The following is a 57,671-nucleotide window of genomic DNA, read 5'->3' as shown; positions in this document are numbered from 1 at the left end:
CTTTTCAACCGTCGGGATTGCCCCGGTCGAAGCCATCCGGCGTTTCACGTTCGATCTGCCGAGCCTGAACGGCGGCTTCGCCATGCTTACCGTCATGATCGGCATGTTTGCGGTCGCCGAAGTGCTGAAATTCGCCGAGAGCGCCCGCTCAAGTCACCGTGCCAAGCCGCAGAACATCAGCATGAAGGGCGTCAAGGGCTTTGGTTTTTCAATCAAGGAGTTCATCAGCCAACTGCCGAACGCGACCCGCTCGTCGTTCATTGGCCTGGGCATCGGGATCCTGCCGGGCATCGGTGCTGGCACCTCGAACATTGTTTCCTACATCGCGGCAAAAAAGCGTTCAAAGCACCCGGAAGAATTCGGTAAAGGCTCCATCGAAGGCGTGGTTGCCAGTGAAACCGCAAACAACGCCGGTATTGGTGGTGCGATGATTCCGCTGCTGACCCTGGGTATTCCGGGCGACACCACCACCGCGGTGATGCTCGGCGGCTTCATGATTCACGGCATCCAGCCTGGGCCCCTGTTGTTCATCAGTCAGGGATCGCTGGTCTACACCATCTTTGCCGCGCTGATCCTGGCCTCGTTGCTGATGTTGGTGCTGGAGTTCTACGGACTGCGCATCTTCATCAAGTTGCTGGCGGTGCCCAAGCACATCCTGTTGCCGATCATCCTGGTGCTCTGCGTAGTCGGTGCGTTCGGCCTGAACAGCCGGATCTTCGACGTCTGGGCGGTGCTGCTGTTCGGCCTGCTGGGCTATGGTTTCGTCAAGGGCGGCTTGCCGATTGCGCCTTTCATCATTGGCTTCATCCTCGGGCCCATGGCTGAAACCAACCTGCGTCGCGGTCTGATGCTCTCGGATGGCAACTTCAGCGGCTTCCTGACCACGCCGATCTCGGCGGTCTTCCTGGCCCTGGCAGCGGCGTCTGTCTCCTGGCACTTGGTGACGGTGATCCGTCACAAGAAAAGTGCCGCCATCGAGCTGATGCGCAGCTAGTTCACCTCACTCGGTCGCTTCCACTGCTGCAACGCACGATGTGCGCTGCAGCAGCCGTATTCAAAACGCCCGGAGACAGTCATGCAAAACCCCAATCCTCTCCCTCCGGCCGATCTCGCCCCTACGGTCTGGGACACGTTGATCCAAAGCATCGAGCAAGTGGTCGGTGCGGCGGGGCTGGTGCGTGATCCTGAACTTATGCACAGCTACCTGACTGACTGGCGTAACGCTTATCAAGGCCGCGCCGCACTGGTGGTGCGCCCGGCCACAACCGAAGAAGTGGCCGCGGTGGTGCGGCTCTGCCATGACGCTCGAGTTGCCTTGGTGCCGCAGGGCGGCAATACCGGATTGTGTGGCGGCTCGATCCCGGATTCGTCCGGCCGCCAGGTGGTGTTGTCCCTGACCCGGATGAAGCGCATCCGCGAGATTGACCTGGCCAATGAAACCATTACGGTCGAGGCTGGGGTGATTCTGCAGCAGTTGCAAGAAGCCGCCAGCCAGGCCGGTCGCTTGTTCCCACTGTCACTGGGGGCCGAAGGCAGTTGCACGGTGGGCGGCAATCTGGCCACCAATGCCGGCGGTACGGCCGTGCTGCGTTACGGCAACATGCGTGAGCTGACTCTGGGGCTTGAGGTGGTATTGCCGGATGGACGGGTCTGGCACGGCTTGCGAGGCTTGCGCAAAGACAACACCGGCTACGACCTCAAGCATTTATTCATTGGCTCGGAAGGCACGCTTGGGATTATCACGGCGGCGGTGCTCAAGTTGTTTCCGGCCACCCATAGCACGGCAACCGCTTGGGTCGCACTGCCCTCGCCGCAGGCGGCCGTGGACCTGATCGGCCATGTTCGCAGCCTGTGTGCGGACCGTCTGACAGGCTTTGAGATGATGTCGCGTCAGAGCCTTGAGTTCGTCCTGGACCATGTGGCCGGTTGCAGTGACCCCTTGCAAGGGCCGCACCCGTGGTACGCCTTGATTGAATTGCGCGACACGGTGCCCGACGCGCCTTTGGACTCGTTGCTTGAAAGCGGCTTGGGCCATGCTTTTGAGGCCGGGTGGGTGATCGATGCCGTGATCGCCAGCAATCAGACGCAAGCCGCGGCATTGTGGGCTCTGCGCGAAGGTATTTCCGAGGCGCAGAATCATGAAGGTCCGAGCCTCAAGCATGACATCAGCGTGCCCGTCAGCCAGATCCCGGCGTTCATCGAGCGTGCCGATAGCGCCTTGCAACAGAAGTTTCCCGGCGTACGCATTGTTTCTTACGGTCACATGGGTGATGGCAACCTGCACTACAACATCAGCAAGCCGCTGGGCCATGCCGATGCTCCGTTCAAGGCCCAGGAACAAGCGATCATGCAGGTCATCTACCAGATGACGAGCGCTTTCAATGGCAGCATCAGTGCCGAACATGGCCTGGGGCAAGCCAAGCCGGAAGCGGCGGCCCATTTCAAGGATCCGCTGGAGATCGAGTTGATGCGTGCCATCAAGCGCACGCTGGATCCGGCCGGGTTGATGAACCCCGGCAAGGTGTTTGCCTCCGGGCTGGAGTGATCGATCCGGCCTCTGCTAGCCTGCCTCAATCATGGCAGGCCGTCGGCCTTTACCGCCGCTCTGCCGCTTTCAGACACTGGACATGGAACGGCTGAATGACACAGGCAAACACCAAAGATCGCGTGCGCATCAAGAAAGTCGAAGTGCTCTCGGACGACTGGTACGTGCTGCGCAAAACCACCTACGACTACCTCGGCCGCGATGGCCAATGGCGCGAACTGGCCCGCGAGACTTACGATCGTGGCAACGGCGCGACCATCCTGCTGTACAGCAAGGCCAAGCAAACCGTGGTGCTGACCCGGCAGTTCCGCTTCCCGGCCTTCGTCAATGGTCACGAAGGTCTGTTGATCGAAACCTGTGCCGGTCTGCTGGATAACGACGATCCGCACACCTGCATCCGCAAGGAAACCCAAGAGGAAACCGGCTATATCGTCCAGGATGTACGCAAGGTGTTCGAGGCATTCATGAGCCCGGGGTCGGTGACAGAGCGCGTGCATTTTTTCGTCGGCGAATACTTCGACGAGGATAAACAGCATGAGGGCGGCGGGCTGGAAGCTGAGGGCGAGGAAATCGAGGTGTTGGAGATGTCTCTCGACAAGGCGCTGGGCATGATCGAAACCGGCGATATCTGCGACGGCAAGACCATCATGCTGTTGCAGTACGCCAAGCTCCATCGGTTGCTGGGTTAGTCTGCTTCATTGATCAATTCAGCCCAGGACGATGTAAGGCGCGGCGTTGGTCATGGGCTGCGCGATTTCATTCAACTGGACTGGGCATCACTGTCTTCCTGGACGACGTTCAGGTAATCCGACGGCTCCGTCTGCTCCGGCAGTTCGGTCACGACGCTGAAGTCACTGATTTCGATGGCGCCCACCCCGTGCCCCAGCAGATGGAAAGAGAAGGCCTTGCGGGGTTGCGGGTTATCGAAACGAATGTTCATCACCAGCGGCCGTTCGGGCGTCACCGCCACTTCTGTTAGCAGGTCCATCGCGACGTCCTGCTCGAACTCTTTGGCCTTGAGGGAAATGTAGGCTGCATTGTCCGGCCCTAGGGCGCGGATGGTCAGGCTGACACGGGTCTGTGAGCCCTTGGGCATCTCCAGGTACTGGGCGCCGATCAGGTTGTCGGTCCAATCGTTGGTGATCTGGGCCGGAAGCGGGATTTTATCGGTGCTGCCAAACTGATAATGCTGATTGAGCGGTGTACGGAGCAGGGTGCGGTCCAGGGCCGTGGCCCGCGCGCTGATCAACCTGGCACGTTGACCGCTGTATTGTCCGCCGTAAGTGGCGCGGTCCGTGATGAAACCTTCACTGGTGTAGTAGCGACAACGTTGCAGAAAATCGCACTCGGTGAAAGTACCCTTGCCGTCGTGATAGCGCAGCTTGCCGTTGGTGAATGACATGATTTCCCGGCCCGTTGCGTAGTCCCTGAACAACGAGCGACCGGACAGTGACTTGGGGACTTTGAAACCGAAGTAATCGAGGACCGAGGCGCTCAGGTCCACATGACCGTAGACCCCCGACTTGACCCGGGGCAATGGCTCCGGCGCCAATGTCAGGTTGAAACCCCAGGATGACGCCAGGCGCACATCGTCGACGCCGTGGGATTCGTCCGAGGTGATGATCACCAGGGTGTCTTTCAGCACGCCTTGGCGTTCCAGCCCCGACATGAAGCTTTCCAGCGCGTCATCCAGGTAACCTACAGCCGCCTGCTTGGTGGTGTCGTAGCGTTGCAGGTAGTCATCCGGCGCTGAGTAGGGCTGGTGCGTGCCCACCGTCAGCAGCGTAAGCATCCAGGGCTTCTTTGCCTGTTGCAGTTGCCCGACGTAATCCAGCGCGCCTTCGAAGAATGTCTTGTCGTCCTTGCCCCAAGGGAACTCCAGATAGGAAGGCTTGGTGAACCAGTCCATGCCCAGGGTCGTGTCGAAGCCGATGTGCGGCATGACCCGGTCCTTGGCCATGAACCGCAGGCCAGCACCTTGCAGGAAATGCGTAGAGAACCCGTTCCGGCGCAACTGGGCCGGCAGGCAGGCCTGGTTGCGCCGGGTCAGGTTCAGCATCTCGACGCCTTTGGGCGTGCCGTCGTCGAATTTGTCGTAGTCGCCACACAACATCGAATACAGGCCACGAATGGTCTGATGATTGTGCAGGACGTAATCGGGTGTATTCATGCCGCGTTGGGCCCAGGCACTGAGGTGCGGCATCAGGTCTTCCTGATAGCTGCTTTTCAGGGCCTGACGGTTGACGCCCACATAGGCGCCGGGAACGCCTTCCAGGGTGATGATCAGGACGTTGCGTGCCCGGCCCGGGGCAGGCAGGATTTTTTGACCGTCAAGATCAAGCCGGGTAAGACCCTCCATGGACGGGCTTTGAACCACTGCATCATCTTCAAGCCATTGCTGGGTCCGATCCTGCCCGGCGGCAACCGCCGCCGTGACGAGTTGGTGGGGAAGATTGAACAGGTTCCATTGGTCTGCCTCACTGGGCCGCCAGGATTGCACCACGCTGTGGCTCAGCAGAAGCACTACCGGTAGCGCCCAGGCGTGGCGTGGCAAGCGCGGCGCCGGATCCGGCCGGCTGACCCATTGCACCATCAGCCAAACGGCCAGCGCTATCAGCTGGACCGCTGCCAGCCAAGGGTGGGCGAACCCGCCGCTGGTGGAGTTTTCGACGAATTGCGGGTCGATCAGGTACTGGATGTCCGAGGGGGTGGGCATGCGCCCGACTGCGCTGACCAGCTCGATGTTGGCCAGCGTCAACACGCTCCAGGCCAGCAACACAGGTAGCGCCAGCCACCAGGGGCGACGGTAAAGCAGGGCAATCAGCAGTCCGCCAGTGCCCAGGTCCGACAGATAGCCCAGCGGGTCGGACCATCCCAGCGCGAGACGCAGGCCCATGGGGATGATCAATACACATCCGGTCAGGGCGATGAGAGGGGTGAAGCCGCGGTACAAAACAGTCACAAAAGGGCCTTCCGATGGACGCCAGTCAGGCACGCAACCTGTGGGAGCGAGCAAGCCCGCTCCCACAAGATCTACGTCATGGTTCGAGTCATTAAGTTGTCATGAAAGTATGCTCGATGGTACCAAGCATAGCCGCAATTGATCGGGTCGATGTTCCAGTGCCCGGTTGCGTTGCGCTGTGGTTCGCTGGCGCGGCCCCTACAATGGCGGGGCTGCGCTGATTTGAGGTGCGCAGCCAACTTGTATCAGGGTTTCTCATCGGGGGCTAAATGGACAGGTTTCAGGAAATGCAGGTTTTTGTCGCCGTAGCCCAGGACTCCGGTTTTTCGGCGGCGGCGCGGCGCCTGGGCTTGTCGGCGGCCAGCGTCACGCGCGCGGTGGCGGCGTTGGAGCAACGCATCGGTACGCCCTTGCTGGTGCGCACTACCCGCAACGTATACCTGAGCGAAGCGGGTCAGCGCTTTCTCGAGGACTGCCGCCGAATTCTGGCTGATTTGCAGGAAGCCGAGGATTCAGCGGTCGGCAGTCACGCCCAGCCCCGGGGGCAATTGACGATTACTGCCCCGGTGCTGTTCGGCCAGTTATTTGTCACGCCGGTGCTGGTCGATTACCTGCAGCAATTTCCCGAGGTGGGCATCAATGCCTTATTGCTGGACCGTATCGTCAGCATGGTCGAGGAGGGCATAGACGTCGCCGTACGCATTGGCGAGTTGCCCGACAGCAACCAGCACGCGGTGCGTGTTGGTGAAGTGCGACGGGTGGTTTGCGGTTCCCCTGAACTCTTCGCTCGCCATGGCCGACCCGCACACCCGCAGGATCTGGAGCACCTGCCGGTGGTCGCCTCATCGGCCACCGGTCAGATCAGAAACTGGGCGTTCATCGACGCAGGGCAACCGCTCTCTGTGCGGCCCGCGCCGAGACTGGTGGTCACGGCCAACCAGGCCGCAATCACGGCGGCCTGTCAGGGGTTGGGGTTGACTCGGGTCCTGTCTTATCAGGTGGCGGGCAACGTTGCCAACGGGGAACTGGAGATCGTTCTGGCTGACTTCGAACTGCCGCCCCTGCCGATCCATGTGGTGTATCAGGGCGGGCGCAAGGCGCCGGCGCGAGTACGCAGTTTTGTTGACTTTACCGTTCGTGCGTTGCGCGAACATCCGGCCTTGAAAGGCTGAGACATTGTTTCTCTGCTTGAAACAATGGATTGCATATTCGGGTGATTCTCTAGTCTTCAGTTGAGGCGGAAGATGACCTCATCGACGCCGTTCTGCTGATGGCGTCACTTGCAGCGGAGTCGACCATGAATCCCATCAAGCTTTATCACTTCCCGCTTTCCGGCCACGCGCATCGCGTTCAATTGATGCTTTCCTTGCTCGGGTTGCCCGTCGAGGTGGTTTTTGTTGACCTGGCCAAAGGCGAACACAAACAGGCAGATTTCCTGGCTATTAACGCCTTTGGACAAGTGCCGGTCATTGACGATGACGGTAGGGTGCTGGCTGATTCCAACGCCATCCTGGTGTACCTGGCGCAAACATATGGCAAGGGCCAATGGCTGCCAACGGACCCGGTCGGCGCCGCCCGGGTGCAGCGCTGGTTGTCGGTGGCGGCTGGGCCGCTCCATGCGGGGCCGGCCTCGGCGCGATTGATTACGGTGTTCGGCGCACCTTACAACGCAGAGGAGGTGATCGCCCGTTCCCACAGCCTGCTCAAAGTCATTGACCAACACTTGAGCAGCAGCACGTATCTGGCAGGTGACACTGCGACGATTGCCGATGTTGCCGGCTACAGCTACATCGCCCATGCCCCGGAGGGCAATGTGTCGCTGGAGGACTACCCCAACGTACGTGCATGGCTGGGGCGGATCGAAGCCTTGCCCGGGTTCGTCGGCATGCCGCGTACGGCTGTCGGGTTGCAACAGCACGCTTGAAAATGCGCTGAGCAGCCTTGAGGCGAGGGGGTTATTCGCTCGCCTCAAGGACTGGCGTTACGCGTAGGAAAGCGCCTTTTGCTCCAGCAACGCCTCATACAGTTGCAGCCATTTTCGGCCCATCTCCTCGGAGGTGAACAACTGTCGGTAACGCTCTTCGGCCCGGATGCCCATTTCCCTGGCCTGTGTCGGGTTGTCCCACAGGGTACGCATCGCTTCCCGGAAAGCTTCGGGGTTGCTGGGCGGCACCACCAGGCCTGTTTCATTGTGGATATTGATGTAGCTGGTGCCGGTGCCGATCTCGCTGGAGATCATCGGTTTACCGTACATCGCACCTTCGAGCAGGGATATGCCAAAAGCTTCGGAGCGCAGGTGCGAAGGGAACACGATGGCGTAGCTCAGTTCCAGCAATGCCACTTTGTCTTCATCTCCCAGACGTCCGAGGAAGTGCAGGTTGCGCAGGCCCAGCGCCTGTGCCTGGGCATGCAGTACTTTCTCCAGCGGGCCGGCACCGACGATGACCACCGGATAATCCACACCTTTGAGGGCGTCGAGCAGAATGTGCAGGCCCTTGTAGTAACGCATCACCCCCACGAACAGAAAGAAGCGCTCGCCCAGTTTCGTCTTCCACTGCGCGATGCGTTCAGCGTCAGGCTGTGGATAACTGGCTTTGTTCAAGCCATAGGTGATGACCTGGGTTTTATCGCGGTAGTCCTTGAGCACATCGCTGGTATGCACATAGTTAGGCGACGCCGCGACGATGCGATCCGCGCCGTTCAAGAAGCGTCGCATCAGAGGGCGATACAGCTTCAGCAGGTGCCGCTGACGCACGATGTCAGAGTGGTAGGTGACGACGTAGGGCTTTTTCACCGCGCTGCAAAAGTGCACCAGGTCCATGAATGGCCAGGGGAAGTGGTAATTGATCACGTCCGCTTCGGCCGCCAATTCGCGGAATTTCTTGAAAACGCTGTAGGAAAATCCGGTGGAGGCCAGCATAAAATCCATCCGGGCCTGATGAACCTTATGCTGTCGGATGCTGATCGGGCCCGAGGCCGGATCGCTGCTCAGCGTCAGCACGGTGTTGTCGATGCCCAATCGGTCACTGCTGTCGCACAGCTGGAAAATAACCTGTTCGATGCCGCCCATGGAGTCAGGCAGATAGGTTTTGTAAAAGTGCAGGACTCGCATTCAACCTCCCAGAACCTGGCGATAGGCGTCGGTGGTCACCTTTGCACACCGTTGCCAGGAAAAAAGCGCCGCCTGTTGCAACCCGGCGTCACGACACGCCTGCCAATGCAGGCGATCTTCGATCAACCGGTCCATGGCGTCGCGCATGCCTTGGGGATCGTCGGGCTCGCAATAATTGCCGGCCGCCCCGGCCACTTCCGGCATCGCCGAGCAGCGGGTGGTAATCACCGGGGTGCCGCTGGCCATGGCTTCGAGTACCGGCAGGCCAAAACCTTCATAGAGCGACGGAAAGATCAGTGCCCGTGCTCCCGCCAACAACTGGGCAACCTGCTCGTCGGGCAGGTAACCCGCCAGGCAAATATGACCGCCAGCCAGGGCACTTTTCAACTCGTCATTGAGTTGTGCGCGCTGCCATCCGCTCATTCCCACGATGAACAACGGAAAAGCCTGACGTACGGATTCGGGTAATCCGGCGTGGGCACGCAGGGCCAATGACAGGTTCTTGCGGGGCTCCAGGGTGCCGACGCACAAAAAATAACCACCTGGTTCCAGCCCATGGGCTTTGAGAACCCCGTCGATGACCTCGGGTTCACGCGGATGGAAGCGCGCCGCGACGCCCAGCGGGGCGACCCTCAGGCGTTCGGCGGGCAGGCCGAAATGCTGCTGCGCTTCATCGGCGATGAACTGCGAGTCGGTCAAAATCAGTTGTGCCTGTTCCACCGCCCGGTTCAGCCGTCGCTCGATCTCTTTCAGTCGTGCCGGCGGTTGTGTCTCGGGGTAGCGCAGATGGGTCAGGTCATGCAGGGTCATCACCGTCGGCCCTTCGAAGGCCAGGGGCCACAGGCTCGGTTCGTGATACAGGTCGATGGCGCGGGAACGGCCCTGGTCGAAGCGTTTCTGTTCCAGCCAGCGCCTCGCCCGATAGGCCCCCGGCACCTGTCGCAGCAAAGGTGAAAGCCTTGAATAACCTGGCGTGGCCGCCTGCGGTAACTGCGAGCTCCAGCCCCAGCCGTGGAACAGTGACAACTGCACATCCGGCTCCTGGGCCAGGGCGGTGGCCAGTTCCGCCACGTAATGACCGATGCCGGTGCGTGGCGCCTGGAGAATCCGGGCGTTGAGAGCTATCCGCATGCTGTTTCCCTGTCGAGGATCACTTCATCAAGGTGTCGCTCGATTCGCTCCACCAATTGCGCACTGGCTTGGCGCCAGCTCAGCCATTGCCATTGGTCGAGGGGACGACTGGCCGGGAAAATCCCGCTGTTTTCCATGCCGGTCACCAGGTCTGCCAGGCTCTGGGGATCTTCTAGATTGAAATAGGCCATGAATTCACCACCGATTTCCCGAAACACCTCGATGTCGCTGCCCATCGCCGGCAAGCCGCGTTGCATGGCCTCCACCAAAGGCAGGCCGAAGCCTTCCACGTAGGACGGGAATACCAGTGCCGTAGCGTGTTGGTAGGCATGTTCCAGGCTATGGTCCGAGAGGTTGTTGAACATGAACAGGCGGCTGTAGAGTTGCGGGTGGCGCCGGATACGTTCGATCAGGGCCTCGCATTTCCAGCCGATTTTCCCAACGATGCACAATCGTGCCCGGGAGCCGGCGGCCCAGGCGCGATCGAACGCATCGAGCAGGTAAGCGTGGTTCTTGCGCGGCTCGATGGTACTGACCATCAGGAACACCGGCTCGGGCTGCGTGAATACTCGCAACAGTTTGCTGTCGATGGCGCTGGTGGCATCCACCAAATCCAGCTCGCTGCCCAGGTGGAAATAGTCGAACCAGCGCTCACTTACCTGCTGTTTGCCAACGCGCCGCTCCATTTCCAGGCGAACCTGGTCACGGATGGTGCTGGAGATCGCGATGTAACCGTCAGCGGTGCGGGCAATCCAGTCGAACCAATGATTGAACACCTTCACCAGCCCGGCGTCGCAGAACTGCGGGTGGGTCAGGGGAATCAGGTCGTAGATCACCGAGATGATCCCGACGCCATCGTGCTTGAGCTGTTCGGCCAGAGGAAAGAAGTCGGCGTGCCAGGAAGAGTCCAGCAGCACCAGCTGATCGCCGGCCCGATGTTGAAGGGGCACGCAACGCGTTGGGACATGCTGGCATTTGAGCAAGCGATCGAGCACCCGGATCGGAATGCTCAGAAAGCCCAGGGCAAACAGCCGGCAGCCAACGTACAACACGCGGCGTGCCCAGCGCGACTGGCTGAAGGGGCGTCGCCGTTCAAGCGTCCGATGTTTGAGCCAGAACAGACTGGCGAACTGCTCCAGCCGTACCCGCAGGCTGACCAGATCCAACCCCCTGGAGGGCAGTGGGGCGAGGCTCTTCACTTCATACAACTTGCCTTGCAGCATGACGACGGGGATGCATTCGTGCGCTGCGTCTGTGGCCGGCAGTTCGCGGATAACGTTGCGCACCACGCGCTGAATCCCGGAATTGGCTCTGGGATGTTCATACACGTAGGTGCACTCCATCAGCAGGCGAGTCATGGCAGTTCCTTTTGCGTCAGTTCTTCGGCCTTGGGTATTGCCGAGCGCTGGATGCTGGTACGGGCCTGAAGCCACGAACAGCCGACAAAATCTTCCTGACGATTGTTGATGACGTGGAACACCAGCCCGTAGTCGCGCCATTCGAAATTGCGGTCCAGGTGCGAATCCAGCCGGGACAGGCTTAGCGCGACGGAGTAATTGCCCTTGCCCAGGCGCATGTCAAAGCTGAAACGGAAGGTGACGTGCTCGCCGGCCTTGAGGTCGGTCACGGCTTTATCCTGGCGATGGGTGTTGATGCCGTACATGGGCTGGCCGAGGCGGTCCTTGATCAGGAAACCCAGCACCAGCCGCTCAATGTCCTGGCGGACTTCGACCCGCACCTGCAACACCATCGGTTGGCCGATTTCGGCCACTTCCACCGACTGGCCCTGACTGTTCAACAACTGTACATCCACAATGCCGGCCTCGCCGGTGCCGGAGATAGTGCGTACCTGGCCGTTGGCGAGCATCTCCTGGCGGACGATCTGACCCTCGCGCTGGGCCAGCATCGCGTTGTAATAATCCATCACCTCTTCCGGCTTGCCATGCATGGCCATGCGCCCGTGCTCCAGCAGGATGGCGCTGTCGCAGATCGACTGAATCGCCGAGCGGTCGTGGGACACGATCAGCAGCGTCGTACCGGCCTTGCGAAAACTGCGGATGCGCTCAAAGCTTTTGTGCTGGAAGTAGGCGTCACCCACCGACAGGGCTTCATCGACGATCAGGATATCCGGGCGGCGGGCCGTGGCGACGCTGAAGGCCAGGCGCATTTGCATGCCACTGGAATAGGTGCGTACCGGCTGGTCGATGGCCTCGCCGATTTCGGCAAAACCCTCGATCTCAGGCATCAATGATTCGATTTCCTCCACTTGCATGCCCAGCAACTGGCCGGCCATGAAGGCGTTTTGGCGGCCTGTGAAATCCGGGTGGAACCCCATGCCCAGCTCCAGCAACGCAGCGACGCGGCCGCGCAGTTGAATGTGCCCACAGGTGGGTTGGGTGGTGCCGGTGATCATCTTGAGCAACGTGCTTTTGCCTGCGCCGTTGACCCCGACGATGCCGACAGCTTCCCCGGGCTGGATCTCGAAATCGACGCCCTGCAGGATCCAGTGCAATTGATGACGTGGGCGGGAAAAGGGAATCAGCCACTCGAACAACCGGCTCCAGCGGTTCGGATACTGCTTGTAGGCCTTGCCCAGGCCACTGACGCGTAAATGCCCCATCAGAGTTCGTCCACCATTTCACCGCCGCGCCGTCGAAACATTCGCAAACCGGTGACGCACATCAGTAGTCCGATGACCAGCAGCGGTGTCAGCGAACTCCAGACTGGCCACTGGTTGTAGAGAAACAGGTTCTGGTAACTCTGCATCAGCGCTGTCATGGGGTTGAGGGCCAGCAGTTGCTGGATCGACGGCGGCAGGATGGTCATCGGGTAAACAATGGGCGTTAGCCAGAACCAGAATTGCAGGCAAATACCGAACAGTTGCCCGACATCGCGAAAGAACACGTTGAGAATCCCCAGCAACATGCCCAGCCCGGCGGCGAACATCACTTGCAGGGCCAGCAATGGCACCAGCGCCAGCAACGTCATCCCTGGCCAGCGGCCGGTGATCAACAGGAAACCGAGAAACAGACCGAGGATGATCGCGAAGTTGATCCCGGCGTTGAACAGCACAATCACCGGCAGGCAGATCCTGGGAAAGCTGATCTTCTTCAGCAGATTGGCATTTTCCAGAAACATGCCCTGACTGCGGGTCGTGATCTCGGCGAAGAACCCCCACGTCAGCAGCCCGGCGCAAAGGTAGACGCTGTAGGCCATGCCATCGTCCACCCCCGGCAGGCGGGCGCGCATGATGTGGGAAAAAACCACGGTGTAGACGAGGATCATCGACAGCGGATTGAGCACGGTCCACAACGCGCCGAACAACGAGTTGCGATAGCGCGCCTGAAACTCGCGCTTGACGCTGCCGAGGACGAAACCGCGGTAGCTCCACAGCGCGCGGTGCAAGGTCAGCAACATCAGACGGCCCTGCCGTAGTGATCCTCGAAGCGCACGATGTCATCTTCTCCCAAGTATTCACCGCTCTGGACTTCGATGATCACCAGGTCGATGACGCCGGGATTTTCCAGGCGATGCTTGTGGCCGGCGGGGATGAACGTTGACTCGTTCTTGGCAACCAGGTGCGAGCCCGCGCCGTTGTTGGTCACCTTGGCCATGCCTTCGACCACCACCCAGTGTTCGTTGCGATGATGGTGCATTTGCAGCGACAGCGACGCGCCGGGTTTGACCACGATGCGCTTGATTTTAAAGCGCGGGCCTTCTTCCAGAACGGTGTAGCTGCCCCAAGGGCGGCTGACCGTGCGGTGCAGGCGATAGGTTTCGTGTTCCTTGTCCTTGAGCTGCCGGGCCACGCGGCGAACATCCTGGGCACGGTCGGCATGAGCCACCAGCACCGCATCGGCGGTATCGATGATGATCAGGTTTTCCACGCCCAGCGCGGCCACCAAGCGTCCTTCACTCTGGACGTAGTTGTTCTGGCTGTCGATGAACAACGCTTCGCCGCTGACGCGGTTGTTCTGTGCATCGGCGGGTACCAGGTCGGCGACAGCGCTCCAGGAGCCGATATCGCTCCAGTCGAATGTGGCGGGGATCACCACGACGTTGTTGGAGCGCTCCATCAAGGCATAGTCGATAGAGATATCCGGCATTTCGGCAAAATGCACCGCGGACAGTTCCTGTTGCACGCAACCTGAGGTTTCTACTGCGGTGCTCGCTGTCACGCAGGCGCGAGCCTGTTCCAGCAACTGCGGTGCGTGAATTTGCAATTCAGCCAGCAGGGTTTTGACCGAGAAGCAGAACATGCCCGAATTCCACAGGAACCGGCCGCTTTCCAGATAGTGTGTTGCGGTTTGCAAGTCGGGTTTTTCGACGAAGCGTACGACCTTGGCAGCGCCTTTGGTATCCAGGGGCTTACCTCGTTCGATATAACCGAAGCCGGTTTCCGGTGTCGTGGGCAGCACGCCGAATGTCACCAGGTGACCGTTTTTGGCCAGTTGCGTTGCATGCTCCACTGAAGCCTTGAAGGCGGCCTCATCCCGGATCAGGTGGTCGGCGGGCATCACCACCATGATCGTGTCGTCACCGTGCAGGGCCTGCACCGCGAGAGTGGCTGCGGCAATGGCCGGCGCGGTGTTGCGACCTGCAGGCTCAAGTACGAAGTGACCGCGGTGGCGTTCTACGTGGGCGCTTTGATAGTGGTCACGGCTTTGGAAGTAGTATTCGCGATTGGTCACGGTGACGATGTCGCCCCGACCGTCGAACAGCCCTGCGGCGCGTCGGTAGGTCTTGCCCAGCAGCGACTGGCCGTCGGGCAGGATCATGAAGGGTTTGGGATGGCCCTCGCGGGATACCGGCCACAATCTCGTCCCGGCACCGCCGGAGAGAATCACGGGAATGAGCATGACCTACTCCTTGGCGATGCGTTTCATGTCCGCATCCACCATCATGCGGATCAGGGTGTCGAGGTCGGTCCTGGGCTTCCAGCCCAGTACGCGTTGCGCCTTCGCCGGGTTGCCAAGCAGCACGTCCACCTCCGCCGGGCGGAAAAACGCCGGATCGATCTTCACGAAATCACGGTAGTCCAGGCCCACATGTTCGAAGGCGATCCTGCACATCTCACGCACGGTGGTGGTCACGCCTGTGGCAACCACGTAGTCGTCGGGCTTGTCCTGTTGCAACATCAGCCACATGGCTTCGACGTAATCGCCGGCAAATCCCCAGTCACGCTTGGCGTCGATATTGCCCAGGCGCAGTTCCTGCTGCTTGCCTTGCTTGATGCGCGCAGCGGCATCGGTGACCTTGCGCGTCACGAACTCGATGCCGCGCAGGGGGGATTCGTGATTGAACAGGATGCCGCTGCTGGCGTGCAGGCCGAAGCTTTCGCGGTAGTTGACGGTGATCCAGTGGCCGTACAGTTTCGCCACGCCATAGGGGCTGCGTGGGTAGAACGGCGTGTGCTCATCCTGCTGCTCGGCCTGGATAAGGCCGAACATTTCGCTGGTGGACGCCTGGTAGAAGCGGGTTTCAGGGCTGAACTGGCGAATGCCTTCGAGCAGGTGAGTCACCCCGAGGCCATCGACGATTCCAGTGGTCACCGGCTGGTCCCAGGAAGCGGCGACGAAACTTTGCGCGGCCAGGTTGTACACCTCGTCCGGGGCTGACTTGATCACTGCCCGCTGTACCGAGCAGGCGTCGGCCATATCACCGTCCAGGTAGACGATGTCGTGCTCGATCCCTGTCTCTCGCAGTCGCCAGCGCGAATCGCTGCTTCGCCGGGCCACCAGGCCGTGGACTTTATAACCCTTGTCGAGCAGTAACTTGGCCAGATACGCGCCGTCCTGGCCGGTGATCCCTGTGATCAATGCACTTTTCATTCTTGTTGTACCCGTATCTCCCAGTCGGACAGGATCGCCCGCAAGGATTGTTGTGTTGTTGTTTCAGGCGTCCATCCGGTGGCCTGGCGTAGCTTGGCAGGGCTACCGCAGACGCGACGCTGTTCTGCGCGGCGAAGACGCGCAGGGTCCTGGATCAGTTGCACATCGACCTGGGCGATATCGCCCAATTGTTCGATCAGACTGTGAATACTCTGCTCGTGACCCGAACAGATGTTGTAGGTCTGCCCCGGTGCGCCGTGATCCAGCAGTGCCAGGTAGGCCGAAATCACATCGCCCACGTCAAGAAAGTCGCGGGTGACATCGATATCGCCCACTTGCAACTGAGCCGATTGCAGACCCCGTTTGATACGGCTGATCTGCCGGGCAGCGCTGGCGATGACGAAGCTGTCCTTCTGACCGGTGCCGATGTGGTTGAAAGGCCGGGCTACCAGCACCGGCCAGCCTTCGCTCATGCCCCATTGCAGGCTCAGCAGTTCGGCTGACAGCTTGCTCACGGCATAGGGGTTGCGCGGGGCGGGGGGGTGCAGTTCGGTAATGGGGAGCTGGTTTTCATTGACCTGGCCATAAACATCACCGGAGCTGACATACAGAAATGTGCCGGTGAACCCCCGGGCTTTGAGGGCCTGGAGAAGATTCAAAGTGCCAAGCAGGTTGATTTGCAGGGTGCGCGCCGGGTCGCGAAAGGCTTCGGGAACGAATGTCTGGCCTGCCAGGTGGATCACGGCATCGGGAATCTCGGGCCAGAGACCTTCCAGGGATCTACCGTCCGTCAGGTCATAACGGCTTGGGACGGACATCACCTGCCAGCTGGAATCGGGGGCATCCAGGCGAGATTTGATGTGGCGTCCTACAAACCCGCCGAGGCCTGTAACGAACAGACGTTTTTTCAAGCACCAGCCCTCTTGATGCAAACTTCGTCTGGTGCGGAACTGAGTAGGATATTTCCGTAAGTTCGGAGAAACCCATTCGAAAGTCGGCCCAGATGAAATTTTTGTTGTAGTTGTTTGGTTGCCAATCTGTGCCAATTTCGAAGCAATTTCAACCACGCAAACCGTGACCGGTCAGTTCTCATATTTATAGCCGGTTTATTCTCATTCGCCTGTTCACGAACCCTTGGCTGATGTGGTTAGAATGCCCCTGTCACGACCCCTGCGATGTCGATTCCAAGTCGAATCACGGGGCAAGGGCCACTAAAAACAAGAACGAGACGGGTAAGCAGACAATCGACGAGCAACGGCCTCCTGGCCGGAGCGGTTCGTGAGTCGACCGTCATGAGGTGGAGTCGCCGGGATGGCAGCTCCATGATGGGATGCCATGAATTTCATTCTTTACTCGGACGTAAACGACCACTCCATCAGCCAGAGCCTCGGCCGCCCTGAGTACAGTTATTACTTCGTGCTCAAGGCTTATCGCCCCGTGCTGGAAAGTCTGGGGCGGGTGCATGTGGTGTCGTCGGTCGCCGAGGTCGATCCGCTTTATCAGACGTTGCAGCAGGCGGGGCAGGACTGCCTGTTCCTCTCGTTTTCCCCGCCCCACAAGACGCCCGTCGATCTGCTATGCCCCATGGTCTGCGTGGTAGCCTGGGAGTTCGACTCGATCCCGGCCGAGCACTGGGATGACGACCTGCGGCATGACTGGAGCCGTACGCTGGCGCGCCATGGTCGGGTGATTACCCTGTCCAGTCACACGGCCGAGGCGATCCGTCGCACGTTGGGCGAGGATTTCCCGGTGCTGGTCTTGCCCACTCCACTGTGGGAACGCTTCGCCGCGGTTCGTGAGCAATACCCCATTACACCGGTCAACCCGGGGACGGTCTTACAGATCAAGGGCTGCATTATCGACAGCCGCCCCCTTGGGCTGTCGGCAGATGGCTTGATCGCTCCGCTTACCGAAGCGGCATCGGGGAGGGCGCCCATCGAACCTGGAGCCCTGACGTGGCGGCGCCGCGCTTTCATCTCCCGGCACTACCTGCGCGAAGTGTTGCGCGCCGTGACCGCAAAGGCTGCCCAAGGGCCGTTGTGGCTGATCAAGCACAACCTGTTGTGCTGGTATCGCGAAGCGGTTCGCGACCTGGTGCCCGTGCAGGTACGCATTTTGGTGAGCCGGGTGGTGAGAGGGCCGGCGCGGCCTGTGCCGGGTATCGCCGAGCCAACTCCAGAACCGGCGCCAGCGGAACATCCCCAGGCGGTTCTGCCGGACACCCGTCGGGTGGTGGAAACCGAAGTCAGCGGGGTGGTGTATGTCAGCGTGTTCAACCCCGATGACGGTCGCAAGAACTGGCATCACTTGATCACGGCATTCTGTTGGGCGCTGCGGGACGTCGAGGACGCCACGCTGGTGCTGAAAATGACCCAGAACGACCTGTCGACCTATTACGTCGAATTGCTCACGCTGCTGTCTCAGCTATCGCCGTTCCGCTGTCGGGTAGTGGTGATGCATGGCTATCTGGAGGACGAACAATTCGCCCGCTTGTACGGTGCGGCGAGTTTTTACGTCAATGCGTCGCGCTGCGAAGGCTTGTGCCTGCCGCTGATGGAGTTCATGTCTTGCGCGCGCCCGGCCATCGCGCCAGACCACACGGCAATGGGCGACTACATCGATACCGAGGTGGCCTTTATCGTCAAGTCCAGCCATGAGCCCACCATCTGGCCGGAAGATTCGCGCATTTTGTACCGCACCCTGCGCCATCGGCCCGATTGGGGGTCGTTGAAACTTGCTTACCAGCAGAGCTACGCCATGGCTCGGCATCAGCCCCAGGCCTATCAGGCCATGGCCGTCGCGGCGAGCGAGCGCATGCGCCGCTATTGCGGTTTTGCCCCGGTGCAGCAGCGCCTGGTGGATTTCCTGGCCCCGCAAGGCTGCACCGAAAACGCACCGCTGCTGCCTCAGGTGGGTGCCGCATCATGCTGATCATTGTTTATTCGGAAACCAACCAGAGCAACATTCTTGAGAACCTCGGCAAGCCCGAATACAGCTATTACTTTGTGCTCAAGGAGTTTCGTCCCGTACTGGAGCGGCTGGGGCACGTCATTGAAGTGACCCGGCCGGAAGAAGAAGTCGATCAGCTATACGCCGACTGCCTGGAGCGTGGTGAGGATTGTGTCTTCCTGTCCTTTTCACCGCCCCATCGCACCGCCGCCGACTATACCTGCCCGACCGTTCCGGTCTTCGCCTGGGAGTTCAGCACCATCCCGACCGAAAGCTGGCAGGGTGAACCACGGCACGACTGGCGGGTGGTCCTTGGGGCAACCGGTATGGCGATTACCCATTCCAGCTTCACTGTCAACGCTGTGCGGGAAGTCATGGGTGTCGATTTTCCCATCGTCGCCATTGCCGCACCGGTCTGGGACCGGTTTGCCGCTCGCGGCGCGATGCTGGCCCAGCGACCCACGGTCGATCACATGCGACTGCAATTGCGCGGTCTGTTGATCGACAGCCGCACCGCCGACCTGCGGCCCTACGGCCCACCAGCGCACCAGGCCGGTACACCGCTGGTTTTTGACGCTCCGGCCGAGGATTGCGAGCTGCTTCTGGACGGGGTGGTGTATACATCGGTCTTCAACCCTTACGACGGACGCAAGAACTGGAAGGACATGATCAGCGCATTTTGCGCGACGTTCCGCGACGTTCCTGACGCAACGCTGGTGCTCAAGCTGACCCACCACGACGTCACCGCCGCGCTCAACGACATGTTGCACCATGTCTACAAGAACCAGTCATACCGCTGCCGCATCGTGCTGATCCACGGTTACCTGGCGGACGCGGACTACGAGCGGTTGGTGGAGGCCACTCGCTACGTGGTCAACTGCTCCTACGGCGAGGGGCAGTGCTTGCCGCTGATGGAGTTCATGTCCTGTGGCCGGCCGGCAATTGCACCCTTGAACACGGCGATGGCCGATTACATCGACCACGACAATGCCTTTGTCGTCGATTGCACCGAGGAACTGACTGCCTGGCCCCACGACCCCCGTGCAGCGTTTCGTACCCTGCGCTATGTCACCGATTGGGACTCGCTGTGCTCGGCCTATCGCGCCAGCTATGACGTGGCCAAAAACGACCCCGAGCGCTATCGCCGGATGTCGGCCCATGCCGTGCGGAGTCTGGAAACGTTCTGCAGCCAGGCCAACGCGGAGCAGCATCTACGGGCGTTCTTTGAACAGGTTTTCGAGCGTCGCCGGAACGCGCAGCAACCATGATCGGGCGGTTGCTGGCGTGGCTCAGGCCACCCGTCGAACCCGCCGCGCCGCCATCGACTGGCGCCGTGTCGCCCCGTGACGCAGGCCTCTACGATGCAATGCTCGACGGCTGGTTTCTCAATGACAGCGGCGAACTGCTCAAAGGCTTCGCTATCACGGCCCAGGACACCTTGCTGGACGTCGGTTGCGGGGAGGGCGTGGCGACCTTGTTTGCAATGCGCCAAGGCGCTTCGGTGATTTTTACCGACAGCGAATACGACAAGGTGCGCAGCCTGGCTCGGCAGGTCGAGGCTCAAACCAGAGCACCGTTTCTGGGCCTGGTCAGCAATAGCCTGCCGCTGCCTCTGACCGATGGCTGCGCCAACAAAATCGTGTGCATGGAAGTGCTCGAGCATGTCGATCAACCCGAGCCGTTCATGGCCGAACTGGTGCGCATGGGCCGGCCAGGGGCGCAGTACCTGCTCAGCGTGCCGGCCCCGGTGGGCGAGCATCTACAGCAAGGCATCGCGCCGCCGGGTTATTTCCAGTCTCCCAACCATGTGCAGATTTTCAGTGCCGAACGCTTCGCTGCATTAGTGGAGGACGCGGGACTGGTCATCGAGCATCGTCAGGCCAGCGGCTTTTTCTGGGTCATGGGCATGATTTTTTTCTGGGCCAGCGAACGGGCGGCCGGCCGGAACCTTGAGGGTGCGGTGCGTGACCAGATCCAGGCGCCTTACCCGCCGCTGATGGAGCGCTGGGCGAGCGTCTGGCAGGACTTGCTGACGCGACCCGATGGCCTGGCGATCAAGCAGGTCCTCGATCAATTCATGCCCAAGAGCCAGGTCATCATTGCCCGCAAACCTGATCCTGCCACCCGGAGCTCAGCATGAGCAGCCAGCGAATCATGGACATCGAGTTGTTGCGCGCCGTTGCGGTGATGGGGGTGCTGTTCCATCACGTTCAAGGCATGCCGTTTCCTGGCGGATGGCCGCGTCTGGCGGCTCTTTCCGGCAGCTTCCAGCTGTGGTGGGGCGTGGATCTGTTCTTCGCGATATCGGGCTTTGTCATTGGTCGCAGTCTGATCCCGCAACTGCGTGGTTGTGACAATTCTCGGCAGTTCTGGGCCACCGCCCGCGAATTCTGGATTCGCCGGGCGTTTCGCTTGCTGCCGTCGGCGTGGCTCTGGCTCTTGCTGATGCTGCTGGCGGCGTTTTTTTTCAATCGCTCCGGTGCGTTTGGCAGTGTGCAAGCCAACGTACAGGCGACCCTGGCCGGTTTTCTGCAATTCGCCAATTTGCGTTTTGCCGATGCATTCATGCGATACGAATATGGTGCGAGCTTTGTGTACTGGACGCTCTCGCTGGAAGAGCAGTTCTATTTCATTCTGCCGCTGCTGGTGTTCGTCTCGCGCCGGTATCTGGTCTGGGTGCTGCTGGCGGTGGTGCTGGTACAGTTTTTCACCTGGCGTGCGGTATGGCTTTCGGTGATCCGCACAGACGCCCTGGCCCTCGGCGTGCTGCTGTCGATCTGGAGTTTGCGGCACGGGTACGGGCGGTTCGAACCCAGATGGCTGCGCTGGCCCGGAGCGGGGATGTTGCTGATCATCGTTTTGGGGGGCGTGATGGCGTGGATTGCCACTGAACGCTTCAATCTGTCGTTCTACCGTCTCGGAGTCATCGCGCTGCTCAGCGCCGTGCTGGTGTGGGTCGCCTCCTATGACCGGGACTACCTGCTGCCCCGCAGCCCGTTGAAAACCGCGCTGACCTGGGTTGGCAGCCGGTCCTATGGGATCTATCTGATTCACATCCCGGTGTTTTTCCTGCTGCGCGAACTGTGGTTTCGTTTCGCCCCGTTGGGATCACCGGACGTGGCGAGCGATCCCTGGCTGGCCCTTGCCTGTGCCTTGACGCTGATCGGGCTGTTGAGCGAACTCAACTACCGGATGGTCGAAATGCCCATGCGCGATCGCGGTACTCAACTGGTTGAACGCCTGCGTGCCGCCCGTCCTGTCCTTCCCGTCTCTGGAGCCCCTTCATGCTGAGCCTTTTGAAGAAACTCACCACGGGCACGCCCGCGCCCGCAACGCCAGCGGCCGACAAGGTCGACCCCTATATGCTCGGGCTGCACGATGCGATGCTCAGCGGCTGGTTCAATCAGCAAACCGGAGAGCTGTTCAGCGGTTTCCCGGTTGCACCTGAAGACACGTTGCTGGACGTTGGCTGCGGCGACGGTGGCAACGTGCATTTTTGTGGCATGCGCGGGGCGAAGATCATCATCGCCGACATCGACGCGACCAAGGTCGAGGCCACCCGCCAGCGCTTGAGCGACACTCCGGCGCGCGACGTCGAATGCCATGTGACCGACTGCAACCCCCTGCCCATTGCCGATGCGACGGTCACCCGCGTGGTGTCCACGGAAGTCATTGAGCATGTCGACGACCCGGCACAGTTTCTCGCCGAGTTGGTACGGGTCGGCCGGCCCGGCGCGCTGTACCTGTTGAGCGTGCCGCACCCCAGCTCCGAAGACCTGCAAAAAGACATCGCCGCGCCGGAGTATTTCCGGAAGCCCAATCACATTCGCATCATCAGTGAAGAGCAGTTCAAGGCGATGGTCAGTGAGGCCGGGCTGGAGGTGTTGAGTCACAGCCAGTACGGTTTCTACTGGTCGATGTGGATGCTGTTGTTCTGGGAAGCGAAAGTCGATTTCAGCAACGCCGACCACCCGTTGCTCAACCATTGGGCAGACACCTGGCAAGCGGTGCTCAATTCGCCCCGCGGCGCGCAGATCAAGCAGGCGCTGGATGCGGTAGTGGCTAAGAGTCAGGTGATTATTGCGCGCAAGCCTGAATGACAGGGTACTGGGGATGAATTCATTTGTGGCTGGCGCGGGAGGGGTTAATCTGCCTGCCTTTTTTGGGGGCTGAAATTCCATGGCTTTTCTTTTCCGGCTATCGCTGACCTTTGCCGCATTGCTTTTAAGCGGCTGCGAACAGTCCCCGGCCCCGGCTCTCGATCAACAACTCTATGTCTGGCAGCGCCAGTGGACGCCGGCCCACGCGCCGGCGCTGCGGCAAAGTCATAGGGATTTTTCCAGCCTGCGCATTCTTGCCTTGCAGGCCTTTCCCCGGGCCGGCTGGAGCCGCGCACGGATCGATCCGCAACTGCTCAAGGCTGACGGTCGACCGCTGATCGCAGTGATACGCCTGGACGGTCAGCTCAAATTTCTGGATCAGGACGATGTGATCGCGCAGATCCAGCAACTGCTGAGCGACTGGCAAGCCCAGGGCTTGGTCCCAGTGGGGGTAGAGATCGACCACGACGCCGGCAATGCACGGCTGCCTGCCTACGGCGCATTTTTGAGCCGATTACGGCAAACCCTACCCGCCACGCTGGGGCTGAGCATCACGGCGCTGCCGGCCTGGCTCGACAGCCCTGCGCTGCCAGGGCTGCTGCAGACGGTGGACAGCAGTGTGTTGCAGGTCCACGCGGTGAGTGATCCCCGGCAGGGGCTGTTCGACCCGAAACAGGCTTTGCGCTGGGCCGAACGCTGGAGTGGTGTGACCACGCGACCGTTCTATCTGGCCCTGCCAGCCTACGGCGTGGCGCTGTTGACCCAGGACAGTGGCGGGCCGGTGGTGGAAAGCGAAGTGCCGATCGATCAAGGCGGCGAGCGTCGTGAGCTGCTGGCTGATCCGCAGCAAGTGGCTGGGCTGGTAGCGGAACTGGGGGCCGAGCCGCCGACACACCTGGCCGGGCTGATCTGGTTTCGCCTGCCGCTGGCGGATGACCGACGTGCCTGGAGCTTGACCACTCTCGGCGCCGTTGCGCGGGGAGACAGCCTGGACGGTCGCCTGGCCTTGCGTGTGCACGAACAGGGCGGGCTTTACGATATTGCGTTGGTTAACCAGGGCAATCTCGACAGCCCCTGGCCGCAACGCCTGACCTTGGTCGTTGGCGCCTGCGACGGTGCCGATGCGCTGGCGGGGTACACGTTGCAACAAACTCCCGGACTGCTTACCTTCACCCGCATTCAGGAAGGCCGCCTGGCCGCCGGCGCCCAGCGTGCCGTTGGCTGGGCGCGCTGTACGAAAATTGACCAAGGAGGTTCTAATGTTCACCCGTAAGTGGCCCAGTCGCCTGCTCTGCCTGAGCCTCAGCCTGCCGGTGGGCCAGGTGCTGGCCTGCGGACCGGATTTCCCGATGCGCCTGTTGGATAACCGTAGCCAATCGCTGGCGGATTTGCCCGAAGGCAGCTTTCGCTTCGAGATCAGTCGCCTCGGCCACGCAATTGCCGGGCTCAAGCCGGCCACCGAGGCGACGGGCAAGCCGGATCACCGCTACGGTGATTTGCCTGCCTACGTCGAACAACGCAACAAGGCCGAACAGCTTGGCCTGACCCCGCCGCAGCAAGCGGTGGTGGAGCGTTTGCGGGCGCTGACCGACGTCCAGCAGGTCACCACTGAAGCGGCCAATTTGCCTGCCGAACTGCGGCTGTACGCGATCGGCGCGGCGGCCTTCAACGCCGGCGAGCATGCGCAGGCGGTCGATTGGTTCCGTCAGTTACTCGCGTTGCCGGCGCACGAGCGCCGGCTGCGTAGCACCTGGGCCGCGTATTCCGAGGGGCGAGCATTGTTCGCCATGAGTACCGAGGCGGGCAGCGGTGAACCGGCAGTATTGCTGGACCAGGCTCAAGAGGCATTCCGTCAGGCTCGTCAGTTGAGCATCAGTGGCTTCAGCGATCCGTTGGAGCTGGGTGTCGCCAGCCTCGGCGAAGAAGCCCGGGTTGCCTATACCCGTGGCGATTGGAACAGTGCCATTGAACTCTATGCCAGCCAGAATCTGCTGGGCTCCGAGGTCGGCTACAGCTCGTTGAAGCAATTGGTCGGTGACCTGAGCGAGCAGCCGGACGAGCACTTGACGCGCCTGCTCAAAGGTAAGGCAGTGCAACAACTGATCACCGCTTCGTTGCTCAGCCGTATCGGCTGGTCATTCGGTGAACAACCGCCCGGCGAGAAACGGCTGGTCAAATTGCTGCAAGCCAGCACCCGTGACAGCCTCGATAATGCCGACCGCCTGGCGGCGGTGAATTATCAACAAGGCGATTATGCCGCCGCGAAGGCGTTCCTGGAAAAGGCTGGCGACAGCGGGCTGGCCTGGTGGCTGCGGGCCAAACTGGCGGTGCGCGACGGTGACAAAGGCGCCGCGGCAGCGGCTTATGCCAAAGCCGCACAGGCGTTTCCAAAAGACGAGTCGTGGGGCGAGCGACGCACGCCGGATTGGGACTACGAGTCGGTGCAACCCAAGTGTCGGGTCGAAGGCGAAAGTGCGATCCTGGCCTTGCAACGAGGCGATTATCTCCAAGCCTTCGATCAGCTCTACCGCAGCCAGAGCCTTTATTGGTATGACGCCGCCACGGTCGCTGAGCGGGTGCTGACAGTCGACGAACTCAAGCAGTACGTCGACGCTCAAGTCCCGGCGGTGCCGCCGTTGAGCCAGCAAGATCGCGACAATTACCTGCAACTGCCGGTGGCCGCGAACCTGCGCAACCTGTTGGGGCGCCGCTTGCTACGAGAGGGACGCTACGACGAGGCGCCGGACTACTTCGACAACGTCGAGCTACAGAACCAGGCCCGAGCCTATGGGCAGTTGCGCCAGGAGGCCGAATCCAGGTGGTGGCCCACCCGACGGGCCGAGGCGTATTTCAATGCGTCCTGGATCGCACGTACCAAGGGTATGGAACTGCTCGGATACGAGATGGCGCCGGACTACGCCACCTTCGGCGGCAACTATCGCCTTGAACCCGCCAAACTGAAGGTTGGGCCGCTGATCACCGAAGACGAGTGGCAACGCCAGCAGGCCAGCGCCGCGCAACCGGATGGGCGTTATCACTATCGTTTTGTCGCCACGGCGTTGGCGAGCCAGGCGGCCGATAACCTGCCCCATACCAGCCATGCGTTTGCAGCGGTGCTGTGTGCCGCAGTGGGGTACAACTCCAGCCTGGCAGAGCAACGCGCGCTGTATCAACGTTATGTGCAGCACGGTCCTTACGTGGACTGGGCCTGGGATTTTGGCCGTCACTGTCCTTATCCTGATTTTGGCAATGCGGACAAACGCTACGTTACCCAGGCGCTGGAGCCGATTCGTTCGGTATTGCGCCCCTACAAGGTTTGGCTGCAAATAGCCGGTGTCCTGGTGGTGGTGGCGGTGGGGCTGGGGCTGATCAGCCGTCGCCAGCGCAAGGGTCGGATTTCGGCTGGCTAGGCGTTGTTTGTAAAAACCGGGCACGGCTGGAAGCAAACCTTGCTTCCAGCCTGTTGTGGATAAGTTCACCTATTACATCTACCAGCGTCCGTGGAGCGCATAGGTGGAACGTGACCATGAGTTTGGTTCCACGTGGAACAAATTCGTCCTTCCGCCAACCATTCTCATAGTCAGCTACGCAGGGGACGTACCACTTCAAGCAGCTACTGTCTAAACAGCAGATTTGGAAGGCGATAGAAAAAGGCTATAAATTCGATAGTCTGCTATTTTTCTAGGATGGTCTAACCTCATTTCAGACGTCTGAAACAAGGGGATACCTCATGCTCGCGCAACTTCCACCGGCCTTACAGAATCTGCACTTACCGCTTCGATTGCGGCTCTGGGACGGCCATGAATTTACGTTGGGTGCCGATCCCAGCGTCACGATCGTGGTCAAGGACCCACAAATGGTCGCGCAATTCACCCACCCCAGTCTGAGCGCGCTGGGTGCGGCGTTTGTAGAAGGCAAGCTGGAACTCGAAGGTTCGATCAACGAAGTCATTAGAGTCTGCGATGAACTGAGTCAGGCACTGGTGGAAGACGATGGCGCGCATCAACCGGTGCGTTCAGTTCACGATAAGGAAACCGATGCCAAGGCGATTTCCTATCATTACGACCTCTCCAACGCGTTCTATCAGCTGTGGCTCGACAGTGACATGGCTTATTCCTGTGCCTATTTCGAGACGGGCAGCGAAACCCTCGAGCAAGCCCAGCAAGCCAAGTTTCGCCACTTGTGTCGAAAGCTGCGTCTGCAACCGGATGATTATCTGCTGGATGTGGGTTGTGGATGGGGTGGTTTGGCCCGCTACGCGGCCCAGGAATTTGGCGTCAGGGTTTTCGGCATTACCCTCAGCCAGGCGCAACTGACCCTCGCTCGGGAACGGGTCAAGGCGCAGGGGTTGGAGGACCAAGTGGAGTTGCAGTTGCTCGACTATCGGGACCTGCCCCAGGACGGCCGCTTCGATAAGGTGGTCAGCGTCGGCATGTTCGAGCACGTCGGCCACGCCAACCTTCAGCAGTACTGCAAGACGCTATTCGGTGCGGTTCGCGAGGGTGGCTTGGTGATGAACCATGGCATCACCGCCAAGCACACCGACGGCCGCCCGGTCGGACGGGGCGCGGGCGAATTCATTGAGAAATATGTGTTCCCCAATGGCGAGCTGCCGCACCTGTCGATGATTTCCGCCCACATCAGCGAAGCGGGATTGGAGATTGTCGATGTGGAAAGCCTGCGCATGCATTACGCCCGCACGCTCGATCACTGGAGTGAGCGACTGGAAGATAACCTTGAGGCCGCCGCCAAAGAAGTACCGGATCAGGCGCTGCGGATCTGGCGCCTGTATCTGGCCGGATGCGCCTACGCATTCGCCAAGGGCTGGATCAATCTGCACCAGATCCTGGCAGTGAAGGCTCATGCCGATGGCAGCCATGAACTGCCCTGGACTCGCGATGACATCTACACCCCTTGACCAGATGTTAGCCGCTTAGAGTATCGGGGAAATAAGCCGGGCGATCCGCATGCCGATCTTCTGCAGGCGGTGGGTCTCCCGGCTTTCCTGTTTGTCGATTTCCAGCGCTTGGGCAAAGTCGTTCTCGAGCATCTGTTCGACCTCTGTGGCGAACGAGATATCCACGGTCAGTAACATCACCTCGAAGTTGAGTCGGAACGAACGATTGTCCAGGTTGGCGCTGCCGATGGCGCTGATTTCACGGTCAATCAGCACGACTTTCTGATGCAGGAAGCCCGGCTCATAACGAAACACCCGTACCCCGGCCCGTACTGCTTCGAACGCGTACAGGCTCGACGCCGCGTAGACGACCTTATGGTCCGGCCGTGAGGGCAGCAGGATACGCACGTCCACCCCACGCAATACCGCCAGGCGCAACGCAGCGAATACCGCTTCGTCAGGAATGAAGTACGGCGTCGTGATCCAGACTCGTTCGCTGGCCGCATGGATCGCCTCGACAAAAAACAGTGAGCAGGTTTCGTACGCGTCGGCCGGCCCGCTGGCCAGCAACTGGCAAAGCACACCGTCGTCAGGGTACGTGTCCGGCAGGATAAGCGGTGGCAATGAACGGTCCGCCCAGAACCAGTCTTCGGCAAACGACTCTTGCATACTCGCCACGACGGGCCCGCGTACTTCTACATGGGTATCGCGCCACGGCGCCAAGGGCGGCTTTTCACCCATGTATTCATCGCCCACGTTATGCCCGCCGACAAAGCCCAAAACGCCGTCCACCGCGACGATTTTGCGGTGGTTGCGAAAATTGACCTGAAACCGGTTGAGCCAGCCACTACGGGTGGCGAACGCTTTGACATGGACGCCGCCATCACGCAGCGCCTGGACGTAGCGGTGGGGCAGGGAATGGCTGCCAATGCGGTCGTACAGGAGATACACCGCGACGCCTTCAGCCGCTTTCTTCAAGAGCAGCGTTTTCAGACGTTGACCGAGGCGGTCGTCGTGGATGATGAAAAACTGAATCAGCACGGCTTGCCGGGCATTATCAATGGCCTCGAAAATCGCCTCGAATGTGGCGAAGCCATTGATGAGCAACCGCACCTGGTTGTTCGCCAGGCACGGCGTGCGCCCCAGCTTGGGCATCGCCCGTAACGAGGCGTAGGCCTGAGAGGCACGGGCGGTGAGGGCTTCTTCGACCCATGGCCGCCAGTTCAGCTCGGAGACGGCTTTGCGCATTTCTTCGTTGGCTTGCCGGCGCGCCTTGATATAGCCATCGAAGGTGCTACGGCCGAAAACCAGGTAGGGAATCAACGTCAGGTAGGGGATAAATACCAACGACAGGGCCCAGGCGATGGAACCCTGAGCGGTCCGTACCGTAAGCACCGCGTGAACGGCGGCGATGGAACCCAAAGTGTGAAGCAGTGCGATCAGGTAACCGAAAACATGCGGGCCGAAGTAATCCATGGGGCAGCCTTGCTCCTGAAGTTTCAATGCTTAACAGACCATGTTCCACGGCGGATGTCGCTATTTAATTCACGCCTGTCGAGCCTGAACCGAAGCCTGTAGGTGACGTCTAACGGCCACCTGTCCTCTGGAGTGCTTGTGATGAAAGTTTGTCTGCTGGGTTTGGCCCTGACGGTGGGTTTGTCGGTTTCTGTGGCCGCTCAGGCGCAGATGCTTCAACCAGGTTTGTGGGAACTGACTACAAGCAATATGAAGGTCGACAATCAGAATCTGCCAGACCTGCAACTGATTCTTGGCCAACTGCAAAACCAGATAACCCCGGAACAACGGGCGATGCTGGAAAAGCAGGGCATCACCATGGGCGGAAAGGGTATTCGCGTATGCCTGACCCCGGAACAGGTCCAGACCAATGATATTCCGCTGCAAGACCCGCAATCGGGGTGCAAACAGCAGATCACCGATCGCACCGGTAATCAGTGGAAGTTTCGTTTCAGTTGCCCGAAAGCCCAAGGCAATGGGGTCGCGACATTCCAGAGCGATCGGGAGTTCACGACCCAGGTCAACGGCACGTTCAATGCCACCGGCATCCAGCAGAACGGCAGCCTGGACACTCGCGCCGTGTGGTTGGGGCAGGATTGCGGGACGGTCAAGCCGAGGGCTTGAATCCCGCTCTGGCGTACATAATCGGGTTGATCTGTGGTAGCAAGGCTCGTGCGCATCGCGAGCGAGCTTTGCTTCCACAGACGTTCGTTCAAGGGCGCTTGCAGATCATGGCCGGCTCAATGCGTCGTACAACGTATTCAGGTTGTACTCGAACAGTCCGATGAAGGTACTGGCCGGTCCGCTGGTCGCGAGCGCATCGGAATACAGCGTGCCGCCGATGTGCGCACCGCTTTCAGCCGCTATCTGCTTGAGCAGGCGCGCGTCTTTGATGTTCTCCATGAACACGGCTTTTACTTTCGCTTTGCGTATCTGGGTAATCAGCGCCGCGACATCGGCGGCCGAGGGCTCCCGTTCAGTGGACAGACCCTGTGGCGCCATAAACTCGATGCCATAGGCCTGGCCCATGTAACCGAAGGCATCGTGGGACGTCACGATTCTACGGTTTCCCGGTGGCAAGGCGCCAAGCTTGGCCTTGGCATCGGCGAGCAGCGCATAGATCTTTTTCAGATATGCCTGGCTGTTGCGTTCGTAGTCGGCCTTGTTGGTCGGGTCGGCGGTTTCCAGCGCCTTGCTGATGTTCCTGACGTACAGCTCGGCGTTCGCCAGGTTATGCCAGGCATGCGGGTCGGGGACGGTCTCGCCCTCTTCATCCAGCGAACGAGGAATAACGCCGCGGCTGGCGCTGATCACCGGTGCGTTGGTTTCGGTGCTGGTGACCAGGCGATCCAGCCACGGTTCAAAGCCCAGACCATTCTTGATGATCAGTTTGGCACTGAGCAACGCCTTGGCGTCGTCCGGCGTGGGTTCGTAGGTGTGTGCATCCGCGTCCGGCCCCACCAGGTTGGTGATCTGGATATGCTCGCCGCCGACCTCTTGGGTCATGTCGGCAAGGATGCTGAAGCTGGTCACCACTTGGAGCTTTTCGGCGGCAGATGCGGATAAGGACAGCATCAGACTGAACAGCACGAGCAGAACGCGCATCGGGAAACACCTCATTGGGATGTGAGTAAAGGCGGGCGGCGCAGCAAACCGTGTACCGGACCGAACACCACGGACAGCAGATAAAACGCGCCCGCCACCAGTACGATGGCCGGCCCGCTGGGTAGCGAGAAGTGGAATGACAACAGCAGCCCGAGCCACACCGACAGACATCCAAGCAGCGCCGCGACTCCCATCAGAACCGGCAAACGGCGGCTCCAGAATCGTGAAGCGGCAGCAGGCAACATCATCAGGCCGACCACCATCAGCGCGCCGATGGCCTGGAAGCCGATGACCAGGTTCAAGACGACCAGGGTCAGAAACACGCCATGGGCCAAAGGGCCCAGCCGGCTGACGGTTCGCAGGAAAAGAGGATCCAGGGTGTCTAGCAACAGCGGTCGGTAAATCAGTGCCATGGCGACCAGGCTGATCCCTGAAACCCAGAGCATGCCGATGAGGGTCGGGCCATCTACCGCCAGTGCAGAGCCGAACAACAGGTGAAGCAAGTCCAGGCGTTTGCCGGCCATACCGAGAATCAACACGCCGACGGCCAGGGAAATGGGATATATCGCCGCCAGGCTGGCGTCTTCCCGCAGGCCGGTGCGACGGGTAATCCAGGCAGCCAACCCGGCCATGCTCAAGCCTGCACCGAGGCCGCCCAGCGTCAGGGCTGGCAAGCTCAGCCCGGCGAACCAGAAACCCAAGGCTGCTCCGGGCAAGATACCGTGAGCAACGGCGTCGCCGATCAGGCTCATGCGTCGCAGAATCAAAAACACGCCAAGCGGTGCCGTGCTGCACGCCAATACCAGGCCGCCCAGTAGCGCCCGGCGCATGAAGACAAATTCCTGAAAGGGTTGCCAGAGATGGGCGGCCGCGAGCATCAGGCCACCTGCGTGAGTTGTTGTTGGGCAATCAAATCAACACTGCGGCCCAGTGTGCAGCCGGTGTGACTGACCAGTAACGTATGGGGAATATGTTGGCGCACCGCAGCGAGGTCATGACAAACCACCACCAGGGTGCGGCCTTCGGCGTGCCAGCCATGGATGTGTTTCCACAATAGCGCCTGACCTTGCTCGTCGAGGGCCGCGTGGGGTTCGTCGAGCAACAGCAGGGGGGCTTCGGCCAGACTCAAGCGGGCGAGAAGGGCGCGTTGCAGCTCGCCTCCCGACAACGCCATCAACGAGCGATGCTCCAGGCCATCCAAAGCCCAGTCTTGCAGTACGGCGTTCAATCGATGGCGGCGCATGGCCAGCGTGTGCCTGCTACCCCAGGATCCCGCCGCCACTAGTTCTTGCAAGCTGATTGGAAATTGCCGGTCCAGATGTTGCTGTTGCGCCAGGAACGAGACGCTGCCGCGACGTGGAACATCCAGGGCGACTTTACCGGATAAAGGTTTTTGCAGACCGGCCAGCACTTTCAACAGGCTGCTTTTACCTGAACCGTTGGCTCCGACGATGGCCGTCAGGCTCCCCGCGGGCCGCTCTATGTTCAGCGGGGGTGTGAGGGGTTGGCCGGGGGCGCCCCAGCGTAAGGCCTGGCAACGAATCACAGTGCCTCCCTGACCCAACGGCTTTGCGCCACGGCGTCATGGGCATGCAGACTTTCGGCGTGAACCACTCGCACATCGAGGGTGGCGATGTCGGGTGATCGCCTCAATGCCATGCTCAGCCGCCGTGCGGCGTCTTCACAGAACATCAGGTTTTGACCATTGGCGTGCGCGAAGGCTTGTTCGTCTGCCCGCTTCACAGCGGTTTGTACGGCCGTGCCGAGGGCTGCTTCAGCTGCGTTGATGATGGACAGCAGCGGCAGTTCGTCGATGCCGGCGTTCAGCCTCAGATTCACGGTGGCAGTGCTGCGTTGACTGTGCGGTGTGGCGACGATGCCTTTTGATGAGCCTAGCCAGGCCAGGATCTCGGCGTGCTCGAGCGCTTTATTGGCAAAGTCGTCTACAAATTGCTGCTGGATTAACTGACGAGCGAGTGCGGCCGAGCAAGGGCAGGTGGACGAATAGGGGATCTGAATGTGTAGTTCCACGTGGAACACACCATTTTTCAGGTGGGCTTCGATGTTGATTGGGTAGCGCTTCCAGCCAGCCAGTGGGCTGACCAGCGCTGGACGCTTGAGTAGCAGATCGGTGCGAATGCCCAGCGAGGCGGCGTGGGACAGGCCTGCGTGACTGTCGAGGAATTGCTGCAGGATACGGCGTAACAGCATGGGAGACAGCGTTTCGTTTTCGAGCAACTCCAGTGCCAGGTACAGGCGTGACATATGGATGCCGCGGGCCTCACCGTCATCAAGGCTGACACCGGCATCAGCGATCGCGTTGAGACGCTGACCGTCGATCTGTACGGGTACCGCGATGCCGCACATGCCTACCCAATCGAGGGGCAGGGCCTGGCGCGAAGCCTGCGCAGCAACGTCCGGCAGAGTTAACGCGTTCATATTCAAGGTCCGTCATAAGCACAAAATATACGTTATAGTATAACAATAAATGCAGCCAGCACTATTTTATGAACGCAGTTTCATTTCGCTCGGTGATCGTTCTCGAACCGTTCCACGTGAAACATCAGCGTGGTGAATCCTGGCAACCGCTAATGCGGCTGCATACAAACTTCCCTGTGCTTGCGCCCGAGCTCGAGAAGCGATTGATGGTCGTCCAGCCCACGCGCCGACTGTATCCAACCCAGCTCTCCCCATCAGAAGCTACGCCGGTAAAGAACGTCAGTTGGCCATAACGACTGGTTGTTTGCGCCCAATAGCGCCGGCCAATCACTTCAAATCCGCGCAGATAGAGGGTGTTTCCGGCCGTCATGACGCTGTAGGTATTGCCTTGCCCGTCAACACAGGCCAGTAAATTCGCGCTGCGGGTGCAGTTCGCCAACATAGGGCTTTGGGCTGAGGCATCCAGCGCCAACAGCAGCAACGGGCTTACGAATACGAGTTTCAGGAAATTGCGCATGCTTTTTATTTCAGACTGGTTGAGCAGCGGAGACTGGTTAAATTTGGCTGTTATACTATAACATTAAAAGCACATAGGCTCTGAACCGAACCCAAGCCTGAAGAAAAGAGTCGCGACATGCGCTCAAGCGTCAGCGCGGCCCGCCCGATGAGGATATACCTGGTGCCCAATCGTCTCCCTGTAACCGTGCTGTCCGGATTTCTCGGCGCCGGTAAAAGCACATTGCTCAATTACGTCCTGCGTAATCGCGACAACCTGCGCGTTGCTGTGATCGTCAACGATATGAGCGAGATCAACATTGATGGCAGCGAAGTCCAGCGAGATGTCACCCTAAGCCGGGCTGAAGAGAAATTGGTGGAGATGAGTAACGGCTGCATTTGCTGCACGTTGCGTGAAGACCTGCTGGAAGAGGTCGGCCAGCTCGCCAGGGAAGGCCGCTTCGACTATCTGCTGATCGAGTCCACGGGAATTTCCGAACCCTTGCCGGTGGCGGAAACCTTCACTTTTCGTGATGAGCAAGGCCGCAGCCTGGCCGATGTGGCGCGGCTCGACACGATGGTGACAGTGGTCGATGGCGTAAATTTCCTGCTGGATTTCCAGGCTGCCGAAAGCCTTGCTTCAAGAGGCGAGACCCTGGGGGAGGAAGATGAGCGTTCTATCACTGATCTGCTGATTGAGCAGATCGAGTTCGCCGATGTGATTCTGATCAGCAAAATCGACTTGATCGGCCGTCACGAACGGGAGGAGTTGATCGCGATTCTGGAACGGCTTAACGCCCAGGCGCACATTATTCCCATGGTCATGGGCCAAGTACCGCTGGAGAAGATCCTCGACACAGGGCTTTTCGACTTTGAACGCGCGGCTCAAGCACCGGGCTGGCTGCAGGAGCTGCGCGGTGAGCACGTGTCCGAAACCGAAGAATATGGTATCGCTTCGACAGCTTACCGGGCGCGCCGGCCATTCCATCCCCAGCGTTTTTTCAATTTTATCGACCGTCCGTGGACCAATGGCAAGCTGCTGCGCTCCAAGGGCTTCTTCTGGCTGGCCAGCAAACATGAAGAAGCGGGCAGTTGGTCCCAGGCCGGCGGCTTGATGCGGCATGGATTCGCCGGGCGCTGGTGGCGGTTCGTGCCGAAAAGCCAATGGCCGCAAGATGAGGAAAGTACCGCTGCCATCCTGAAAAACTGGCTTCCTGCCACCGGTGATTGCCGGCAGGAGCTGGTATTCATCGGCCAGAATATCGACTTCACGCAACTGACCGCCGAACTGGACGCTTGCCTGCTCAGTGACGCGGAAATGGCCCAGGGTGTAGACAGTTGGCGTTTGTTGCCGGACCCGTTCGGCCCCTGGCATGAGGAGGCCGCAGCGTGATGCTGGCGCCCAGTCCGAAGCGGAAAGTGCAGGTACGCCAGGTCCAGGGCGATACCCCGCGGATCCTGACGCAAATTCTGGACGACGATACCAACCTGGCGGTCTGGCAACGTCAGTTGCCGGCGCACATCAGCGATTTTGCGGCACTGGTGCTTTCCATGGATCAGCCCCTGGCCGAATCGCTGGTGATCGATCTGCCGCAGGAGGACGCTCAACCGGCCCTGGAAGGTCTCGCCGCAGGCTTTCGCGATCTGCATGGCTATGAAGGCTTCATCGCGGATGTCGCCTGGCTGGTCAGCGCGTTTGCCTGCCTGCTGGGTGCCAGACGTGTCGGCCTGCGCCTGCGAACGCTGGATAAGGCCATGTGCCCGCGCTTTCACGTTGACCATGTGCCGGTACGGCTGATCACCACGTACGCCGGCGTTGGCAGCCAGTTGCTAAAGGAAGGCGCGATGGATCGTCGACGCCTGGGGCAACCCGAGGCTGAGCCGGATGATCCGCGTGCGGTTCAGCAGCTTGCCTGCGGCGATGTGGCGCTGCTCAAAGGCGAGAAGTGGCACGGCAATGAGGGTATGGGCCTGATCCATCGCTCGCCGCAGCTGACGCCGGGGCAACGTCGATTGATCCTCACTCTGGACTGGCTCGCCTAAGGTTTGAGCCAGTTGCCCTGGCTTTTTCCTTCACAAAACGGCTGCAGATAGGCTGCATCGGTGGCCACGCCGTAATAGTGAATATCCTGGCGGTAAGGCATATTGGCGACCTGGGCGTTGCTGCAGATGCCAAACGCGCCGCCAGGGCATTGATCGACGTACTGTACCTCGACTTTTTGTCCGGCAAGGTTTGGCTGGCAGAAGCCGTCGGCGAACAGTTTCTGCGGAATATTGCGGTTCTGCTGGCAGACTTTCACATCGAGCCGTTCTGCCTGGCTATGCACGACACAAGCCTGGGCCAGCGCCTGGTTCGACGTCAGCGCCAACAACAAACAGCCGATTAACCGCATGTTCACCTCCATCGAAAGCCGCCGATTATGTTGCAGAACATCCCCACCCACGTCATTGCGGGCCCTTTGGGTGCTGGCAAGACCAGCCTGATCAAGCAATTGCTGGCACAGCGCCCGGCGAATGAGCGCTGGGCGGTGCTGATCAACGAGTTTGGTCAAATCGGCCTGGACGCGGCGTTACTGACCCAGGCCGCCGATGGTATCGCACTGGGCGAAGTGGCCGGGGGCTGTTTGTGTTGCGTCAACGGCGCGCCTTTTCAGATCGGCCTCGCTCGTTTACTCCGCAAGGCGCGGCCGCACCGGCTGTTTATCGAGCCCTCCGGACTGGGTCATCCGGCGCAGCTGATGCGGCAACTGAGCGAAGCGCCATGGCTCGGCGTGCTGGCGGTTCAACCTTGCGTGTTGGTGCTGGATGCCCGCGCGATGGCGGATGGCACGCCGTTACCCGATGCGCAGCGACAAACCTTGGCCAGTGCCGGGTTGCTGGTGCTGAACAAATCCGAACACCTGAGCGAAACCGAACGCCTGGGCATCACCGCGCAACTGCCAGAAATTGCGCTGTACTGGACCCGACAGGCTGCTTTGCCGATCGATCGACTGCCAGGTCTTGCGGCTCGCGGAAGCGGGGCTGTGGATAACGTGAATCTACCCAAGGACGTGGGACAGATGCCGGCCGTCTGGACCGACCCGACATCGCCCATCTGCCTGCATCAGCAACAGGAAGGCGGCTGGAGTATTGGCTGGCGCTGGCATCCGAGTCAGCGACTGGACACGGTGACGCTGACGCGCTGGCTGCAAGGCTGGGGCTGGAAACGGGCGAAGATGGTTATCCACAGCGCCGATGGCTGGGTTTCAGCCAATGCGCTGGAGGGCGCGACGCTGCAGTGGCAGGCCAGCGAGTGGCGCCAGGACTCACGGATCGAATTGATTTTTGGTGAACCTCAAGACGCGGCAGCGCTACAAGCCGGTCTGGCGAATTGTCGGTGCCCGTGAGTCAGCCTTGCTTCAAGGCTTCCACTTGTTGTGTTCCTGGCGCCACTGACTCAATTCGATGACTTCGGCCCTGGGCCTGGTCTGGACCGGCTCGATCGGTGTCGGCGCTGACTCTTCGAACGGCATTGGGTAAGGCGCCAGCTCGATTTGCGCGCTGTGGGCCCCGAACTGGGTAATAGTGCCCGAATGGCGCGACTCACCGGTGACGGTGAACTCGAAGTTATAGATACGGGCCAGGCGCCGGCGTCCGCTGGCATCTTTGACGAACCCAATCTTTTTCAGCGCGACGTTGCCGTCCAGCAGCTCGATCTTGAGGTTGGCGCAATGTTGCATGACCCTCGCCAAGGCCCGTTCGCGCAAGCCATGGTTGTGCCACAGCCAGGCGCCGGCGGTGGCCAACAGCATCAGCACGAAAATATTTCCAAGGGTCAGCATGAACGAAGTGCTCCTACAAGTTGCTGTCAGCTTAACTGTGTCCCCGGTCTGTCGTATAGGTTGCGTTTAGTCGCATACTGCGCGGCTTGAATTTCATTCGTTTTACGGAAACATCCCGCATGAAACGTACCCCTCATCTGCTTGCCATCCAGTCCCATGTGGTGTTTGGTCACGCCGGTAACAGCGCTTCAGTCTTTCCGATGCAACGGGTCGGGGTGAACGTCTGGCCGCTCAACACCGTGCAATTCTCCAATCACACTCAGTACGGACAGTGGACCGGCGACGTGCTTGCCTCTGAGCAGATCCCGGCATTGGTAGAGGGCATCGCAGCAATCGGCGAGCTGGGCAATTGTGATGCGGTGCTCTCCGGTTACCTGGGCAGCGCCGCCCAAGGACGGGCGATTCTGGCCGGGGTGGCGCGGATCAAGGCGTGCAATCCCAAGGCCCTTTACTTGTGCGATCCGGTCATGGGACATCCGGAGAAGGGTTGCATCGTGGCGCCCGAGGTGAGCGATTTCCTGCTGGAAGAAGCTGCTTGCGTGGCGGACATCATGTGCCCGAACCAACTGGAGCTGGACAGTTTTTCGGGACGCAAGCCGCAGTCGCTGCTGGACTGCCTGGCCATGGCCCGTTCGCTGTTGGCCCGCGGGCCCAAGGCCGTGCTGGTCAAGCATCTGGCCTATCCCGGCAAGCCGCAGGACAGCTTCGAAATGTTGTTGGTTACCGCCGACGGTAGCTGGCACCTGCGTCGTCCATTACTCGCATTCCCTCGCCATCCGGTGGGGGTGGGTGATTTGACGTCGGGGCTGTTCCTGGCACGGGTGTTGTTGGGAGATAGCCTGGTAGCGGCGCTCGAATTCACTGCTGCAGCCGTGCATGAAGTACTGCTGGAAACCCAGGCGTGTGCCAGTTACGAGCTGGAACTGGTCCGCGCCCAGGACCGGATCACCCATCCGAGGGTAAGGTTCGAAGCTGTACCGATCAGCCTCTGATCAACGCAAATCCCTGTGGACGCGAGCGGGCGGCGCGGTCCTTCTGTTAGGGCCCGTCCGCCTTGATTTCCTGATAGCGCCTCTCCAGCTCCTGGCGAATCTGCCGACGCTGCTGGGCCTGTTCGTAACGGCGTTTTGCTTCGCTGTTTTGCGGTTGCAATGGCGGGACGGCGGCGGGTTTGCGCTGGTCGTCCACTGCGACCATGGTGAAAAAGCAACTGTTGGTGTGGCGCACCGAGCGTTCACGAATATTTTCGGTCACGACTTTGATGCCTACTTCCATCGACGTGTTACCGGTGTAATTCACCGACGCCAGAAACGTCACCAGTTCGCCGACATGAATCGGCTCACGGAAAATCACCTGGTCAACCGACAGCGTCACTACGTAGCGCCCGGCGTAGCGGCTGGCGCAGGCGTAGGCGACTTCGTCGAGGTATTTGAGCAAGGTGCCGCCGTGGACATTGCCAGAGAAGTTGGCCATATCGGGGGTCATCAACACCGTCATCGACAGCTGGGCGTTTCCGGGTTCCATAACGTACTCACGGTTCAAGGCAGCAATTTCGGGGAGGGCACCTCTGCGGGTGCTGGAAGGTTTTAAACTACCAGTATCGGGACGCTGCGCCTGTGGCAGCCGTCACGCCCCGGTGGATCTGTTTCCATATATTGCACTGTCTTTTTGTCGGAAGTCGCGGTGTTACCCTTCAAAAAGCCTCTTGCGAGGGTATTTCCTACAAGGGAAACGGACTTATCCAGCTCTGTGATGGGTCATTTGAACAGGGAGCCCCACCATGCATGCCATCAGCTTTATTCAAGACTTGGCAATCATCATGATGGCAGCGGGGCTGGTCACCGTACTTTTTCACCGTTTCAAACAACCGGTGGTGTTGGGTTACATCGTTGCCGGCTTCATCATCGGCCCGCATACGCCGCCCTTCGGTTTCATCCACGACGAAGATACGATCAGGACCCTGGCCGAGTTGGGGGTCATCTTCCTTATGTTTTATCTGGGGCTGGAGTTCAGCCTGCGCAAGTTGTTCAAGGTGGGCGCCACGGCGTTCATCGCGGCGTTCCTCGAAATTGTGTTGATGATCTGGCTCGGCTACGAAATCGGGCGCTGGTTCGACTGGAACACCATGGATTCGTTGTTCCTCGGGGCAATCCTGGCCATCTCCTCGACCACCATCATCGTTAAAGCCCTCAATGACCTGAAGATGAAGAACGAGCGCTTTGCGCAGTTGATCTTCGGGGTCTTGATCGTCGAAGACATCCTGGGCATCGGCATTATCGCCTTGCTGTCGAGTATCGCTGTCAGCGGTACGGTCAGCTCCGGCGAGGTGTTTTCCACCGTCGGCAAATTGTCATTATTCATGATTGTCGCCCTGGTGATCGGCATTTTGCTGGTGCCGAGGCTGCTGGCTTATGTGGCGAAGTTCGACAGTGACGAGATGTTGCTGATCACCGTGCTGGGCCTGTGTTTCGGCTTTTGCCTGCTGGTGGTAAAGCTGGAATACAGCATGGTACTGGGAGCGTTTCTGATCGGCGCGATCATGGCCGAGTCGCGGCAACTGCTGAAAATCGAGCGGCTGGTGGAGCCGGTGCGCGACTTGTTCAGCGCGATTTTCTTCGTGGCCATCGGCCTGATGCTCGATCCGGTGATTTTGCTGCAATACGCTTGGCCGATTGCCGTAATCACCGCCGCAGTGGTGTTGGGCAAGATGCTGTCCTGCGGCCTCGGTGCCTTTATTGCCGGCAACGACGGGCGCACCTCACTGCGAGTCGGGATGGGCCTTTCGCAGATCGGCGAATTTTCCTTCATCATCGCTTCGCTGGGGATGACCTTGCAGGTCACCAGCGATTTCCTTTACCCGGTAGCGGTCGCGGTTTCGGTACTGACTACTCTGCTGACGCCTTACCTGATCCGGGCCGCCGATCCTTTATCGGTCAGGCTGGCTGCCGTCATGCCACAACGGTTGTCGCGGGTGCTGGGAATGTATGGCGAGTGGCTGCGCAGCATTCAACCCCAAGGGGAGGGCGCGCTGGTGGCCGCCATGATCCGGCGGATTTTGCTGCAGGTGGGCATCAACCTGGCGCTGGTCATCGCGATTTTTATCGCCGGTGGCTACTTTGCCGAACAGATGTCGGCTTATCTGCAAGCCTGGATCAGCGACCCGAGTTGGCAGAAAGCGCTGATCTGGGGCGGGGCGTTATTGTTGTCGCTGCCGTTTTTGATTGCTGCGTATCGCAAGCTCAAGGCGTTATCGATGCTGCTGGCGGAGATGGGCGTGAAGCCGGAGATGGCCGGTCGCCACACCCAGCGCGTGCGTCGGGTGATCGCAGAAGTGATCCCGATTCTCTCGCTGCTGATGATTTTCCTGCTCTTGGCAGCCTTGTCGGCCAGTATCCTGCCGACCAACAAGTTGCTGGTGTTGATTGCTGTGGTGGCGACCGCTGTGGCGGCGTTGCTCTGGCGCTGGTTTATCCGCCTGCATACGCGGATGCAGGTGGCTTTGCTGGAAACCCTGGACAATCACAAGGAATCGTCCGGGCCATGACCGGCGAGGGGCGCCGGCGGATCAGCTCTCCAGCCAGACGTCCCGCGCCCAGTGCCAGACAGATTCCCAGGTCTCTTCGGCAATCAGCTCTTCTTCGGCTTGCCACAGCACCACGGTCCCGTCTTCTTCGACGCAGTAATAGTCGTCGCCGTCCTGGCAGATCGGGATCAGGCTACGGTCGACACCGGCATCCCAGGCATTGGCGGCCACATCTGGCAGATAGGTGTGGGACTGCGGATCGGTGACGGTCACGGGCTCCAGGCCGCCGTAGACAACATCGCTGACCGTCAGTAAAAACTCTCTGAATACGAACGGAATATCGATGAACAGCTGCTCTTCGATTTCCACCAGCAAGTCTTCATCGGGCAACTCCAGTGGAACCGGCACGGGTTCATTGGCTTCACGCAATTGTTCGATAATTTCTTCCACGTCCGGGATCCTCTTTCTCATGGCGCGGTTTATATGGAGCGGTTTATACAGTAGCTCGCTATAGATGCAATCGCGAAATAGAAAACCCCGGCCTGGGCCGGGGTTTTATTTCAACATACGAAACGCGGGGAAGGATCAGCCGTTCTGGCGGATACCGGCCACCAGCCAAGGCTGGTTATCGCCTTGGGGGCGTTCCATGTTCCAGCTTTCGCTGAACGCTTCGCCCTTGTCGAAGCGCGAGTCCTTCGACACACCGCTGAAGGTCAGGGTGGCGATGGTCTTGTCGGCACGATCATCGACGCCGTCCAGTTGTACTTGCAGATTGTCGATGTAGGTCGACTGGAAGCCATCACCCAGTTCGGCCCGCTCGCGCTTGAGGAACTCCAGCAGCTGCGGGGTCACGAACTCAGAGATCTTGTCCATTTCGTTTGCATCCCAGTGTTGCTGCAGGGACATGAAATGGTTGCGCGCAGCTTCGATGAAGCGCTCTTCGTTGAACCAGGCTGGCGCGTTGATCACCGGACGAGCGGCCACGGGTGCTGCCGAACCGCCGAAGATCGAACCGCCGGCAGGCTGCTGGTCGAACGTTTCACGCTGCATCGGCGCATGACCGGCGGGAGCGAGTTGCTCCTGTTGCTTGCGACGACGGGCGGCAATGAAGCGGAAGACCAGGAAGGCGATGACCGCCATGATCAGGATGTCGAAGATCTGCATGCCCTGGAAGCCGTCGCCCATGAACATGGAGGCGAGCAGGCCACCGGCGGCGATGCCGGCCAGGGGGCCGAGCCAGCGCGAAGCACCGCTGGCCTTGGTGGCGGCGCCAGCCGCACCGGCAGCGCCCGCGGTAGCCGCGGTAGAGCCGGCAGCAGAGGACGGGGCCATCTGGCTGGTCTGGTGAGTCGGGGCAGCGCCCGAGCTTTTACCACCGCCAAAGCGCTTGGCGGCATTGGCGTCGATGGCCATCGTCAGGCCGATGCACAACGCCATGGCGATGCTAAGAAAACGTTTCATATAAGGGCATTCCCATTTGTGGATAGCACGCGCGCCATGTTGCACAGGTGAACTGTTGCTGGCTAGCGACAGAGTGTTTCGGGCTTTTGCGTGACGGGTGAGGTTCAGCTTCAGCCTGGCAAGAAGGCTTGTTCGCTTTGGGCTGTAGGAAAAGGAAATAAGTTCGGTCGGAAACGAATGTGGGGTGGAGAGAGATACCTGTGGGAGCAAGGCTTGCCCGCGATAGCGATCGGTCTGACGCATCTGTGTCGAATGTGCCACCGCCTCGCGGGCAAGCCTTGCTCCCACAGCAAGGTACTTCTTACGGAATCTCTAGATCGCTTCCAACTTGGCGTACCCCAGCATCAGCCACTTGCTGCCTTCGCTGAAGTTCACCTGGACCCGGGCCTGAGCGCCGGCGCCTTCGAAGTTGAGGATCACGCCATCGCCGAACACCGAATGTCGCACGGTCTGGCCGAGACTGAAGCCGGTTTCCGGGATGTCGCTGCCGCCAAACAGACTGCTGGAGCTCTGTTGCTGGCCGCCGCCGAACGGACGGCTGACGCTGTTGGACAGCCGCACCTCCTGAATCAGGCCTTTGGGCACTTCACGTACGAAGCGCGACACCTTGTTGTAGGTTTCGCTGCCGTACAGGCGCCGAGTCTCGGCGTACGTCAGCACCAGGTTCTGCATGGCGCGGGTGATGCCAACGTAGGCCAGGCGTCGTTCCTCTTCCAGGCGTCCCGGCTCTTCCAGGCTCATCTTGTGCGGGAACAGGCCTTCTTCCATTCCCACCAGGAACACGTAGGGGAATTCCAGGCCCTTGGCACTGTGCAGGGTCATCAGCTGGATGCTGTCTTCATGCTCGTCGGCCTGGGTGTCGCCGGCCTCCAGAGAGGCGTGACCGAGGAAGGCCGACAGCGGCGAAAGCTCTTCGTCTTCCTCGGTGTTCTCGAAATTGCGTGCGGCGCTGACCAGTTCCTCAAGGTTTTCCACCCGGGCCTGGCCTTTCTCGCCCTTTTCCGCCTCGTGGTAGGCGATCAGGCCGGACTGTTCGATAACGGTCTGAGTCATCAAATGCAGCGGCATGTCCGCGCACTTGGCGGCCAGGTCTTCGATCAGGTCCATGAACGCCTTCAGCGCACCGGCAGCGCGGCCGGTCATGCCTTTGTTGGCAACCAGCTGGCGCATGGCTTCCCACATGGACACATGGCTGTGGCGCGCGTGGTCGCGAATCGCTTCGACGGTTTTTTCGCCAATGCCCCGAGTCGGTACGTTGATCACCCGCTCCAGGGCCGCATCATTGCCACGTCCTTCGAGCAGGCGCAGGTAGGCCATGGCGTTCTTGATTTCGGCGCGTTCGAAGAAGCGCTGGCCGCCATAGATGCGGTACGGGATGCGTTCGCGCAACAAGGCTTCTTCCAACACCCGCGACTGGGCGTTGGAGCGATACAGGATGGCGATGTCACTGCGGGCCAGGCCGGTCTTCAGCGCGCTCTCGATGGTTTCCACCACGTAGCGCGCTTCGTCGTGTTCATTGAAGGCCGCATAGAGGTTGATCGCTTCGCCTTCGCTGCCATCGGTCCACAGCTCCTTGCCCAGGCGCCCGGTATTGTTGGCGATCAGGGCGTTGGCGGCCTTGAGGATGCCGGCGGTGGAACGGTAGTTCTGTTCCAGGCGGATCACCTGGGCGTCAGGAAAGTCCGCAGAGTATTGATGAATGTTCTCGATTTTGGCGCCGCGCCAGCCGTAGATCGACTGGTCGTCGTCGCCCACGACCATCAGGCTGTCGCCGCCCTTGGCCAGCAGGCGCAACCAGGCGTATTGCACGGCGTTGGTGTCCTGGAACTCGTCCACCAACACATGCCGGAAGCGCTTCTGGTAATGCGCCAGCAGGCCCGGGTGATCACGCCACAGGTCCAGTGCGCGCAGCAACAGCTCGGAGAAGTCGATCACGCCTGCGCGCTGGCACGCTGCCTCATAAGCTTCGTAGATGCTGCGCATGGTCGCCAGGAACAGGTCGCCGCTGGCCTGGATGTGTTGGGGGCGCAGGCCTTCGTCTTTCTGGCCGTTGATGAACCACTGGGCCTGACGGGCCGGCCAGCGTTGCTCGTCCAGGCCCAGCTCGCGGATCACCCGCTTGACCAGACGTTGCTGGTCGTCGCTGTCGAGAATCTGAAACGTCTGGCTCAGGCCGGCTTCCTGCCAATGCGCCCGCAACAAGCGGTGCGCCAGGCCGTGGAAGGTGCCGACCCACATGCCGGCGGGGTTGATGCCCATCAGTTGCTCGATGCGATGGCGCATCTCGGCAGCGGCCTTGTTGGTGAAAGTCACCGACAGGACCGAATGGGGTGAGGCGTTCTCAACCTGGATCAACCAGGCGATACGGTGTACCAGCACTCGGGTCTTGCCCGAGCCGGCACCGGCCAGGACTAACTGTCGACCCACGGAGGCAGCTACGGCCTGGCGTTGGGCATCGTTGAGGGAGTTCAGCAGAAGGGAGAGATCATCGCGCATCAGAGCATTCTAGGGTGCGGCGGCACCCCGGGCAAACCGAGCTTTACGCCAGCCGATAAAAGACCGGTCGGTGATGACCGGTTGGTCATGGGCCACAAGCATTGGCGGGGCTCGCTTGAAGGCCATGCGAGCCAATGAAATAGCGACTTTTTCAGCATTTTTATGAGCTTGGGCAGTGTGGGATGGCCGCTGCCTTGTGTATGCTCGCTGCATGTTTCGGGTTCTCCATGCTCCGCTGAATAAGAACAAGAACAGTGCCTATGACCCTAAATTCCGATCTGGCGGGCCCCTGTGTGGAGCCGAGGATCATCTGTAAGCAGTACGCCACGGAAATGGCGGTCGAGCGCACAAGGCTGTTGTATCAGGGCTCGCTGCTGCCCACGCTGTTCATGCTCGTCAACGGTCTGGTTTGCGCCGCGTTGCTGTGGGGGCCTTCGCGTCACTTTCAGGTCAGTGTGTGGCTGGTCTGGTTGCTGTCGCTGGTGGCGCTGCGAGTTATTCAGGTCGCGGCCTTCGATTCGGCGATACCCAGCCGCCAGGCGCACCCGATATGGTTGCGAATGTTTTTGCTCGGCTCGGCGATGACCGGCCTGACATTGGCCGCGGCGGGCATCGCCCTGGTTCCGACTGACAGCTTCGAGCAACAAGCCTGGGTATTCGGCCTGATAGGCGCAGCGACCCTGTCGGCCAGCGTTGCCTATGCCGTGAGCCTTCCGGCGTTTTTGTCCTTTACCTTACCGTGCCTGTTGCCGGCCATCGGTTATCTCTTCTGGGGCGGTGATGAGCAGCAGCGCGGATGGGGCTGGCTCGGGCTGGTCGTACTGGTCTCGCTCAGCGTGGTCGCCTGGCAGGTCAACCGGTTGATACAAAGTGGCATGCTGCGCAGATTCCAGAACCAGGCGCTGATCGAGCATTTGCAGCAGGCTCAAGCCCGTAGCGCGCAGCTCAACGAGGCGCTTGGTCGGGAAGTTGAACAACGCCGCTGCGCCGAGGAAAAATTGCGCACAGCCCAGGTTGGGCTGGAGGCGCGCGTGGTACAGCGCAGCCTCGAGCTGGAGGCGACCAGCCAGGCCCTGAGCAAGAGCGAAGCCCGTCTTGACCTGGCACTCAAGGCCAGTGAGTTGGGGTTGTGGGACTGGAACCTGCAGACCGACGAAGTCCATCACACTCAACTCAAGGAACTGTTCGGCCTGGAGCCCGAGTACATCACAGCGATGCTCAGTCACCTGACCCCGCGCCTGCATCCTCAAGACGTGCCTGCCCTCAAGCGTGCCCTCGTTGAGCACCTCAAGGGCCGCAGCGAGGACTACCAGATCGAATACCGCGTACGTCACGGCGACGGCCATTGGGTCTGGATCGAAGACCGCGGTCGGGCCGTGGAGCGCAGCCCCAGTGGCCGAGTGCTGCGCATGGTCGGCACCCGGCGAGACATCAGCACCCGTAAAGAACTCGAGCAACAGCGCCAATTGGCGGCCACGGTTTTCGAGGCCGCCAGCGAAGGCATTGTGATTTTTGACCCGCATTACGCGCTGCTGGCCGCCAACCAGGCGTTCACGCGGGTCACCGGGTTTAATATCGATGACATGCTGGGGCGCAATGTGGTCGATCTGCCATGCAGTCGTGATGCTCGCCGGCACTATCCGATCATTCGTCAGGCGCTCAAACAGCACGGTACGTGGCAGGGAGAATTGGTGGAAGCTCGGGCCAATGGCGAATTGTATCCGCAGTGGCTGCAACTGAACGTGGTGCGCGATGCCCGGGGAAATGTAAGCCATATCGTGGGCTTCTTCGCCGATCTTTCGGCCAGGCGCGAATCCGAAGAGCGAATGCGTTACCTGACCCATTACGACGAGCTCACGGGGCTGGCGAACCGCTCGCTGTTCCGCGAGCGCTTGCACGAAGCCCACCAACGGGTGCGCCAGGGCGGACGACGCAGCCTGGCATTGCTGCATATCGACCTGGATCGTTTCAAGCTCCTCAACGATAGCCTCGGCCATGACGTTGCTGACCAACTGTTGCAGAAGATGGCCCGGCGCCTGATCAATGCGTTGCCCGAAGCGGACACCATCGCCCGCTTATCCGGCGATGAGTTCGGGGTGCTGTTCGATGCCTATGGCAACCTCTCCAGCCTGGCGCGGGTGGCGACCCGATTGTCCGCCAAGCTCCGTCTGCCGCTCACCATCGAGGGCCACGAACTGGTGGTCAGTGCCTCGATCGGCATCAGCATGTTGCCGGACAACGCGCGGGAAATCTCTACGCTGGTCAGCCAGGCGAACATGGCCATGCAACATGCCAAGCACTTGGGCGGCAACAATTTCCAGTTCTATACCGACAGCCTTCAGGCCAGCACGCTCGAGCGTCTGCAATTGGAGAATCAGCTGCGCAAGGCCCTGGAAGAACAGCAATTGAAGGTTTTTTATCAACCAAAATTGTGCCTGGCAACCGGTCGCCTGAATGCCGCCGAGGCGCTGGTGCGCTGGGATCATCCGGTCATGGGCAGGGTTCCGCCGGGGGATTTCATCAGCCTGGCCGAAGAGACCGGGCTGATCGGGCCGATCGGCGAGTTCGTGTTGCGCCAGGCCTGTTGGCAGGCGTGCCAATGGCAGCGTGAGGGGCTGGCGCCGATCAGGGTGTCGGTCAACCTGTCGGTGCATCAGTTGCGCCAGGGCAAGCTGGTCAGCCTGGTGCGCCAAGTGCTGGAAGAAACCGGCCTGGCGCCGCAATACCTGGAACTGGAGCTGACTGAAAGCCAGTTGCTCGACAGCGTTGAGCACATCATTGCTACGTTCCAGCAATTGCGCGACCTCGGGGTCAAGCTGGCGATCGATGACTTTGGTACCGGCTATTCCTCCCTGAGCTACCTCAAGCGCATCCCGGTGGATTACGTGAAAATCGACCAGGCGTTCATTCGTGGGTTGAAGGAGGGTAGCGAAGACGCGGCCATTACCCGGGCAATCATTGCAATGGCCCATGGGTTGTCGCTCAAAGTGGTGGCCGAAGGCGTCGAGCGGCCTGAGCAACTCGAATTTCTCAGAGTCGAGCAATGTGATGAAGTCCAGGGCTACCTCATCAGCCGTCCGGTTGAGGCCGAAGGCTTGGCCGCGTTGCTATGGGCCAATAAGGATATTTTATAGCGCGCTGTTGCTACATGGCGCGCATGCGGCATGAAACCGGGAGATTGAGTTCGCATTGGGCGGGCAAAAAGCCAACTCTTGTAGTATAACTACAAGCTTGCTACATCCCGGCACCTGCCAATAACAAGAGTCCAGTCCCTTGAACCTGTTGCAACACATCGCCCAGTCACGCCATCTGCTACGCAAGTCGGAGCTGAAAGTCGCCGATCACGTATTGCTTGATCCTGCGGCCGTGATGCACAGCTCCATGGCCGATCTTGCCCACAGCGTCGGCATCAGCGAACCGACCATTGTGCGTTTCTGTCGGGCCATCGGTTGCTCGGGTTTCCAGGACCTGAAACTCAAACTGGCGCAAAGCCTGGCCGCGGGTGCGAGCTTCGGCCAGTTTGCCATCCATGAAGACGATTCGGTCGCTGACTACAGCCTGAAAATTTTCGACACGACGCTGCATACCCTGATGGAAGTTCGCGAGAAACTCGATCCGGTGGCGTTGCAAAAAGCCGTCACGGCCATGTCCCAGGCCCAGCGTGTCGAGTTTTATGGCTTCGGTGCGTCGGGCGCCGTGGCGGCGGATGCCCAGCACAAGTTTTTCCGTTTGTTGCTCACGGCGGCGGCCTATTCCGACCCGCACATGCAGGCGATGTCGGCAGTCACGTTGAAACCTACTGACGTGGCGATCTGCATTTCCCAGTCGGGGCGCTCCAAAGACTTGCTGATCACCGCCAATCTGGTGCGCGAAAGCGGCGCCTCGCTGATCACCTTGTGCCCGAGCCAGACGCCCTTGGCTGAGCTCTCGACGGTGAACCTGGCCATCGATGTGCATGAAGACACCGAAATCTACACGCCGTTGACGTCGCGCATCGCCCATCTGGTGGTCATTGACGTGTTGGCGATGGGCGTTGCGATGGCGCGCGGCCCAAGCCTGGTCAACCACCTCAAGAGCGTGAAGCGCAGCCTGCGCAGCTTGCGGCTGTCACCTAAATCGGTGAAGGCGCTGGATGATTGAGTCCCGAGCCCAGAGGTTGAGGGGCTTCTGTGGCGAGGGAGCTTGCTCCCGCTCGACTGCGGTAGGAGCTGCCGAAGGCTGCGATCTTTTGATCTTTTGATCTTTTGATCTTTCGCTTGAGATTCAGTGTCTGGGGAAAGATCGCAGCCTCGTTGCACTCGACAGCTCCTACACAGCTCCTACGGCCCGGCGGGAGTAAGTGGCATTCGCCCGAATTCATCGTTCTGTAACGCACGTGCCGCCAAACCGTCATCGCGTGCCTGCATCGTAAAGCTCCCGTATACGTCTTGGGAGTCTCGACATGACCCAGTCCTACGAAGAACGCAGCGCCGTCAAAACCCGTCGTCAGCAGGAAGACCAGCGCCGCATGGCGTTCCGTCGTGCCATCGAAGACCGCTGTGAGCAGCGCCAGCTGCTGGCCGAAATCAGCGAGTTTCCGGACGCGGCAGAATTCAACTATTGGCAGGCAACACCGGCGGCTTCCCGTCGAAACGACCAACCAGGCCAATGATCTGAGCACGTTCGCCGCGAACGAACGCCAGGAAGGCGTGGGCCACCGGAGACAAGCGTTTCGCCTTGGCTTGTACCAGGCACCAACTGCGGTATAGCGGCAGTTCCTCCACTGGCAGCTCGATGAGTGCGCCGGATACCAGCTCTCGGCTTACGGCGTGGCGCGTCAGCAGCGCCACGCCCAGCCCCGCCAGCACGCATTCGCGTTGGGCCTCCGCCGACGCCACTTCCAGTGTCTGGGTGAAATGCACCCGTTTCTCCTTGAAATACTCCTCGCAGGCCAGCCGCGTGCCTGACCCCGGCTCGCGCAGCAGCAGCGTATACGGCTCAAGGTCCTGCAAGCGCAGCGGGCCCATGTGGCACAGCGGGTGGTCAGGCGGCGCCACGGCGACGATCGGATTATTGAGAAAAGGCAGGAATTCCAGGCCCATGTCCTGAGGCACCATGGACATGATCACCAGATCGTCCCGGTTGTCCGAGAGCCTTCGAATCACCTGGCCGCGATTGACCACCGTGAGGTTGAGGTTGACCTCAGGGTGCTGGCGCTTGAAGGCGGCGAACAGATGCGGCACGAAGTACTTGGCGCTGGATTCCACCGCCAGCTTCAGTTGGCCTTGCAGCGAGCCCTGCATGTCCGACAACTGCATGTCGAGGTTTTCCAGGCGGCCGAAGATGTCCCGGCTGGCGCGTTGAAGGGCTTCGGCGGCTTCGGTCATGTAGAGTTTTTTGCCAACGTACTCGAACAGCGGCTGGCCAATCAGCTCCTCAAGTGATCGAATCTGTAGGCTAACGGCCGGCTGGGTGAGCGACATTTCGTCGGCTGCGCGGCTGTAGGACCTCAGGTCGCACACCTCGTTGAAAATCTGCAGTTGACGCAATGTCATACGCATCAATGACTTACGCATTTTCTATAGGCTCTGGGTCGGGGCGGATGAGCCAACTATAAGTCTTTACTTATGCATGACCCAATAATTAATCATTTTTGTTAATCCACAGCCAGGACTAGTGTGGTGCTGCGACCGATTGTTACATCTGGTCACGCGTCGACCTGAACCTCCCAGGTCGTGGTATCACCGGCTCAAGGGAACCTCCAATTGATAACAAAGATCCTGATCGCCAACCGTGGTGAGATTGCCGTCCGCATCGTGCGCGCTTGCGCCGAGATGGGCATTCGCTCGGTCGCGGTCTATTCCGACGCGGACCGCCATGCGTTGCATGTCAAGCGTGCGGACGAGGCCCACAGCATCGGCGCCGATCCGCTGGCCGGCTACCTCAACCCGCGCAAACTGGTGAACCTGGCCGTGGAGACCGGTTGCGATGCGCTGCATCCCGGTTACGGTTTTCTTTCGGAAAACGCCGAGCTGGCGGACATCTGCGCCGAGCGCGGAATCAAATTCATCGGCCCGTCGGCCGAAGTCATTCGCCGCATGGGCGACAAGACCGAGGCGCGTCGCAGCATGATCAAGGCCGGCGTACCGGTCACGCCGGGCACCGAAGGCAACGTATCGGGCATCGAAGAGGCCCTGACCGAAGGCGACCGCATCGGTTACCCAGTGATGCTCAAGGCCACATCCGGTGGTGGCGGTCGGGGTATCCGCCGTTGCAACAGCCGCGAAGAGCTCGAACAGGCTTTCCCTCGGGTCATTTCCGAGGCTACCAAGGCCTTCGGCTCGGCCGAAGTGTTCCTGGAAAAGTGCATCGTCAATCCCAAGCACATCGAAGCGCAGATCCTGGGTGACAGTTTCGGCAACGTGGTGCATCTGTTCGAGCGTGACTGCTCGATCCAGCGTCGCAACCAAAAGCTGATCGAGATCGCCCCCAGCCCACAACTGACGCCTGAGCAGCGTGCGTACATTGGCGACCTGTCGGTGCGCGCCGCCAAGGCCGTGGGCTACGAAAATGCTGGCACCGTGGAGTTCCTGCTCGCCGAAGGCGAGGTGTACTTCATGGAGATGAACACCCGGGTGCAGGTGGAACACACCATCACCGAAGAAATCACCGGTATCGACATCGTTCGCGAACAGATCCGCATCGCCTCCGGGCTGCCGCTGTCGGTCAAGCAGGAAGACATCCTGCACCGGGGTTTTGCGTTGCAGTTCCGTATCAACGCCGAGGATCCGAAAAACAACTTCCTGCCCAGCTTCGGCAAGATCACCCGTTATTACGCCCCTGGCGGTCCGGGTGTGCGCACCGACACGGCGATCTACACCGGCTACACCATTCCGCCGTTCTACGATTCGATGTGCCTGAAGCTGGTGGTCTGGGCGCTGACCTGGGAAGAAGCAATGGACCGTGGCCTGCGGGCCCTGGACGACATGCGCCTGCAGGGGGTCAAGACCACTGCCGCGTATTACCAGGAAATCCTGCGCAACCCGGAATTTCGTAGTGGCCAGTTCAATACCAGCTTCGTTGAAAGCCATCCTGAGCTGACCAACTACTCGATCAAGCGCAAACCCGAAGAGCTGGCCCTGGCCATCGCCGCCGCCATTGCCGCCCACGCAGGCTTATGAATAAGCAGCGGCAAGCCCCAAGCTGCAAGCTGCAAGTAAAAGCCGATTCGCTCTTACTTGCCGCTTGTAGCTTGCAGCTTGTCGCTATGAGGAGATCGTGAAATGCCCAAGAAAATCTTTGTTACCGACACAATCCTGCGCGACGCCCACCAATCGCTGCTTGCCACTCGCATGCGTACCGAAGACATGCTGCCGATCTGCGACAAGCTCGACAAAGTCGGCTATTGGTCGCTGGAAGTCTGGGGCGGCGCGACATTCGACGCCTGCGTGCGCTTTCTGAAGGAAGACCCGTGGGAGCGCTTGCGCCAACTGCGCGCGGGGCTGCCCAACACGCGCCTGCAAATGCTCCTGCGCGGCCAGAACCTGCTGGGCTATCGCCATTACAGCGATGACGTGGTCAAGGCGTTCGTGGCCAAGGCCGCCGTCAATGGCATCGACGTGTTCCGTATTTTCGATGCGATGAACGACGTGCGTAACCTGCGGGTCGCTATCGAAGCGGTGAAGGCCGCCGGCAAGCACGCCCAGGGCACCATCGCCTACACCACCAGCCCGGTGCACACCATCGAAGCCTTCGTGGCGCAGGCCAAGCAAATGGAAGCCATGGGTTGCGACTCGGTGGCGATCAAGGACATGGCCGGCCTGCTGACCCCGTACGCCACCGGCGAACTGGTGAAAGCGCTGAAGGCCGAGCAATCGTTGCCGGTGTTCATCCACTCCCACGACACCGCCGGCCTGGCCGCGATGTGCCAGCTCAAGGCAATCGAAAACGGTGCCGATCACATTGACACCGCGATCTCCAGCTTCGCCTGGGGCACCAGCCATCCGGGTACCGAGTCGATGGTCGCGGCCCTTAAAGGCAGTGAATTCGACACGGGGCTGGACCTGGAGTTGTTGCAGGAAATCGGCCTGTACTTCTACGCCGTGCGCAAGAAGTACCACCAGTTCGAAAGCGAGTTCACCGCCGTGGACACTCGTGTCCAGGTCAACCAGGTACCGGGAGGGATGATTTCCAACCTTGCCAACCAGTTGAAAGAGCAGGGCGCACTGAACCGGATGAACGAAGTGCTGGCTGAGATTCCGCGGGTGCGCGAAGACCTCGGCTTCCCGCCGCTGGTGACTCCGACCTCGCAGATCGTCGGCACCCAGGCGTTCTTCAACGTGTTGGCCGGTGAGCGCTACAAGACCATCACCAACGAAGTGAAGCTCTACCTGCAGGGCGGCTACGGCAAGGCGCCGGGTTCGGTGAGTGAAAAGCTGCGTCGCCAGGCCATCGGCAGCGAAGAGGTGATCGACGTGCGTCCGGCCGATTTGCTCAAGCCGGAAATGACCAAGCTGCGTGGCGAAATCGGCGCATTGGCCAAATCCGAGGAAGACGTACTGACCTACGCCATGTTCCCGGACATCGGGCGCAAATTCCTCGAAGAACGCGACGCCGGCACCCTGACCCCGGAAGTGCTGCTGCCAATTCCCGAGGCGGGCAGTGTGAGCTCGGCGGGCGGCGAAGGCGTGCCGACCGAGTTCGTCATCGACGTTCACGGCGAGACCTACCGCGTCGACATCACCGGTGTGGGCGTCAAGGCCGAAGGCAAGCGTCACTTCTACCTGTCCATCGATGGCATGCCCGAAGAGGTCGTGTTCGAACCACTCAATGAATTTGTCAGCGGCGGCAGCAGCAAGCGTAAGCAAGCCACTGCGCCGGGCCATGTCAGCACCACCATGCCGGGCAACATCGTCGATGTGCTGGTCAAGGAAGGCGATGTGGTGAAGGCCGGCCAAGCGGTGCTTATCACCGAGGCCATGAAAATGGAGACCGAAGTGCAGGCGGCCATCGCCGGCAAGGTCACCGCCATTCATGTCGCCAAGGGCGACCGGGTCAATCCGGGCGAGATTCTGATCGAGATCGAAGGCTGAGCTAACAGCCTCGATACAACCGTTTAACCTCGGGGGGGCATGTGCTCCCCTTTTTTTTGCTTGTCAGAACATCATTCGCCATTGGCCCATCAGCGCGCCGTTGCGGTTGTCCTGACCGGTTTCACCCCTATAACTCACCCCCAAGGTATGCCGGGGCGATACGGCCAGGTCCAGCCCGGCGAGCATATGCACCGGACGCTAAAAATTACGTTGCCTCAACCTCCGGCGATTGCCTGGGAGGCCCAGCAGCGTCACTTTGGAGGCGGCTGTGGGAGCAAAGCTTGCTCGCGAAGGCGGCGGCACATTTAGCATTGATGTGAGCTGACCCACCGCTATCGCGAGCAAGCTTTGCTCCCACAGGATTGGCGGTGGGCACGGATCTTATAAACGACCCGCTGCGCGAAGACCTTGACCCACCGGGTTATCTGCAATGGGTGGCGGACTGGCGCCAGCGCGGGGCCCACCACCTGGGCGGCCGTTGCGGGATCGGGCCGGAGCATATTGCTGTGTTGGCGCAACAGCTGGACTGAGCTGCGCGGCAGGACATCCACGCTTACGATTCTCGTCGCTTGCGCGGCGATGCCTATATATATGTATGTCATCTGCGCTGTCGCGACGGGATAGGGTCCGGTTTCCTCAATCAAACCGGACCCTTGAATGTCTACTTTTCCCGAAGATGAGCCGGGCGCGCCATCGAATACCTCTGTTGTCCCCCTTAAACCCAGCCACGGGTTACCCAGCGGCCCCGAAAGCAAGGCTCAAGGCGATCTGCTCAGCCCCAAGGGAAAAGAGCAGGCCAGGTTATTGGGCTTGCTGGACACCAACCAGGCGAAACTGGCGCGTTTGTTCGCCGGTCTTCCCACGTTCGACACCGTGCTCAAGCGTTTGCTGGTGGACACGCTGCAAACCAAGATCCCCCCGCGCAAGTTACGCGCCGCACGGCCTGAGGAGATCGATCCGGACTTCTGCTATGTGGGTCACTTCAAGGCTGACTCGAACGGTAGGCGTTCACTGACGACCTCGGAGAGTTTTACCGACGTCCTGTGGCGGTGCTTGCAGACGGACACGCCCGCGACCTACACGGGCGGTGGCGTGGGTTTCTTCACCCGTCCAGACTCGGTGAAGGAAGCCGACAGCCTGTTTGTCGGCCCGCTGGATTTACAGGATCTACGGGCCATGGAGGCGGTGCTCTATCTCGCCAACCCCACCACGAATGAACGCGTGAAACGCCAGTTTCGCGACGACTTGACCCAGTTTCGCAATCGCCGCTACCGCGAAGGCACCCTTGAGCTACCCACCACGGCTGCGGCCTTCGCTCATTGGCTTTCCCTGCGCTTCCTGCATTTTTTCAACCTGTACAAAGTCGATCGGGGGCCGGCCAGCGGACTCACCCCGAGTGAGCGCATCCAGCAGAAAGACGAAGATCGCCTGCTGGACATCATCACCACCCATCCCGCCAAGGCGGACCGAGACCGATTGCTACTGGCCCCTATCCCCCATGTCTACAGCGTGATGCTGGACATGGGCATGGCCGCGCCGCAGAAATGGCCCGCCGCGATGGTGATCAAGTTTACCGATCGACTGACGTTGTTCCTGTACTCCCTGGAAGGTGGGATACAGCGCTTCCGTTCTATCCAGGACCTGACCAGCAATGTGCAGCCGACCCACGACGGGCAGGCGCGCACGATCCTCGATATTTCCTCCGAGCTGTCCGGGCATGTGTTCGAAGTGGCGGCGGATGACCTGCTGCAGTTGCAAAGCGCGGCCCTGGAAACGGTGCTGAACGCGCCAGGCAACGAGACGCTCCCGTTGAACGCCTTCGCTCAAGGTGCAGAAAGTGCATTGGGCCTGCCCATGTTGGCACTGGCCGGGCCCCTGGCGGTGCGCCAGCAAACCCTGGTGGAAAACAATCGCCCGGGGTTCTACCGGGCCGCGACCCGTTCCGAGCAAGCGCATTATCGTCGTCTGGAAGGGCAGGTATTCAAGGCGGTCTATGCGTTGGGCGGCGGTGTCCAGACGCTGCTGCAGTTCGCGCGCCAGCAGATCAGGCAGTACCTTGAGCGCACCGTGTATCCGGGTATCGAGCCGGACCCGGACAAAACCATGGTCACGCTGTTCCAGGGCGGCAAAGCTCGTCCGAGCCAGTTCCGTACCAGCAGCCTGACCCAGCTGATGCTCGATAACCTGCGCCCGCATCAATACCCGAATGCGATGCGGGAAGTCCTGCCGGTTAACCTGCTCGATCGACATGGCCAACGTGTCAGGCACCCGGCCAACGGCTTTTTTGTCACCTTGACGGGCGACCAACTGGCGCGGATGGCAAACCATCTTGATGTCGGGGGCCATTATGAAACCCTGTTGCGCAAGGAGATGAATAAACCTCGCTACAAGGCCGCCTGGCAGGCGGCGTATCTGGCTAATTTGCAATTCAAGGGCTACGAGGCTTCGCTCAGGGGCGACGAGGTGTTCAAGACCACCGTGCTCGATAAGGCCTTCGACCCACCGAGGTCGCGCAAGCGGGTGGCTGTCTGGCTGGACACGGTGCTGCGTTCGCCGACAGCGGCGGGGCGTGCCTGGGTCGATGGGCGCAAGGTCTGTGTCCATGGCCTGGTGCTGGGCGGCAGCGTGGGGGCGGGTGGGCAGCAAGATGCGCTAAACAATGCAGTCAGCATCGATGGCGTGTTGATTTTTTCCGATCAGGACGGCCCGGATATCCAGGGCACCGTGGGCGTTTATTTCCCGGACAGCCCCGGTGGCGATGATTTCCGTGAGTTCGCCGACCTGAACGACGGCATTGTCGAGCTGTTGCCGAAAGAAGAATGGCAGGCGTATTTCCGTTCGCGTATTTCCACGCTGGACCCCACGCAGATAAAGCGTTCATTGGGGCAGCAGGGCGGTCGTCCGCTGATTCGTGGGGTGCTGTTCAGCGGTGATCTTTTTGAAGAGCTCCACCGAGCCTACGTCGACTTCCAAAGCGCCTACGCGGATCACCGCTCCAACAGCAACCGGGACATCAGTCATCAAACCGCGGCGAAGCTGGCGATGATGACGGTCGAGATCATTTTTGACCTGGCCGGCCTGCTGCTGGTGCCCGGTTTCCAGATGCTCAAGCGCGCCATCAACACCGGCTTGCTGGTGCTCAAGACCGGTGCTGTTCCTACGAACCTGTCCACCCTGGCGTTCGTCGACCGTGTGGCCAACCATGTGCAGAAAGGACTGGTCGGCGGGGTGAACGTGCCGGTACGCGGCCGGTCCACTTTCATGGCGGTGACGGCTCGCCAAAACCAGGCCGAAGCGCTGGGCGGACTGCCGCTGGAAGAGGCGCTCTATCACCGTTATGCCGTGACGGATACCTCGCTGCTGCAAGGCGTCACCCCGGATCCCCAGGGTTTTTATCGCCCCACGATCACGCAGAACGCCACGGGGAGCGTGACCCGCCCGGTGTATGTGCGACAACCCGACGGGACGGTGTTCCGGGTGCACGACCATACGCGGTTGAGGGCCACCGAGGCCAACATCGTCGACCCGGTCACGGGCTTGAGCATCCGCTCCAGTGGCGTGAGCAGAAGTACCGTGGCGCGGATGCCCGATGGCGAGTGGCGCTCGGTAGGCCACGGTTGGGGTGGGGGCAAGCGCCCGCGCAAGACATCCCCTCAGCCAGGTCCCTCGAACCCCAAGAGACCTGCCACGTCGTCTCGCACCGCTGCCGATCTGGTGC

At 60.4% G+C, this 57,671-nt stretch carries 48 protein-coding genes and 1 pseudogene (2 of these 49 cut by a window edge); 26 read left to right on the top strand and 23 right to left on the bottom strand.

The features are described from left to right. The 3 genes from MA884_RS06280 to nudK all read left to right on the top strand — a co-directional run. A protein-coding gene (locus MA884_RS06280) for a tripartite tricarboxylate transporter permease (RefSeq protein ID WP_256229582.1) crosses the window boundary here: on the top strand, positions 1–994 show its 3' portion. 527 nt of this gene lie to the left of the window's left edge; only the last 994 of its 1,521 coding nucleotides appear in the window; the start codon falls outside the window, past its left edge; its stop codon occupies positions 992–994. An 81-nt stretch (positions 995–1,075) separates the two neighbouring features. Next, positions 1,076–2,545 (top strand): FAD-binding oxidoreductase, encoded by a 1,470-nt coding sequence (locus MA884_RS06275; protein ID WP_256229581.1) that lies wholly within the window; start codon positions 1,076–1,078, stop codon positions 2,543–2,545. 95 nt (positions 2,546–2,640) lie between these two features. After that, a complete protein-coding gene (gene nudK, locus MA884_RS06270) occupies positions 2,641–3,234 on the top strand; it encodes a GDP-mannose pyrophosphatase NudK (protein WP_256229580.1) in 594 nt (197 codons plus the stop codon). Between the two features lie 71 nt (positions 3,235–3,305). Here nudK and MA884_RS06265 read toward each other — a convergent pair whose 3' ends face one another. Continuing rightward, on the bottom strand, positions 3,306–5,507 hold the full coding sequence (locus MA884_RS06265) for an LTA synthase family protein (protein WP_371134740.1): 2,202 nt from the start codon (positions 5,505–5,507) through the stop codon (positions 3,306–3,308). 269 nt (positions 5,508–5,776) lie between these two features. On the opposite strand from MA884_RS06265, the gene MA884_RS06260 reads away from it, so the two are divergent. Next, on the top strand, positions 5,777–6,679 hold the full coding sequence (locus MA884_RS06260; protein ID WP_256229579.1) for a LysR family transcriptional regulator: 903 nt from the start codon (positions 5,777–5,779) through the stop codon (positions 6,677–6,679). A gap of 125 nt (positions 6,680–6,804) precedes the next feature. Next, positions 6,805–7,431 carry a glutathione S-transferase family protein gene (locus MA884_RS06255; RefSeq protein ID WP_256229577.1) on the top strand — a complete coding sequence of 209 codons (627 nt, stop codon included), beginning with the start codon at positions 6,805–6,807 and terminating at the stop codon, positions 7,429–7,431. Between the two features lie 57 nt (positions 7,432–7,488). On the opposite strand, the gene MA884_RS06250 is transcribed toward MA884_RS06255, so the two are convergent. From MA884_RS06250 to MA884_RS06215, 8 genes are read right to left on the bottom strand one after another with little or no spacing between them, the layout of a single operon-like run. Beyond that, positions 7,489–8,619, bottom strand: coding sequence for a glycosyltransferase family 4 protein (locus tag MA884_RS06250; RefSeq protein ID WP_256229576.1), 1,131 nt, complete (start codon positions 8,617–8,619; stop codon positions 7,489–7,491). Beyond that, positions 8,620–9,750 carry a glycosyltransferase family 1 protein gene (locus MA884_RS06245; protein ID WP_256229575.1) on the bottom strand — a complete coding sequence of 377 codons (1,131 nt, stop codon included), beginning with the start codon at positions 9,748–9,750 and terminating at the stop codon, positions 8,620–8,622. It abuts the gene before it with no gap. Continuing rightward, positions 9,741–11,108, bottom strand: coding sequence for a glycosyltransferase family 1 protein (locus tag MA884_RS06240; protein ID WP_256229573.1), 1,368 nt, complete (start codon positions 11,106–11,108; stop codon positions 9,741–9,743). Before MA884_RS06240 ends, MA884_RS06245 begins: the two co-directional genes overlap by 10 nt. Then, a complete protein-coding gene (locus MA884_RS06235; RefSeq protein ID WP_256229572.1) occupies positions 11,105–12,370 on the bottom strand; it encodes an ABC transporter ATP-binding protein in 1,266 nt (421 codons plus the stop codon). Before MA884_RS06235 ends, MA884_RS06240 begins: the two co-directional genes overlap by 4 nt. Next, positions 12,370–13,167, bottom strand: a complete 798-nt coding sequence (locus tag MA884_RS06230; protein WP_256229571.1) for an ABC transporter permease — start codon at positions 13,165–13,167, stop codon at positions 12,370–12,372. The genes MA884_RS06235 and MA884_RS06230 overlap by 1 nt, the downstream gene beginning before the upstream one ends. Beyond that, positions 13,167–14,609: a mannose-1-phosphate guanylyltransferase/mannose-6-phosphate isomerase gene (locus MA884_RS06225; protein ID WP_256229570.1), complete on the bottom strand. Its 1,443-nt coding sequence runs from the start codon at positions 14,607–14,609 to the stop codon at positions 13,167–13,169. The genes MA884_RS06230 and MA884_RS06225 overlap by 1 nt, the downstream gene beginning before the upstream one ends. A 3-nt stretch (positions 14,610–14,612) precedes the next feature. Continuing rightward, complete coding sequence (gmd, locus tag MA884_RS06220) at positions 14,613–15,581, bottom strand: GDP-mannose 4,6-dehydratase (RefSeq protein ID WP_256229569.1); 969 nt, start codon at positions 15,579–15,581, stop codon at positions 14,613–14,615. Next, positions 15,578–16,492 (bottom strand): GDP-mannose 4,6-dehydratase, encoded by a 915-nt coding sequence (locus MA884_RS06215; RefSeq protein ID WP_256229568.1) that lies wholly within the window; start codon positions 16,490–16,492, stop codon positions 15,578–15,580. Before MA884_RS06215 ends, gmd begins: the two co-directional genes overlap by 4 nt. Before the next feature lie 424 nt (positions 16,493–16,916). Here MA884_RS06215 and MA884_RS06210 point away from each other — a divergent pair, with 424 nt between their 5' ends. The 8 genes from MA884_RS06210 to cfaB all read left to right on the top strand — a co-directional run bounded on the left by MA884_RS06210 (position 16,917) and on the right by cfaB (position 27,548). Then, complete coding sequence (locus MA884_RS06210; RefSeq protein WP_256229567.1) at positions 16,917–18,512, top strand: glycosyltransferase; 1,596 nt, start codon at positions 16,917–16,919, stop codon at positions 18,510–18,512. Beyond that, positions 18,506–19,798, top strand: a complete 1,293-nt coding sequence (locus tag MA884_RS06205) for a glycosyltransferase (protein ID WP_256229566.1) — start codon at positions 18,506–18,508, stop codon at positions 19,796–19,798. The genes MA884_RS06210 and MA884_RS06205 overlap by 7 nt, the downstream gene beginning before the upstream one ends. After that, positions 19,795–20,670, top strand: a complete 876-nt coding sequence (locus MA884_RS06200) for a bifunctional 2-polyprenyl-6-hydroxyphenol methylase/3-demethylubiquinol 3-O-methyltransferase UbiG (protein ID WP_256229565.1) — start codon at positions 19,795–19,797, stop codon at positions 20,668–20,670. Before MA884_RS06205 ends, MA884_RS06200 begins: the two co-directional genes overlap by 4 nt. After that, a complete protein-coding gene (locus MA884_RS06195) occupies positions 20,667–21,821 on the top strand; it encodes an acyltransferase (protein ID WP_256229564.1) in 1,155 nt (384 codons plus the stop codon). The genes MA884_RS06200 and MA884_RS06195 overlap by 4 nt, the downstream gene beginning before the upstream one ends. Beyond that, positions 21,815–22,630, top strand: coding sequence for a class I SAM-dependent methyltransferase (locus tag MA884_RS06190; RefSeq protein ID WP_256229563.1), 816 nt, complete (start codon positions 21,815–21,817; stop codon positions 22,628–22,630). The genes MA884_RS06195 and MA884_RS06190 overlap by 7 nt, the downstream gene beginning before the upstream one ends. 79 nt (positions 22,631–22,709) lie before the next feature. Beyond that, on the top strand, positions 22,710–23,903 hold the full coding sequence (locus MA884_RS06185) for a DUF3142 domain-containing protein (RefSeq protein ID WP_256229562.1): 1,194 nt from the start codon (positions 22,710–22,712) through the stop codon (positions 23,901–23,903). Then, complete coding sequence (locus tag MA884_RS06180) at positions 23,890–26,040, top strand: hypothetical protein (RefSeq protein ID WP_256229561.1); 2,151 nt, start codon at positions 23,890–23,892, stop codon at positions 26,038–26,040. The genes MA884_RS06185 and MA884_RS06180 overlap by 14 nt, the downstream gene beginning before the upstream one ends. Positions 26,041–26,360: 320 nt before the next feature. Beyond that, positions 26,361–27,548 (top strand): C17 cyclopropane fatty acid synthase CfaB, encoded by a 1,188-nt coding sequence (gene cfaB, locus MA884_RS06175; protein ID WP_256229560.1) that lies wholly within the window; start codon positions 26,361–26,363, stop codon positions 27,546–27,548. Between the two features lie 15 nt (positions 27,549–27,563). Here the strand turns inward: cfaB and cls are convergent, their stop codons facing one another. Continuing rightward, positions 27,564–29,003, bottom strand: coding sequence for a cardiolipin synthase (gene cls, locus MA884_RS06170; protein ID WP_256229559.1), 1,440 nt, complete (start codon positions 29,001–29,003; stop codon positions 27,564–27,566). Between the two features lie 141 nt (positions 29,004–29,144). On the opposite strand from cls, the gene MA884_RS06165 reads away from it, so the two are divergent. Next, a complete protein-coding gene (locus tag MA884_RS06165; RefSeq protein WP_256229558.1) occupies positions 29,145–29,666 on the top strand; it encodes a DUF3617 domain-containing protein in 522 nt (173 codons plus the stop codon). 105 nt (positions 29,667–29,771) lie between these two features. Here MA884_RS06165 and MA884_RS06160 read toward each other — a convergent pair whose 3' ends face one another. From MA884_RS06160 to MA884_RS06140, 5 genes are all read right to left on the bottom strand, one after another. Next, entirely contained in the window at positions 29,772–30,647 is an 876-nt protein-coding gene (locus tag MA884_RS06160) for a metal ABC transporter substrate-binding protein (RefSeq protein WP_256229557.1), read from the bottom strand. A gap of 11 nt (positions 30,648–30,658) precedes the next feature. Next, the gene (locus tag MA884_RS06155; RefSeq protein ID WP_256229556.1) at positions 30,659–31,525 is read right to left on the bottom strand and encodes a metal ABC transporter permease; all 867 of its coding nucleotides are present in this window, start codon (positions 31,523–31,525) and stop codon (positions 30,659–30,661) included. Further along, a complete protein-coding gene (locus tag MA884_RS06150; RefSeq protein ID WP_256229555.1) occupies positions 31,525–32,193 on the bottom strand; it encodes an ATP-binding cassette domain-containing protein in 669 nt (222 codons plus the stop codon). Before MA884_RS06150 ends, MA884_RS06155 begins: the two co-directional genes overlap by 1 nt. Further along, positions 32,190–33,086 (bottom strand): GTP cyclohydrolase FolE2, encoded by an 897-nt coding sequence (folE2, locus tag MA884_RS06145; RefSeq protein WP_256229554.1) that lies wholly within the window; start codon positions 33,084–33,086, stop codon positions 32,190–32,192. The genes MA884_RS06150 and folE2 overlap by 4 nt, the downstream gene beginning before the upstream one ends. Before the next feature lie 124 nt (positions 33,087–33,210). Then, the gene (locus MA884_RS06140) at positions 33,211–33,603 is read right to left on the bottom strand and encodes a glutamine synthetase (RefSeq protein ID WP_256229553.1); all 393 of its coding nucleotides are present in this window, start codon (positions 33,601–33,603) and stop codon (positions 33,211–33,213) included. Positions 33,604–33,765: 162 nt separating this feature from the next. Between MA884_RS06140 and zigA the strand changes: the two genes are divergently transcribed. Together zigA and MA884_RS06130 are read left to right on the top strand one after the other, a co-directional pair. Further along, complete coding sequence (gene zigA / locus MA884_RS06135; protein ID WP_256229551.1) at positions 33,766–34,974, top strand: zinc metallochaperone GTPase ZigA; 1,209 nt, start codon at positions 33,766–33,768, stop codon at positions 34,972–34,974. After that, positions 34,974–35,624: a DUF1826 domain-containing protein gene (locus tag MA884_RS06130; RefSeq protein ID WP_256229550.1), complete on the top strand. Its 651-nt coding sequence runs from the start codon at positions 34,974–34,976 to the stop codon at positions 35,622–35,624. Before zigA ends, MA884_RS06130 begins: the two co-directional genes overlap by 1 nt. Here the strand turns inward: MA884_RS06130 and MA884_RS06125 are convergent. Then, positions 35,621–35,974, bottom strand: a complete 354-nt coding sequence (locus MA884_RS06125; RefSeq protein ID WP_256229549.1) for an NADH:ubiquinone oxidoreductase — start codon at positions 35,972–35,974, stop codon at positions 35,621–35,623. The two genes, MA884_RS06130 and MA884_RS06125, sit on opposite strands and share 4 nt — an antisense overlap. A 27-nt stretch (positions 35,975–36,001) precedes the next feature. On the opposite strand from MA884_RS06125, the gene MA884_RS06120 reads away from it, so the two are divergent. Continuing rightward, complete coding sequence (locus MA884_RS06120; protein WP_256229548.1) at positions 36,002–36,967, top strand: GTP-binding protein; 966 nt, start codon at positions 36,002–36,004, stop codon at positions 36,965–36,967. Positions 36,968–36,979: 12 nt separating this feature from the next. Here MA884_RS06120 and MA884_RS06115 read toward each other — a convergent pair whose 3' ends face one another. Continuing rightward, positions 36,980–37,402, bottom strand: a complete 423-nt coding sequence (locus MA884_RS06115; RefSeq protein ID WP_047226690.1) for a DUF3301 domain-containing protein — start codon at positions 37,400–37,402, stop codon at positions 36,980–36,982. Positions 37,403–37,521: 119 nt separating this feature from the next. Between MA884_RS06115 and pdxY the strand changes: the two genes are divergently transcribed. Beyond that, positions 37,522–38,394 (top strand): pyridoxal kinase PdxY, encoded by an 873-nt coding sequence (gene pdxY / locus MA884_RS06110; RefSeq protein WP_256229547.1) that lies wholly within the window; start codon positions 37,522–37,524, stop codon positions 38,392–38,394. Between the two features lie 46 nt (positions 38,395–38,440). On the opposite strand, the gene MA884_RS06105 is transcribed toward pdxY, so the two are convergent. After that, positions 38,441–38,926: an acyl-CoA thioesterase gene (locus MA884_RS06105; RefSeq protein ID WP_214916109.1), complete on the bottom strand. Its 486-nt coding sequence runs from the start codon at positions 38,924–38,926 to the stop codon at positions 38,441–38,443. A gap of 256 nt (positions 38,927–39,182) precedes the next feature. Here MA884_RS06105 and MA884_RS06100 point away from each other — a divergent pair, with 256 nt between their 5' ends. Beyond that, complete coding sequence (locus tag MA884_RS06100; RefSeq protein WP_256229545.1) at positions 39,183–40,946, top strand: cation:proton antiporter; 1,764 nt, start codon at positions 39,183–39,185, stop codon at positions 40,944–40,946. Positions 40,947–40,967: 21 nt separating this feature from the next. Here MA884_RS06100 and MA884_RS06095 read toward each other — a convergent pair whose 3' ends face one another. The 3 genes from MA884_RS06095 to uvrD form a co-directional block, all read right to left on the bottom strand. After that, positions 40,968–41,375: an SMI1/KNR4 family protein gene (locus MA884_RS06095; RefSeq protein WP_256229544.1), complete on the bottom strand. Its 408-nt coding sequence runs from the start codon at positions 41,373–41,375 to the stop codon at positions 40,968–40,970. Between the two features lie 135 nt (positions 41,376–41,510). Then, positions 41,511–42,386, bottom strand: coding sequence for a Tim44 domain-containing protein (locus tag MA884_RS06090; protein WP_256229543.1), 876 nt, complete (start codon positions 42,384–42,386; stop codon positions 41,511–41,513). Between the two features lie 312 nt (positions 42,387–42,698). Then, positions 42,699–44,882, bottom strand: coding sequence for a DNA helicase II (gene uvrD / locus MA884_RS06085; protein ID WP_256229542.1), 2,184 nt, complete (start codon positions 44,880–44,882; stop codon positions 42,699–42,701). Positions 44,883–45,142: 260 nt separating this feature from the next. Here uvrD and MA884_RS06080 point away from each other — a divergent pair, with 260 nt between their 5' ends. The 3 genes from MA884_RS06080 to MA884_RS06070 all read left to right on the top strand — a co-directional run bounded on the left by MA884_RS06080 (position 45,143) and on the right by MA884_RS06070 (position 49,533). Next, complete coding sequence (locus MA884_RS06080) at positions 45,143–48,016, top strand: EAL domain-containing protein (protein ID WP_256229541.1); 2,874 nt, start codon at positions 45,143–45,145, stop codon at positions 48,014–48,016. 139 nt (positions 48,017–48,155) lie between these two features. Then, complete coding sequence (hexR, locus tag MA884_RS06075) at positions 48,156–49,022, top strand: transcriptional regulator HexR (protein WP_003187110.1); 867 nt, start codon at positions 48,156–48,158, stop codon at positions 49,020–49,022. A 301-nt stretch (positions 49,023–49,323) separates the two neighbouring features. Continuing rightward, positions 49,324–49,533: a PA3496 family putative envelope integrity protein gene (locus MA884_RS06070; RefSeq protein WP_256229540.1), complete on the top strand. Its 210-nt coding sequence runs from the start codon at positions 49,324–49,326 to the stop codon at positions 49,531–49,533. On the opposite strand, the gene MA884_RS06065 is transcribed toward MA884_RS06070, so the two are convergent. Further along, complete coding sequence (locus MA884_RS06065; RefSeq protein ID WP_256229539.1) at positions 49,475–50,437, bottom strand: LysR family transcriptional regulator; 963 nt, start codon at positions 50,435–50,437, stop codon at positions 49,475–49,477. The genes MA884_RS06070 and MA884_RS06065 overlap by 59 nt on opposite strands. A gap of 189 nt (positions 50,438–50,626) precedes the next feature. Here MA884_RS06065 and MA884_RS06060 point away from each other — a divergent pair, with 189 nt between their 5' ends. Beyond that, complete coding sequence (locus MA884_RS06060; protein ID WP_025216234.1) at positions 50,627–52,042, top strand: acetyl-CoA carboxylase biotin carboxylase subunit; 1,416 nt, start codon at positions 50,627–50,629, stop codon at positions 52,040–52,042. A 102-nt stretch (positions 52,043–52,144) separates the two neighbouring features. After that, positions 52,145–53,953: a sodium-extruding oxaloacetate decarboxylase subunit alpha gene (oadA, locus tag MA884_RS06055; protein WP_256229538.1), complete on the top strand. Its 1,809-nt coding sequence runs from the start codon at positions 52,145–52,147 to the stop codon at positions 53,951–53,953. 63 nt (positions 53,954–54,016) lie between these two features. Here oadA and MA884_RS06050 read toward each other — a convergent pair whose 3' ends face one another. Then, the gene (locus MA884_RS06050; RefSeq protein ID WP_256229537.1) at positions 54,017–54,139 is read right to left on the bottom strand and encodes a hypothetical protein; all 123 of its coding nucleotides are present in this window, start codon (positions 54,137–54,139) and stop codon (positions 54,017–54,019) included. Between the two features lie 134 nt (positions 54,140–54,273). Between MA884_RS06050 and MA884_RS06045 the strand changes: the two are divergent. Together MA884_RS06045 and MA884_RS06040 are read left to right on the top strand one after the other, a co-directional pair. Further along, positions 54,274–54,483, top strand: a pseudogene (locus MA884_RS06045) (homocysteine S-methyltransferase family protein); the annotation flags it as partial. A gap of 127 nt (positions 54,484–54,610) precedes the next feature. Further along, positions 54,611–57,671: the 5' portion of a dermonecrotic toxin domain-containing protein gene (locus MA884_RS06040; RefSeq protein ID WP_256229536.1), read on the top strand. The gene runs 1,940 nt beyond the window's last position; only the first 3,061 of its 5,001 coding nucleotides appear in the window; it begins with the start codon at positions 54,611–54,613; its stop codon lies beyond the right edge, outside the window.

It is taken from the genome of Pseudomonas sp. Q11 (genome assembly GCF_024494355.1).
Classification (GTDB): Bacteria; Pseudomonadota; Gammaproteobacteria; order Pseudomonadales; family Pseudomonadaceae; genus Aquipseudomonas; species Aquipseudomonas hefeiensis.
The sequence above is the reverse complement of the archived record's forward strand: the minus strand, read 5'-3'. Positions and strand labels throughout refer to the sequence as shown.

Coding starts and splice junctions, on each gene's coding strand:
- MA884_RS06275 (WP_256229581.1), top strand. CDS start 1,076: ATGCAAAACCCCAATCCTCTCCCTCCGGCCGATCTCGCCCCTACGGTC.
- nudK (WP_256229580.1), top strand. CDS start 2,641: ATGACACAGGCAAACACCAAAGATCGCGTGCGCATCAAGAAAGTCGAA.
- MA884_RS06260 (WP_256229579.1), top strand. CDS start 5,777: ATGGACAGGTTTCAGGAAATGCAGGTTTTTGTCGCCGTAGCCCAGGAC.
- MA884_RS06255 (WP_256229577.1), top strand. CDS start 6,805: ATGAATCCCATCAAGCTTTATCACTTCCCGCTTTCCGGCCACGCGCAT.
- MA884_RS06250 (WP_256229576.1), bottom strand. CDS start 8,619: ATGCGAGTCCTGCACTTTTACAAAACCTATCTGCCTGACTCCATGGGC.
- MA884_RS06245 (WP_256229575.1), bottom strand. CDS start 9,750: ATGCGGATAGCTCTCAACGCCCGGATTCTCCAGGCGCCACGCACCGGC.
- MA884_RS06240 (WP_256229573.1), bottom strand. CDS start 11,108: ATGACTCGCCTGCTGATGGAGTGCACCTACGTGTATGAACATCCCAGA.
- MA884_RS06235 (WP_256229572.1), bottom strand. CDS start 12,370: ATGGGGCATTTACGCGTCAGTGGCCTGGGCAAGGCCTACAAGCAGTAT.
- MA884_RS06230 (WP_256229571.1), bottom strand. CDS start 13,167: ATGTTGCTGACCTTGCACCGCGCGCTGTGGAGCTACCGCGGTTTCGTC.
- MA884_RS06225 (WP_256229570.1), bottom strand. CDS start 14,609: ATGCTCATTCCCGTGATTCTCTCCGGCGGTGCCGGGACGAGATTGTGG.
- gmd (WP_256229569.1), bottom strand. CDS start 15,581: ATGAAAAGTGCATTGATCACAGGGATCACCGGCCAGGACGGCGCGTAT.
- MA884_RS06210 (WP_256229567.1), top strand. CDS start 16,917: ATGAATTTCATTCTTTACTCGGACGTAAACGACCACTCCATCAGCCAG.
- MA884_RS06205 (WP_256229566.1), top strand. CDS start 18,506: ATGCTGATCATTGTTTATTCGGAAACCAACCAGAGCAACATTCTTGAG.
- MA884_RS06200 (WP_256229565.1), top strand. CDS start 19,795: ATGATCGGGCGGTTGCTGGCGTGGCTCAGGCCACCCGTCGAACCCGCC.
- MA884_RS06195 (WP_256229564.1), top strand. CDS start 20,667: ATGAGCAGCCAGCGAATCATGGACATCGAGTTGTTGCGCGCCGTTGCG.
- MA884_RS06190 (WP_256229563.1), top strand. CDS start 21,815: ATGCTGAGCCTTTTGAAGAAACTCACCACGGGCACGCCCGCGCCCGCA.
- MA884_RS06185 (WP_256229562.1), top strand. CDS start 22,710: ATGGCTTTTCTTTTCCGGCTATCGCTGACCTTTGCCGCATTGCTTTTA.
- MA884_RS06180 (WP_256229561.1), top strand. CDS start 23,890: ATGTTCACCCGTAAGTGGCCCAGTCGCCTGCTCTGCCTGAGCCTCAGC.
- cfaB (WP_256229560.1), top strand. CDS start 26,361: ATGCTCGCGCAACTTCCACCGGCCTTACAGAATCTGCACTTACCGCTT.
- cls (WP_256229559.1), bottom strand. CDS start 29,003: ATGGATTACTTCGGCCCGCATGTTTTCGGTTACCTGATCGCACTGCTT.
- MA884_RS06165 (WP_256229558.1), top strand. CDS start 29,145: ATGAAAGTTTGTCTGCTGGGTTTGGCCCTGACGGTGGGTTTGTCGGTT.
- MA884_RS06160 (WP_256229557.1), bottom strand. CDS start 30,647: ATGCGCGTTCTGCTCGTGCTGTTCAGTCTGATGCTGTCCTTATCCGCA.
- MA884_RS06155 (WP_256229556.1), bottom strand. CDS start 31,525: ATGCTCGCGGCCGCCCATCTCTGGCAACCCTTTCAGGAATTTGTCTTC.
- folE2 (WP_256229554.1), bottom strand. CDS start 33,086: ATGAACGCGTTAACTCTGCCGGACGTTGCTGCGCAGGCTTCGCGCCAG.
- MA884_RS06140 (WP_256229553.1), bottom strand. CDS start 33,603: ATGCGCAATTTCCTGAAACTCGTATTCGTAAGCCCGTTGCTGCTGTTG.
- MA884_RS06130 (WP_256229550.1), top strand. CDS start 34,974: ATGCTGGCGCCCAGTCCGAAGCGGAAAGTGCAGGTACGCCAGGTCCAG.
- MA884_RS06125 (WP_256229549.1), bottom strand. CDS start 35,974: ATGCGGTTAATCGGCTGTTTGTTGTTGGCGCTGACGTCGAACCAGGCG.
- MA884_RS06120 (WP_256229548.1), top strand. CDS start 36,002: ATGTTGCAGAACATCCCCACCCACGTCATTGCGGGCCCTTTGGGTGCT.
- MA884_RS06115 (WP_047226690.1), bottom strand. CDS start 37,402: ATGCTGACCCTTGGAAATATTTTCGTGCTGATGCTGTTGGCCACCGCC.
- pdxY (WP_256229547.1), top strand. CDS start 37,522: ATGAAACGTACCCCTCATCTGCTTGCCATCCAGTCCCATGTGGTGTTT.
- MA884_RS06105 (WP_214916109.1), bottom strand. CDS start 38,926: ATGGAACCCGGAAACGCCCAGCTGTCGATGACGGTGTTGATGACCCCC.
- MA884_RS06100 (WP_256229545.1), top strand. CDS start 39,183: ATGCATGCCATCAGCTTTATTCAAGACTTGGCAATCATCATGATGGCA.
- MA884_RS06090 (WP_256229543.1), bottom strand. CDS start 42,386: ATGAAACGTTTTCTTAGCATCGCCATGGCGTTGTGCATCGGCCTGACG.
- uvrD (WP_256229542.1), bottom strand. CDS start 44,882: ATGCGCGATGATCTCTCCCTTCTGCTGAACTCCCTCAACGATGCCCAA.
- MA884_RS06080 (WP_256229541.1), top strand. CDS start 45,143: ATGACCCTAAATTCCGATCTGGCGGGCCCCTGTGTGGAGCCGAGGATC.
- MA884_RS06070 (WP_256229540.1), top strand. CDS start 49,324: ATGACCCAGTCCTACGAAGAACGCAGCGCCGTCAAAACCCGTCGTCAG.
- MA884_RS06065 (WP_256229539.1), bottom strand. CDS start 50,437: ATGCGTAAGTCATTGATGCGTATGACATTGCGTCAACTGCAGATTTTC.
- oadA (WP_256229538.1), top strand. CDS start 52,145: ATGCCCAAGAAAATCTTTGTTACCGACACAATCCTGCGCGACGCCCAC.
- MA884_RS06050 (WP_256229537.1), bottom strand. CDS start 54,139: ATGCTCGCCGGGCTGGACCTGGCCGTATCGCCCCGGCATACCTTGGGG.